This window comes from Corynebacterium fournieri, assembly GCF_030408775.1.
In the GTDB taxonomy this organism is placed as follows: domain Bacteria; phylum Actinomycetota; class Actinomycetes; order Mycobacteriales; family Mycobacteriaceae; genus Corynebacterium; species Corynebacterium fournieri.
Genome location: NZ_CP047210.1, coordinates 787,698 through 842,798, shown reverse-complemented (window position 1 = coordinate 842,798; position 55,101 = coordinate 787,698). Strand labels below are relative to the sequence as shown.

At 65.0% G+C, this 55,101-nt stretch carries 60 protein-coding genes (1 of these 60 cut by a window edge); 36 read left to right on the top strand and 24 right to left on the bottom strand.

What is annotated here, in order from left to right:
- Positions 1 to 970: the 3' portion of a DUF4185 domain-containing protein gene (locus CFOUR_RS04165; RefSeq protein WP_101706381.1), read on the top strand. 455 nt of this gene lie to the left of the window's left edge; only the last 970 of its 1,425 coding nucleotides appear in the window; its start codon lies beyond the left edge, outside the window; the stop codon is at positions 968 to 970.
- 33 nt (positions 971 to 1,003) lie between these two features.
- A complete protein-coding gene (locus CFOUR_RS04160) occupies positions 1,004 to 2,446 on the top strand; it encodes a DHA2 family efflux MFS transporter permease subunit (RefSeq protein WP_230471789.1) in 1,443 nt (480 codons plus the stop codon).
- On the opposite strand, the gene CFOUR_RS04155 is transcribed toward CFOUR_RS04160, so the two are convergent.
- Positions 2,447 to 2,962 carry a pyridoxamine 5'-phosphate oxidase family protein gene (locus CFOUR_RS04155; RefSeq protein WP_085957515.1) on the bottom strand — a complete coding sequence of 172 codons (516 nt, stop codon included), beginning with the start codon at positions 2,960 to 2,962 and terminating at the stop codon, positions 2,447 to 2,449. It lies immediately after the preceding gene.
- 81 nt (positions 2,963 to 3,043) lie between these two features.
- Between CFOUR_RS04155 and CFOUR_RS04150 the strand changes: the two genes are divergently transcribed.
- Positions 3,044 to 3,772 (top strand): spermidine synthase, encoded by a 729-nt coding sequence (locus CFOUR_RS04150; RefSeq protein ID WP_290180052.1) that lies wholly within the window; start codon positions 3,044 to 3,046, stop codon positions 3,770 to 3,772.
- Position 3,773: 1 nt separating this feature from the next.
- Here the strand turns inward: CFOUR_RS04150 and CFOUR_RS04145 are convergent, their stop codons facing one another.
- Positions 3,774 to 4,265 (bottom strand): 2'-5' RNA ligase, encoded by a 492-nt coding sequence (locus tag CFOUR_RS04145; RefSeq protein WP_085957513.1) that lies wholly within the window; start codon positions 4,263 to 4,265, stop codon positions 3,774 to 3,776.
- Between the two features lie 70 nt (positions 4,266 to 4,335).
- On the opposite strand from CFOUR_RS04145, the gene CFOUR_RS04140 reads away from it, so the two are divergent.
- The 5 genes from CFOUR_RS04140 (at position 4,336) to CFOUR_RS04120 (ending at position 10,809) form a co-directional block, all read left to right on the top strand.
- Entirely contained in the window at positions 4,336 to 6,522 is a 2,187-nt protein-coding gene (locus CFOUR_RS04140; RefSeq protein ID WP_230471788.1) for an AAA family ATPase, read from the top strand.
- Positions 6,523 to 6,553: 31 nt separating this feature from the next.
- Complete coding sequence (locus CFOUR_RS04135; protein ID WP_230471787.1) at positions 6,554 to 7,564, top strand: 5-methylcytosine restriction system specificity protein McrC; 1,011 nt, start codon at positions 6,554 to 6,556, stop codon at positions 7,562 to 7,564.
- Positions 7,565 to 7,722: 158 nt separating this feature from the next.
- Positions 7,723 to 8,967 carry an ABC transporter substrate-binding protein gene (locus CFOUR_RS04130; protein ID WP_085958415.1) on the top strand — a complete coding sequence of 415 codons (1,245 nt, stop codon included), beginning with the start codon at positions 7,723 to 7,725 and terminating at the stop codon, positions 8,965 to 8,967.
- Complete coding sequence (locus CFOUR_RS04125) at positions 8,968 to 10,053, top strand: FecCD family ABC transporter permease (protein WP_085957511.1); 1,086 nt, start codon at positions 8,968 to 8,970, stop codon at positions 10,051 to 10,053.
- A gap of 3 nt (positions 10,054 to 10,056) precedes the next feature.
- Complete coding sequence (locus CFOUR_RS04120; protein WP_085957510.1) at positions 10,057 to 10,809, top strand: ABC transporter ATP-binding protein; 753 nt, start codon at positions 10,057 to 10,059, stop codon at positions 10,807 to 10,809.
- Positions 10,810 to 10,812: 3 nt separating this feature from the next.
- On the opposite strand, the gene CFOUR_RS04115 is transcribed toward CFOUR_RS04120, so the two are convergent.
- On the bottom strand, positions 10,813 to 11,586 hold the full coding sequence (locus CFOUR_RS04115) for a MerR family transcriptional regulator (RefSeq protein ID WP_085957509.1): 774 nt from the start codon (positions 11,584 to 11,586) through the stop codon (positions 10,813 to 10,815).
- A gap of 51 nt (positions 11,587 to 11,637) precedes the next feature.
- On the opposite strand from CFOUR_RS04115, the gene CFOUR_RS04110 reads away from it, so the two are divergent.
- From CFOUR_RS04110 to CFOUR_RS04100, 3 genes are all read left to right on the top strand, one after another.
- Positions 11,638 to 12,132, top strand: coding sequence for a DUF1707 SHOCT-like domain-containing protein (locus CFOUR_RS04110; RefSeq protein ID WP_085957508.1), 495 nt, complete (start codon positions 11,638 to 11,640; stop codon positions 12,130 to 12,132).
- A gap of 470 nt (positions 12,133 to 12,602) precedes the next feature.
- Positions 12,603 to 14,135 (top strand): HNH endonuclease signature motif containing protein, encoded by a 1,533-nt coding sequence (locus CFOUR_RS04105; RefSeq protein WP_085957507.1) that lies wholly within the window; start codon positions 12,603 to 12,605, stop codon positions 14,133 to 14,135.
- A 242-nt stretch (positions 14,136 to 14,377) separates the two neighbouring features.
- Positions 14,378 to 16,378: a bifunctional metallophosphatase/5'-nucleotidase gene (locus CFOUR_RS04100; protein WP_290180046.1), complete on the top strand. Its 2,001-nt coding sequence runs from the start codon at positions 14,378 to 14,380 to the stop codon at positions 16,376 to 16,378.
- Here CFOUR_RS04100 and CFOUR_RS04095 read toward each other — a convergent pair.
- Both CFOUR_RS04095 and CFOUR_RS04090 read right to left on the bottom strand, forming a co-directional pair.
- Positions 16,368 to 17,237, bottom strand: coding sequence for a trypsin-like serine protease (locus CFOUR_RS04095; RefSeq protein WP_085957506.1), 870 nt, complete (start codon positions 17,235 to 17,237; stop codon positions 16,368 to 16,370). The genes CFOUR_RS04100 and CFOUR_RS04095 overlap by 11 nt on opposite strands.
- A complete protein-coding gene (locus CFOUR_RS04090; protein ID WP_085957503.1) occupies positions 17,218 to 18,057 on the bottom strand; it encodes a DUF418 domain-containing protein in 840 nt (279 codons plus the stop codon). The genes CFOUR_RS04095 and CFOUR_RS04090 overlap by 20 nt, the downstream gene beginning before the upstream one ends.
- An 89-nt stretch (positions 18,058 to 18,146) precedes the next feature.
- Between CFOUR_RS04090 and CFOUR_RS04085 the strand changes: the two genes are divergently transcribed.
- Together CFOUR_RS04085 and CFOUR_RS04080 are read left to right on the top strand one after the other, a co-directional pair.
- On the top strand, positions 18,147 to 18,821 hold the full coding sequence (locus CFOUR_RS04085) for a response regulator transcription factor (protein WP_085957505.1): 675 nt from the start codon (positions 18,147 to 18,149) through the stop codon (positions 18,819 to 18,821).
- Positions 18,821 to 19,879: a sensor histidine kinase gene (locus CFOUR_RS04080; protein ID WP_290180043.1), complete on the top strand. Its 1,059-nt coding sequence runs from the start codon at positions 18,821 to 18,823 to the stop codon at positions 19,877 to 19,879. Before CFOUR_RS04085 ends, CFOUR_RS04080 begins: the two co-directional genes overlap by 1 nt.
- Here CFOUR_RS04080 and CFOUR_RS04075 read toward each other — a convergent pair.
- The 3 genes from CFOUR_RS04075 to CFOUR_RS04065 all read right to left on the bottom strand — a co-directional run bounded on the left by CFOUR_RS04075 (position 19,862) and on the right by CFOUR_RS04065 (position 22,349).
- Positions 19,862 to 20,962 (bottom strand): Dyp-type peroxidase, encoded by a 1,101-nt coding sequence (locus tag CFOUR_RS04075; protein ID WP_290180041.1) that lies wholly within the window; start codon positions 20,960 to 20,962, stop codon positions 19,862 to 19,864. The genes CFOUR_RS04080 and CFOUR_RS04075 overlap by 18 nt on opposite strands.
- 19 nt (positions 20,963 to 20,981) lie before the next feature.
- A complete protein-coding gene (locus tag CFOUR_RS04070) occupies positions 20,982 to 21,419 on the bottom strand; it encodes a GNAT family N-acetyltransferase (RefSeq protein WP_085957501.1) in 438 nt (145 codons plus the stop codon).
- A 102-nt stretch (positions 21,420 to 21,521) separates the two neighbouring features.
- On the bottom strand, positions 21,522 to 22,349 hold the full coding sequence (locus tag CFOUR_RS04065; protein ID WP_179154814.1) for a CPBP family intramembrane glutamic endopeptidase: 828 nt from the start codon (positions 22,347 to 22,349) through the stop codon (positions 21,522 to 21,524).
- A gap of 154 nt (positions 22,350 to 22,503) precedes the next feature.
- On the opposite strand from CFOUR_RS04065, the gene CFOUR_RS04060 reads away from it, so the two are divergent.
- The 3 genes from CFOUR_RS04060 to CFOUR_RS04050 all read left to right on the top strand — a co-directional run bounded on the left by CFOUR_RS04060 (position 22,504) and on the right by CFOUR_RS04050 (position 24,526).
- Positions 22,504 to 23,562, top strand: coding sequence for an FUSC family protein (locus CFOUR_RS04060; protein WP_085957499.1), 1,059 nt, complete (start codon positions 22,504 to 22,506; stop codon positions 23,560 to 23,562).
- Between the two features lie 81 nt (positions 23,563 to 23,643).
- Entirely contained in the window at positions 23,644 to 24,087 is a 444-nt protein-coding gene (gene arfB / locus CFOUR_RS04055) for an alternative ribosome rescue aminoacyl-tRNA hydrolase ArfB (RefSeq protein WP_290180038.1), read from the top strand.
- Positions 24,088 to 24,175: 88 nt separating this feature from the next.
- Entirely contained in the window at positions 24,176 to 24,526 is a 351-nt protein-coding gene (locus tag CFOUR_RS04050; protein WP_085957497.1) for a VOC family protein, read from the top strand.
- A 265-nt stretch (positions 24,527 to 24,791) separates the two neighbouring features.
- Here the strand turns inward: CFOUR_RS04050 and CFOUR_RS04045 are convergent, their stop codons facing one another.
- Both CFOUR_RS04045 and ychF read right to left on the bottom strand, forming a co-directional pair.
- Positions 24,792 to 25,766, bottom strand: a complete 975-nt coding sequence (locus CFOUR_RS04045; RefSeq protein WP_085957496.1) for an NAD-dependent epimerase/dehydratase family protein — start codon at positions 25,764 to 25,766, stop codon at positions 24,792 to 24,794.
- 123 nt (positions 25,767 to 25,889) lie between these two features.
- Complete coding sequence (gene ychF / locus CFOUR_RS04040; protein ID WP_085957495.1) at positions 25,890 to 26,975, bottom strand: redox-regulated ATPase YchF; 1,086 nt, start codon at positions 26,973 to 26,975, stop codon at positions 25,890 to 25,892.
- A gap of 93 nt (positions 26,976 to 27,068) precedes the next feature.
- Between ychF and CFOUR_RS04035 the strand changes: the two genes are divergently transcribed.
- The 3 genes from CFOUR_RS04035 to CFOUR_RS04025 all read left to right on the top strand — a co-directional run bounded on the left by CFOUR_RS04035 (position 27,069) and on the right by CFOUR_RS04025 (position 30,212).
- Positions 27,069 to 28,466 (top strand): AI-2E family transporter, encoded by a 1,398-nt coding sequence (locus CFOUR_RS04035; RefSeq protein ID WP_413540778.1) that lies wholly within the window; start codon positions 27,069 to 27,071, stop codon positions 28,464 to 28,466.
- A gap of 31 nt (positions 28,467 to 28,497) precedes the next feature.
- Complete coding sequence (locus CFOUR_RS04030; protein WP_085957493.1) at positions 28,498 to 29,541, top strand: DNA recombination protein RmuC; 1,044 nt, start codon at positions 28,498 to 28,500, stop codon at positions 29,539 to 29,541.
- A 65-nt stretch (positions 29,542 to 29,606) separates the two neighbouring features.
- Complete coding sequence (locus CFOUR_RS04025) at positions 29,607 to 30,212, top strand: DUF6542 domain-containing protein (RefSeq protein WP_179154813.1); 606 nt, start codon at positions 29,607 to 29,609, stop codon at positions 30,210 to 30,212.
- 9 nt (positions 30,213 to 30,221) lie between these two features.
- Here CFOUR_RS04025 and CFOUR_RS04020 read toward each other — a convergent pair whose 3' ends face one another.
- On the bottom strand, positions 30,222 to 31,199 hold the full coding sequence (locus CFOUR_RS04020; protein WP_085957492.1) for a 4-hydroxy-3-methylbut-2-enyl diphosphate reductase: 978 nt from the start codon (positions 31,197 to 31,199) through the stop codon (positions 30,222 to 30,224).
- A 95-nt stretch (positions 31,200 to 31,294) separates the two neighbouring features.
- On the opposite strand from CFOUR_RS04020, the gene xseA reads away from it, so the two are divergent.
- A complete protein-coding gene (xseA, locus tag CFOUR_RS04015; protein WP_085957491.1) occupies positions 31,295 to 32,560 on the top strand; it encodes an exodeoxyribonuclease VII large subunit in 1,266 nt (421 codons plus the stop codon).
- An 11-nt stretch (positions 32,561 to 32,571) separates the two neighbouring features.
- Positions 32,572 to 32,856 (top strand): exodeoxyribonuclease VII small subunit, encoded by a 285-nt coding sequence (locus tag CFOUR_RS04010; protein ID WP_085957490.1) that lies wholly within the window; start codon positions 32,572 to 32,574, stop codon positions 32,854 to 32,856.
- Here the strand turns inward: CFOUR_RS04010 and CFOUR_RS04005 are convergent.
- On the bottom strand, positions 32,825 to 33,403 hold the full coding sequence (locus CFOUR_RS04005; RefSeq protein ID WP_085957489.1) for a DUF4245 domain-containing protein: 579 nt from the start codon (positions 33,401 to 33,403) through the stop codon (positions 32,825 to 32,827). The two genes, CFOUR_RS04010 and CFOUR_RS04005, sit on opposite strands and share 32 nt — an antisense overlap.
- 122 nt (positions 33,404 to 33,525) lie before the next feature.
- On the opposite strand from CFOUR_RS04005, the gene glpX reads away from it, so the two are divergent.
- Positions 33,526 to 34,536, top strand: coding sequence for a class II fructose-bisphosphatase (glpX, locus tag CFOUR_RS04000; protein WP_290180032.1), 1,011 nt, complete (start codon positions 33,526 to 33,528; stop codon positions 34,534 to 34,536).
- A gap of 3 nt (positions 34,537 to 34,539) precedes the next feature.
- Here the strand turns inward: glpX and CFOUR_RS03995 are convergent, their stop codons facing one another.
- Both CFOUR_RS03995 and CFOUR_RS03990 read right to left on the bottom strand, forming a co-directional pair.
- Complete coding sequence (locus tag CFOUR_RS03995; protein WP_179154812.1) at positions 34,540 to 34,797, bottom strand: CPBP family intramembrane glutamic endopeptidase; 258 nt, start codon at positions 34,795 to 34,797, stop codon at positions 34,540 to 34,542.
- A 48-nt stretch (positions 34,798 to 34,845) separates the two neighbouring features.
- The gene (locus CFOUR_RS03990) at positions 34,846 to 35,538 is read right to left on the bottom strand and encodes a CPBP family intramembrane glutamic endopeptidase (protein WP_085957486.1); all 693 of its coding nucleotides are present in this window, start codon (positions 35,536 to 35,538) and stop codon (positions 34,846 to 34,848) included.
- Between the two features lie 103 nt (positions 35,539 to 35,641).
- Between CFOUR_RS03990 and CFOUR_RS03985 the strand changes: the two genes are divergently transcribed.
- The 4 genes from CFOUR_RS03985 to CFOUR_RS03970 all read left to right on the top strand — a co-directional run bounded on the left by CFOUR_RS03985 (position 35,642) and on the right by CFOUR_RS03970 (position 39,817).
- Positions 35,642 to 37,042 (top strand): class II fumarate hydratase, encoded by a 1,401-nt coding sequence (locus CFOUR_RS03985; RefSeq protein ID WP_085957485.1) that lies wholly within the window; start codon positions 35,642 to 35,644, stop codon positions 37,040 to 37,042.
- A 64-nt stretch (positions 37,043 to 37,106) separates the two neighbouring features.
- Positions 37,107 to 37,610, top strand: coding sequence for a hypothetical protein (locus tag CFOUR_RS03980; protein WP_085957484.1), 504 nt, complete (start codon positions 37,107 to 37,109; stop codon positions 37,608 to 37,610).
- Between the two features lie 27 nt (positions 37,611 to 37,637).
- Entirely contained in the window at positions 37,638 to 38,246 is a 609-nt protein-coding gene (locus tag CFOUR_RS03975) for a TetR/AcrR family transcriptional regulator (protein WP_179154811.1), read from the top strand.
- A complete protein-coding gene (locus tag CFOUR_RS03970; protein ID WP_085957483.1) occupies positions 38,240 to 39,817 on the top strand; it encodes an MDR family MFS transporter in 1,578 nt (525 codons plus the stop codon). The genes CFOUR_RS03975 and CFOUR_RS03970 overlap by 7 nt, the downstream gene beginning before the upstream one ends.
- Here CFOUR_RS03970 and CFOUR_RS03965 read toward each other — a convergent pair.
- From CFOUR_RS03965 to CFOUR_RS03955, 3 genes are all read right to left on the bottom strand, one after another.
- The gene (locus CFOUR_RS03965) at positions 39,814 to 40,344 is read right to left on the bottom strand and encodes a GNAT family N-acetyltransferase (protein WP_085957482.1); all 531 of its coding nucleotides are present in this window, start codon (positions 40,342 to 40,344) and stop codon (positions 39,814 to 39,816) included. The genes CFOUR_RS03970 and CFOUR_RS03965 overlap by 4 nt on opposite strands.
- 91 nt (positions 40,345 to 40,435) lie before the next feature.
- Complete coding sequence (locus CFOUR_RS03960) at positions 40,436 to 41,020, bottom strand: LGFP repeat-containing protein (protein WP_085957481.1); 585 nt, start codon at positions 41,018 to 41,020, stop codon at positions 40,436 to 40,438.
- 53 nt (positions 41,021 to 41,073) lie between these two features.
- The gene (locus CFOUR_RS03955) at positions 41,074 to 41,652 is read right to left on the bottom strand and encodes a LysR family transcriptional regulator substrate-binding protein (RefSeq protein WP_085957480.1); all 579 of its coding nucleotides are present in this window, start codon (positions 41,650 to 41,652) and stop codon (positions 41,074 to 41,076) included.
- On the opposite strand from CFOUR_RS03955, the gene CFOUR_RS03950 reads away from it, so the two are divergent.
- Positions 41,651 to 42,076 carry a DUF5997 family protein gene (locus CFOUR_RS03950; RefSeq protein ID WP_435383886.1) on the top strand — a complete coding sequence of 142 codons (426 nt, stop codon included), beginning with the start codon at positions 41,651 to 41,653 and terminating at the stop codon, positions 42,074 to 42,076. The two genes, CFOUR_RS03955 and CFOUR_RS03950, sit on opposite strands and share 2 nt — an antisense overlap.
- Here CFOUR_RS03950 and glyA read toward each other — a convergent pair.
- Entirely contained in the window at positions 42,073 to 43,365 is a 1,293-nt protein-coding gene (gene glyA / locus CFOUR_RS03945; protein ID WP_085957479.1) for a serine hydroxymethyltransferase, read from the bottom strand. The genes CFOUR_RS03950 and glyA overlap by 4 nt on opposite strands.
- 115 nt (positions 43,366 to 43,480) lie before the next feature.
- Between glyA and coaA the strand changes: the two genes are divergently transcribed.
- The gene (coaA, locus tag CFOUR_RS03940; protein WP_085957478.1) at positions 43,481 to 44,404 is read left to right on the top strand and encodes a type I pantothenate kinase; all 924 of its coding nucleotides are present in this window, start codon (positions 43,481 to 43,483) and stop codon (positions 44,402 to 44,404) included.
- On the opposite strand, the gene CFOUR_RS03935 is transcribed toward coaA, so the two are convergent.
- From CFOUR_RS03935 to mca, 3 genes are read right to left on the bottom strand one after another with little or no spacing between them, the layout of a single operon-like run.
- The gene (locus tag CFOUR_RS03935) at positions 44,405 to 45,202 is read right to left on the bottom strand and encodes an isoprenyl transferase (protein WP_413540798.1); all 798 of its coding nucleotides are present in this window, start codon (positions 45,200 to 45,202) and stop codon (positions 44,405 to 44,407) included. It lies immediately after the preceding gene.
- Positions 45,203 to 45,502, bottom strand: coding sequence for a hypothetical protein (locus tag CFOUR_RS03930; RefSeq protein WP_085957476.1), 300 nt, complete (start codon positions 45,500 to 45,502; stop codon positions 45,203 to 45,205).
- A complete protein-coding gene (mca, locus tag CFOUR_RS03925) occupies positions 45,503 to 46,375 on the bottom strand; it encodes a mycothiol conjugate amidase Mca (RefSeq protein WP_085957475.1) in 873 nt (290 codons plus the stop codon).
- A gap of 97 nt (positions 46,376 to 46,472) precedes the next feature.
- On the opposite strand from mca, the gene CFOUR_RS03920 reads away from it, so the two are divergent.
- The 3 genes from CFOUR_RS03920 (at position 46,473) to CFOUR_RS03910 (ending at position 48,115) form a co-directional block, all read left to right on the top strand.
- Positions 46,473 to 46,928 carry a DUF4307 domain-containing protein gene (locus tag CFOUR_RS03920; protein WP_085957474.1) on the top strand — a complete coding sequence of 152 codons (456 nt, stop codon included), beginning with the start codon at positions 46,473 to 46,475 and terminating at the stop codon, positions 46,926 to 46,928.
- 106 nt (positions 46,929 to 47,034) lie between these two features.
- Positions 47,035 to 47,556: a transcription elongation factor GreA gene (greA, locus tag CFOUR_RS03915; protein WP_085957473.1), complete on the top strand. Its 522-nt coding sequence runs from the start codon at positions 47,035 to 47,037 to the stop codon at positions 47,554 to 47,556.
- 43 nt (positions 47,557 to 47,599) lie between these two features.
- Positions 47,600 to 48,115: a hypothetical protein gene (locus CFOUR_RS03910; protein ID WP_085957472.1), complete on the top strand. Its 516-nt coding sequence runs from the start codon at positions 47,600 to 47,602 to the stop codon at positions 48,113 to 48,115.
- 68 nt (positions 48,116 to 48,183) lie between these two features.
- Here the strand turns inward: CFOUR_RS03910 and CFOUR_RS03905 are convergent, their stop codons facing one another.
- Positions 48,184 to 48,993 carry a Bax inhibitor-1/YccA family protein gene (locus CFOUR_RS03905; protein WP_085957471.1) on the bottom strand — a complete coding sequence of 270 codons (810 nt, stop codon included), beginning with the start codon at positions 48,991 to 48,993 and terminating at the stop codon, positions 48,184 to 48,186.
- A 162-nt stretch (positions 48,994 to 49,155) separates the two neighbouring features.
- Between CFOUR_RS03905 and CFOUR_RS03900 the strand changes: the two genes are divergently transcribed.
- On the top strand, positions 49,156 to 50,082 hold the full coding sequence (locus CFOUR_RS03900) for a suppressor of fused domain protein (protein ID WP_085957470.1): 927 nt from the start codon (positions 49,156 to 49,158) through the stop codon (positions 50,080 to 50,082).
- Between the two features lie 6 nt (positions 50,083 to 50,088).
- Here the strand turns inward: CFOUR_RS03900 and CFOUR_RS03895 are convergent, their stop codons facing one another.
- Complete coding sequence (locus CFOUR_RS03895; RefSeq protein WP_085957469.1) at positions 50,089 to 50,553, bottom strand: S-ribosylhomocysteine lyase; 465 nt, start codon at positions 50,551 to 50,553, stop codon at positions 50,089 to 50,091.
- A 29-nt stretch (positions 50,554 to 50,582) separates the two neighbouring features.
- Between CFOUR_RS03895 and CFOUR_RS03890 the strand changes: the two genes are divergently transcribed.
- From CFOUR_RS03890 to CFOUR_RS03875, 4 genes are all read left to right on the top strand, one after another.
- Positions 50,583 to 51,953 carry a cryptochrome/photolyase family protein gene (locus CFOUR_RS03890; protein ID WP_085957468.1) on the top strand — a complete coding sequence of 457 codons (1,371 nt, stop codon included), beginning with the start codon at positions 50,583 to 50,585 and terminating at the stop codon, positions 51,951 to 51,953.
- Between the two features lie 10 nt (positions 51,954 to 51,963).
- Positions 51,964 to 52,818 (top strand): GDSL-type esterase/lipase family protein, encoded by an 855-nt coding sequence (locus CFOUR_RS03885; protein ID WP_179154810.1) that lies wholly within the window; start codon positions 51,964 to 51,966, stop codon positions 52,816 to 52,818.
- Positions 52,819 to 52,835: 17 nt separating this feature from the next.
- Positions 52,836 to 53,192, top strand: coding sequence for a DoxX family protein (locus CFOUR_RS03880; protein ID WP_230471786.1), 357 nt, complete (start codon positions 52,836 to 52,838; stop codon positions 53,190 to 53,192).
- Between the two features lie 84 nt (positions 53,193 to 53,276).
- Positions 53,277 to 54,035, top strand: a complete 759-nt coding sequence (locus tag CFOUR_RS03875; RefSeq protein ID WP_085957466.1) for an SDR family NAD(P)-dependent oxidoreductase — start codon at positions 53,277 to 53,279, stop codon at positions 54,033 to 54,035.
- A gap of 146 nt (positions 54,036 to 54,181) precedes the next feature.
- Here the strand turns inward: CFOUR_RS03875 and CFOUR_RS03870 are convergent, their stop codons facing one another.
- Positions 54,182 to 55,087: a tyrosine-type recombinase/integrase gene (locus CFOUR_RS03870; protein ID WP_179154809.1), complete on the bottom strand. Its 906-nt coding sequence runs from the start codon at positions 55,085 to 55,087 to the stop codon at positions 54,182 to 54,184.
- Positions 55,088 to 55,101 lie beyond the last annotated feature (14 nt).

The following is a 55,101-nucleotide window of genomic DNA, read 5'->3' as shown; positions in this document are numbered from 1 at the left end:
CATGATCGATTACCACCGCGTCGGTGAGAAAACGCTGATCCCCTCCGACGTGATCAACATCGGCGGCGTGTTGTACATGCAGGGCACGTGGCACGCCCCGCTCGGCACCGTGCTTTCCTCCCAGGTGTGGAAGTCCACCGACCAGGGCAAATCCTGGTCCTCCGTCGCCTCCACCCCCGGCGACTACTTGAGCGGTTTGTCGCAGCTGATCAGCTGGGAGAAGGGACCGGACGGCTACATCTACGCCACGGGCACGAAGTTCGGCCGCGAATCGCCCGTCTTCCTGTTCCGCTTCGAGCCGGAAGACATTGGCAAGCCGGCCAACTGGGAGGTGTACAGCAAATCTTCGGGCGAGTGGGGCAAGGAGGCCGAGCCGATCCTGGACCGCGACGTGCGCGCAGGCGAGATGAACCTGCGCTACATCGACGGGCACTGGGTCCTGGTGATGTTCAACGAGGAAACGGAGGATGTGGAGGTTCGCATTTCCGACACGCTCGAGCGCAACTGGAATGATGTGCGCGTGGCCACTGTGGCCCACAACGGACCGTGGGAGCGCGATCAGACCCCGCTGAACTGGTCCCAGCCCTACGGCGGCTACATCGTGCCGGGGTCGCACCTGGACGACATGGACATCGTCGTGTCCCAGTGGAACACCAAGACCGGCGACCGCTACACCGCCACCCAGTTCAACGTGAAGGGCCTGGACAAGCTGTACGGCATCGACGCCGACGCCGTGCGCGAGGAACCCGTGGTGGAGGTCCTGGAGCCCGGCGCCGAGGCAACGCCCGATGCGGAGGCTGAAGGCAACCAGGCTGAAGACCAGTCGGAAGCGTCCGGCTCCTCCTCCACCGTGCGCACCTTGGCAATCATCCTGGGTGTGCTCGCGGGTGTCGGCGCCATCGGCGCGGCCACGTTGCCGCTGTACAAGGACATGCTGCCGGAATCGGTGCAGGCGATGCTGCCCCAGTAGGTCCTGTCAGCCAAGCCCAGTATCATCGCCCCGGTGCAGCAAAACGTAACTCGTTCGCCGTGGCCGGCCTTGTGGTCGATGATGCTGGGCTTTTTCATGATTTTGGTGGATTCCACCATCGTTTCCGTGGCTATCCCCGCGATCTCGGAGGGCTTGGGGGCGTCGTACAACGAGGTCATCTGGGTCAACTCCGCCTACCTGCTCGCGTACGCGGTGCCGTTGCTGATCACTGGGCGTTTGGGCGATCGCTTCGGCCCCCGCACGATTTACCTTGCGGGCCTGGCGCTGTTTACTGCGTCTTCGTTGGCCTGCGGGCTGGCGGCGTCGCCAGCGGCGCTCATCGCCGCCCGCGCGTTCCAGGGCCTCGGCGGGGCGATGGTGACTCCGCAGACGATGTCGGTGATGATCCGCACGTTCTCTCCGAAGGAGCGCGGTGGGGCGATGGGTGTGTGGGGCGCGACTGCGGGCCTCGCCACCGTCGTCGGGCCGTTGTTGGGCGGTGTGCTTGTCGACGCCTCCGGTTGGCCCTGGATCTTCTTCGTCAACGTCCCGGTCGGCGTGCTCGGTTTGATTCTGGCCTGGATCCACGTCCCCCGGTTGGAGAAGACGAACCGCCACTTCGACTGGGTGGGCGTGGCGTTGAGCTCTGTCGGCATGTTCTGTTTGGTCTTCGGTATCCAGGAGGCGGAGACCTTCGACTGGGACTGGCGCGTGTGGGCGTTGCTTGCGGTCGGCGCCGCAGCCATGGCGGTGTTTTTGCGGTGGCAGTCCACGCAGGGCGAGCGCGCTCTGGTGCCGCTGGCACTGTTCCAGGACCGCAACTTCTCCCTCGCCGGGGTGACCATTTCCACTGTCGGTTTCGCCATTTCCACCTACATCATCCCGTGGATGATCTACGTGCAGACGGTGCAGGGCTTTACTCCCACCCAGGCCGCGCTGCTTGTGCTGCCCTCGGGTCTGGTCTCGGGTGTGCTCTCGCCGTTTATCGGCAAGTTGACCAACACCCACGATCCGAAGCCGTACGCGATCGCGGGCTTGTCCTTGGCTGCCGTGTCGATGGCGCTTTCCGCGCTGATTACCACCCCGGAGGTGGATCCGCGCTGGATGTACGCCATCGCGGTGGTCTACGGCGTGGCCAATTCGATGATGTGGGGCCCGCTTTCCATGATCGCCACCCGCAACCTGGATCCGCGCCTGGCCGGAGCTGGCTCCAGCGTGTACAACACCACCCGCCAGATCGGGGCGGTGATCGGCTCCGCCGCCATCGCCGCAATGATGTCCTCCCAGCTGGCAGCCAAGCTGGGCGGCGGCGCGGGCGAGACGGCCGCGGGCCAGCAAACCGGCCCTCTGCCGGAGGCACTGCACGTCCCGTTCGCCCAGGCAATGGGCAACTCGATGTGGCTGCCGTGCGCCGTCATCGCGGCAGGTGCGGTCGCGGCGTGCTGCTTCGCCCGGACGAAATCCTGGAACGACTGACTACACGCCGCCGGGCAGCGGGATGCGTTCCCAGTCCCCCAACTCGTCGCGGCGGTAGATCAGCTTGTCGGCGTTTTCTCGGCTGCCCCAGAGCTGGAAGAACTCGAAGTGCTCCGGCTGGATGCACCACACGTTGAGACGTTCGCCGTCGAATTTCCTATGCGCGGTGCCCTTCACGCGCACGGAGCGGCGCAGCGGCTGCCACCAGAAGTTCAGCGCCGCGGCTCCGGACATCTCCAACTGCTTGACGGTGGCGGTTCGCTTCCCGGTGCCGAAGTGGAACCCGTCGGAATCCAGGTGGAGAATGTCGACGATTTTAACCTCGGGAAGCCCGAGCTCGTCCACGGTCGCGAGGGAGACGGCGGAGACGTCGCGAAGCCCCTCGTCCACGGCGTGCTCGAACCACTCGGCGAATAACACGTTGGGGTCGCGAGGCAGCGAGGCGAAGTCGACCTCAATCCGCGAGGTCTGCGTCTTCTCCAGCCCCGCGACATAGTCCTGCGACAGGTAGATCATGGCGCGATCGTATCAACGAAACCCCCCGCAGGCGCCGAAACCACATGCGATAACAGTCACACAGCAGGTATGTATGGTCCCATGGCAGACCGCACCCGCAAGCCCCGCGCGGCGAAGAAGCGCATCGAGGGTTCCTACCCCATTGACACGGGCACTGCCTGCATCGTCGCCGATCCGCAGCGCGACGGCGCATACGTCCTAGAGGTCAACCGGGTGCCCTCCTCATACGTCGTGCCCGGCGCGCCCGAGGTGCTCGAGTACGACTACATGCAGTGGATCGCAGAGTTCATCGGCTCCTGCAAGCTTCCGGAGCCGTTTACGGCGGTGCACCTCGGCGCCGCCGGCTGCGCGCTGCCAAGTTACGTGCAGCACCGGTGGCCGAGCCGCAACATTGCCGTGGAGCTGGACCGCGGTTTGGCAACACTGGTGCGCGACACGTTCGACCCACCCGTGGAGATCGTGGTCGCCGAGGCCCGCGCGTTCACCCACGCGCTCGCGCCGGGGTCAGTGGACGTGATTGTGCGCGACGTCTTCTCCGGCCCAGACACGCCACGGCCGCTGACCACCGTCGAGTTCTTCCACGCTGCGCGTCGCGCCCTGTCCCCCGATGGACTGTTCGTAGCCAATGTCGGCGATAGCGATGGGCTGCCGCGCACCCGTGCGGAGCTCGCCGGGCTGCAGCAGGTCTTCGCGCACACCGCCGTCCGGCGCGTCGGCCGCGGTTACGGCAACGTGGTCGTCGCAGCTTCGAATGCTGCTCTGCCCGGCGAACAGCTGCCTATCGACGGCGCTTCGCCCCTCCACGACTGACTCAAAGCTCCAGCTCGGCGCCAAGGCTCGGCTGGTAAAACGCCGCGCGCTGCGCAGTAATCTCCTTGAGGTGCGGCGAGGTGACCTCCTGCAGCGCGGCAATGTAGTCCGGCACGACCCGCTTGGGCAGGCGCAGCCCCATGGTCAGGTGCGGGATCCAGCGCTCGCCGCGCCCCTCCGGGTTTGCTGCGCTGACTTCTCTGGCGGCGCGTTCGAGCCCCTCCGGCGCTTCCAGCAACCAAGCCACAGTTTGCTTTGACTTGGTGCCGAAGATGGCGAAGCCGGACCGTCGCAAAGCTGCCGGCAGATGCGGCGGCAGCAACGCCGTCGCTTCGCCGATCGCGCGGCGGTGCATCTTCGGCGCGAAGGTGACGGAGATGTGCGGGCGCTGGTGCTGCTCGGGCAGGCCCCGCTCGGCCAGTTGCGCGTAAATCGCCCTGATGGTCTGCTCTTCCTCCTCTGGCAGGCGCAGCAAGATGTTTTCGGGCGACATTGGGGCGAGCCTACCAACACGCTTTCCGCCGGGGCCCACACACTGGGACCGCCGTGGCACACTGGCCAGCATGAACGATTTTGTCGCCCTCTCCCGCCCAGCCGATGACATGGAAATGGCTCGGCAGGTTCGGCCCATCATCGAGCAGATGCTTGGCGGCGGCCAATCGGTCCTCGACCCCGCCGCAACAATCTGGACCGCCGAAGCCGCGCACGAACTAAGGCACCGGATCGCCGACAACCCCATCCAGGGCAATGAAACGCAGTGGTCCAAGTTGGAGCAACAACTTCAGGGCGCACCCCGCCAGGTTGTCTTGCTTGCCGCGGAGATGGTCTTGCTGCGCGAGCATCCCATCCACATGGCAAGACCTCAAACCCGGCGTGGCCACGTGGAACAGGTGCTGGCAATATCTCCGGACCCGCCAGCGATCCCGGAGGCCGTAGCTAATTGGATGAGCACGCAAAGCCCTGCCGGTTTCAAGCCCAACCAAGGCTACAACGGTGCACTGTGGCGCCACCTTATCTGGTTCGCGCAGTTCATCGAGCACTGGCACCAGGTCGCCCCGGACGTTCGCACTGAAGCGCTGCAGGACCCGTGGACGATGCAACGCGTGATGCTGGAATCCGGAGAGGACCGTTCTGACATCCGCAACGCCGTACAGTTCCTGATCCGCCCGGATGTGTTCGAACCGATTTCCTCCCAAAAGATGAAAGTGGCGATTTGCAGCGGGCTTGCAGACCAGCTGGAAGGAGCGGTTGGGCAGGAACCGGAGGACGTCGACAAGCAACTGCTCGCTATCCGCACCTCACTTGCACGTGAAGGCCGCGCGCCCTTCCACTTCTGGTCGCCCGGGGTGAATGAGATGTGGGACTCGCCGCCGACGCGCCCCGATGAGGAGCTCGAACCTCGCGGAGTGCACTACTGGCTATTCGCGCCGGGCCCCGACGCGATCTACTGGCAGGACCACCAAGAAAGCGGCCTGATGGCGTTGGGGTGGGATGAGATCGGCGACTTCGCGCAGTACACGAGCAAGGAGGCGATCCGCGACGCACTCGACACTGACGCGGCCGGTTTGTCCTACATGCACGACAAACTGGCGATCTGGCAGTTCCAGCATGACATGCAGCCGGGTGACATCGTGTTTGCCAAACGCGGAGGCAAACACATTGTGGGCAGAGGACGCGTCATCTCGCAGCCGCGCTACGAGCCGGAGCGCGAAATCTACCGCAATGTCCGCTCGGTCGAATGGACGCACACGGGACGCTGGCCGAATCCGGGCGGCGCTATTGTGAAGACGCTGACCGACATCACCGGCAAGACCGGGTATGTGGAACGACTCGAGGCGCTGTTCGACGAGACCCCGAAGCTCACGCCCGCCCCGAAAGAGGTCGACGGGTACGCAAAGGAAGACTTTCTGCACGACGTGTACATGTCCGCCGAGCGCTACGACAGGCTGCGTTCACTGCTCTTGCGCAAGAAAAATGTGATTTTGGCTGGCCCTCCAGGTGTGGGCAAGACCTACGCGGCGAGACGGCTGGCGTTTTCCGTCATGGGGGAAAAGGACACCTCGCGTATCCAGTCGGTGCAGTTCCACCAGAGCTACTCTTACGAGGACTTTGTCATGGGCTACCGCCCGAACGCCGAGGGAGGGTTCGACCTCGTCGAGGGCCCGTTCTACTCGTTCTGCGAACGTGCGAGAGAAGACTCCGAACGCGACTACTTCTTCATCATCGACGAGATCAACCGAGGCAACATTTCGAAGATCTTCGGCGAGCTGCTCATGCTCATCGAGGCAGACAAGCGCGACGGCCAGGGTCTGCGGATGGTGTACAACAACGAGGTCTTCTCGGTGCCGGCGAACGTGCACATCATCGGGATGATGAACACTGCAGACCGCAGCCTCGCGGTGCTCGACTACGCACTGCGGCGTCGCTTCGGGTTCTTCGAGATGGCCCCCGGGTTCGACACCGCACAATTTCGCCGTTTCATTGAAGCAGAGGACAGCTCCGCTTTCACCGCGCTGGTGGAGGCCCTGCAAGCGCTCAACCACGAAATCTCTCAGGATCCGGGGCTCGGCCACGGCTTCGCGATCGGCCACAGCTACCTCTCCGCCAATGAAGCGAGCCGAAGCGATGACCTCTGGTTGCTTTCCGTGGTTGAAGATGAGCTGGTTCCTCTGTTGGAGGAGTATTGGTTCGACCAGCCTGAGCGTGCCCAGCAGTGGAGCCTGACCCTTCGCGGTGCGCTCGATGTCTAAGTCTTCAGTGCTTGTGGGCAATGTGTACGTCATGATGGCGTACGCGTTTAGAGCGCTTTCGCTTGTCGACGGCGTCCCGCAAGCCACCACCGAGTTCGAACATGTCCACGACCTCCTCGCCGAGATCATTGCCCAAGAGACAGCGAAGCAGGTGAAGCGCGGGCTCGATCACTGTTACGTGCAGCAGTCGGAGGAATTGGCCACGGTTCGCGGACGAATCGACATGCAATCTTCTCTGCGCTCCCAGTCGTTCGTGCGCGGCAAACTTGTCTGCCGATACGACGAGTACGTGGCCGACACCCCCGTCAACCAGGCGGTCAGGGCGACGATACTGATGCTTGCACGATGCGACTCAGTGACGGAACCGAGACAGCAAGCGCTTTCCCGTTTGCTGCCCTTCTTCGACGGCGTTGCTGCAGTTTCACCTCGAATGATCCGTTGGGCCGATATTGGGCTGCACCGTCAGAACTCCTCGTATCGGTTTCTCTTGAACGCGTGCGAACTCGCGGTGAAAGGTCTGCTGCCGAAAGACGGCGCAGGCGAGTCACTGTTGCCCTGGCTCGACGAGGACGCGATGAGCTCACTGTTCGAGCGGTTCGTCAGGGAGTATTTCCGCTTTCACCACCCGGAACTTGGGGTAAGCGCCGCGCACATTCCCTGGAATGTGGCGGATCCGGGTGGGCTCTCTCCCGTCGGCACCAGCTACTTGCCCAGGATGCGAACCGACATCACGCTTCAGCGCGGGACAGACACACTCATTGTGGACACGAAGTTCTACAGCGATTCGATGCAGGACGGCCGGTTCGGCAAAGCAACGTTCCACTCTGGGAACCTCTACCAGCTGAGCACGTACGTCCAGCATGCCGCCGCGACGCGCCCCCACGTGGCGGGTTTGTTGCTCTACGCCAAAACTGACGGTCACGTGCAGCCGGAGCTGGACGCCATGATTGCCGGACATCGGCTCGGCGCGACGACGCTCAACCTCGCCCAGCCGTGGCCGAAGCTGCAGCAAGAACTGGAGAACCTGCTCACTCGGTTCTAGTCCCGCCCCCGCGTCGCGTTTCGTGCGGCGGCCGCTCGCCTGGCCGCCATCCCCCCACGCTGGGGCCGCGTATTTGACAGCATGTAAGGCTTACCTTACATTCACTCACGTTCCTATTAATTAGCCTAGGCTTACTTAAAAACACAAAGGGGAAAGTGGTGAAGCTGTCACACCGAATCGGCGCCGTTTCTGTCGCCCTGGCAACCGCACTCGGACTTGCTGCCTGCGCGGGCAGCGAAAACGGCCAGGACGCAGAGTCACCGGTAAACACTGCGCCTGAGGTGGCCTCGACCGCGTCGACCGACAACGCCTCCCAGCCGGGAGCTACCGCCGGCAGCATCACGGTCACCGACGCGGCCGGACGGAAAATCGACTTCGAAGAGCTGCCGGAACGCATCGTGCTGGCAGAAGGCCGCGCCGCCTACGCCACTGCCCTTTTGCAGGACAAGCCCCTCGACAACGTCGTCGCGTACGGGCAGGACCTGGAAAAGGCCGCAGGGGCGTTCCGCGACAAACTGTTCGAGCTGCAGCCCGAGGCGAAGGACATGCCTGCAATCGGCGCGATTCAAAAGGGCGACGTGACCGTGGAGAACCTGCTCGCACAGAATCCGGACGTGGTGATCATGACGCTGGATCAGAAGAAGTCCGTGGAGGAAAGCGGTTTGCTCGCCGACATGGACGCGGCGGGCATGACTTACGCCTTCATCGACTTCCGCCAGAAGCCGCTGGAAAACACCCCGGTCTCCATGCAGCTCCTCGGCGATTTGCTGGGGCAGAGCGAACGCGCCGCGAAGTACAACGAGTTCTACACCGAGAAGGTCAAGAACATCACTGAGCGCGCGGCGAAGACGACGGAGAAACCGGATGTGCTGATTTGGACTGCAGCCGGGTTCAGCGACTGCTGCCCGGTCGCGGGCGATGTCCACCTCGGCACGCTCGTCACCGCGGCGGGCGGGCACAACCTCGGCCCAGAGGTGCTGGGGACGGACACGACGACTCTCACACCGGAGAAGCTCGTTGAGCTCAACCCAGAAAAGCTCATTGTCACCGGCGGCGAGTGGGCGCGCGATCCGGATAAGGCGGAAGCTTTCCGCCACGTGGAGCTTGGCTACCAGTCCAACCCGGAGCTCGCGCTGGAGACGTGCGACGGCCCGTTGAGCCAGGCAGGCATGGAGCTTCTCGACGCCCCGAAGACCGGCAACTACTACGCGGTCTACCACCAGTTCTACGACAACCCGTTCAACGTCTTCGCTCTCGAGGCGTTTGCGAAGTGGATCCACCCGGAGGAGTTCGGCGACCTCGATCCTGAGCGAGACTTCGAGCAGTTCCACAAGGAGTGGATGCCGTTCGAGTACACCGGCGCATTTTTCATGGATCCAGCCAACCCGGGGGACAATCAGTAGATGACCACGCACGTATCTGCAGGATCGGAATTGGCCGCGGATGCTCGTCGAGCCGCGATTGACAGCTACCGCAAGCGCGGGCGCACTAAGGCGCTCGCGATTGCGGGGCTGACGGTCGCCGTTGCTGCGAGCTTTCTTTTCGCCGTCATCGTCGGGCCGCTCGATCTTTCGGTCTCCGACGTGTTCAACGCAGTGTTCCGGCCGGATCAGGTGGACCAGCAAACTCGTGTGGTGATCCAGACGTTGCGCCTGCCTGCAGCCGTGATGGCGGTGCTGTGCGGCGCAGCCCTCGGCTTGGCGGGCGGGCAGATGCAGACCATCTTGGACAATCCACTCGCGGAGCCGTTCACGTTGGGCATTTCCGCTGCGGCGGCGTTCGGTGCCGCGCTGTCCATTGTCATGGGCTGGACGCTCATTGCGAATCCGCAGTTCAACTTGGCGCTCATCGCCGCGTTGGCGGCGCTTGTCGCGGTGGCGGTCGTCGCTGTGGCGTCGGTGTGGCGCGGCGCCACTGCCGAGTCCATGATTTTGTTGGGCATTGCGCTGTCCTTTTTCTTCCAAGCCCTGCTTTCCCTGCTGCAGTACGGTGCGAACGTCGAGGCGCTGCAGCAGATTGTGTTCTGGACGATGGGTTCGATGCAGCGCGCAAACTGGACCGCAAACATCATCTTGGCGGTCATTTTGGCGGGGGCAATCCCCTTCTGCTTGGCCAACGCCTGGCGGCTGACCGCGCTGCGGCTTGGCGACGACCGCGCCGCCGCCCTCGGCATCGACGTCAAGCGGTTGCGCATCACCACCCTGCTTGTCGCTTCGGTGCTCGCCGCCGCGTCGGTGGCGTTTACCGGCATCATCGGGTTCATCGGCCTGGTCGGCCCCCACGTGGCACGCATGCTTGTCGGCGAGGACCAGAAGTTCTTCCTCCCCGGCGCGGCTGCCGCCGGCGCGATGCTTTTGAGCTTGGCCTACGCGGTGTCTATTTCCATCATCCCGGGCGTGGCCATCCCGATAGGCATCATCACCTCGCTGGTCGGCGTTCCGTTTTTCGTGTTCCTCATTTTCACCCGTGCCCGCCGGAAGGGGGCGTAAGTCATGTCGATTCGCGCGGAAAATCTCACGGTCGCCTACGGCCGCACCACCATTCTCCATTCGCTGTCGTTCGGCCCCCTGACACCTGGCAGCGTGGTCGGGTTGATTGGCCCGAACGCGGCGGGCAAGTCGACTCTGGTCAAGACCATCGCGGGGATCAAGCAGCCAACTGAAGGCTCGGTTTCCGTCAGCGTGGGTGATGCGGAGCTCGTCGGCAAGCAGCGTGTGCGAGCCGTCGGCTATGTGCCGCAGGATTTGCTGAGCAGCGCCTCACTCACCGCGTTCGAGTCGGTGATGGTCTCCGCCCGCCGCCGCGGCGACGCGTCGTGGGATCCGCTCGAGCGCAGCGCAGACGTGATGCAGCGGCTGGGTATCACCCACCTGGCCGACCGCTTGGTGTCGGACATGTCCGGCGGTCAGCGGCAGCTCGTCGCCATGGCCCAGATGCTTGTGCGTGAGCCGAGCGTCATGCTTCTCGACGAGCCCACGTCCGCCCTCGATCTCCGTCACCAAGTCGAGCTGCTGCAAATCGTCCGCGACGAGGTCCACGAGTCGGACAAGATCGCGCTGGTCGCTCTCCACGACCTCAACCTGGCTGCCCGGTACTGCGACGAGCTGCTGGTGGTCAAAGCGGGGCACGTCATTGCCCACGACACTCCCCACCAGGTGCTGCAACCGGACTTGCTGGAAGAGGTCTACGGCATCCGCGCACGTGTGCTCGACGATGGCGGCGTACCCGTCGTCTGCCCCGTCTAGCGTCTAGTCCCACTGTGGGTCGTCCACGTCCACGCCCTCGGCTTTCGCGTGGGCGGTGACCAGCTCGAGCAGGTAATCCTGCGCGCCGTCGTACGCCTCGTGGAACCGCGGGTCGCCGACGTACATGCGCGCCAGGATGAGCTGGCGGGCCGGGGTCACGTCGTACCACTGCGCGATGCTTTCGCGGTGGCGCTCCACCAGCGCTGCGGCCTCATCTGACCCCGGCTCGACACCGGCGTCGCGAGCAGCGACCAGGTCCGCGGCGAGCGCGTCCTGCTCCTGCTGCAGGCGGGCGAAGTCGGACTCGCCCATCTGCGCGAGTTTCTCCTGAGATGCTGCCCACTCCGGGGTATCGCCCCAGCGCTGCTCGGCTTCAGCCTGGTAAGCGGGCATGTCTTCGCCGAGGTACTTCTTCATTGCGTCCATGTCGATGGATCCTTTCGTTGCTTGTTGGATGAGGGTCTGGACAGATGCGAGTTGCGCGTCCAGCGCGCGCTTCTGCGTGGCCAGGGCTTCCTGGTGGTGCTTGAGTGCGCGGGTGAGGGTGGCACCGGAGGCGTCGATAAGCGTGGCGATCTGCGCAAGCGGCACGCCAACGCCGCGGTAGAGCGCAATCGTCGCGCCCCGCTCAAGGTCCGCTTCCGTGTAGATGCGGTGATCCGCCCAGGTGCGGGCTGGCTCAAGAAGCCCCAGCGTCTCCCAGTGGCGCAAGGCCTTCGTGGACACGCCGAGTGCCTCGGCCGCCTCGCCGATCGTGTACTCGTTACCATCTGCCATGAGTGCGATTGAACAGGTTGCCGCAGGGGCAAGCACAAGTTGGGAGAGAAAATGAGCGAGATTCGCGTCGGCGACAACGAACGTTCGGCAGCGTTGGACCGGCTGGGCACCCTGTTCACGGACGGTTACCTGGATGTCAGCGAGTTCGAGGAACGCACAGGTCAGGCCGCGGTGGCGCGCACGCGCGGGGAGCTCTCAGCGCTTTTCGACGACCTCCCGGCCGAACCGGTCGCATTGGAGAAGCGGACGCCGTCCGAGGTCGAGCTAGATGAGAAACTCGCGGCGAAGCGGAAGCTGGACACCGCGATCTACGCCACGCTCATTGGCGGCTTGGCGATCTTTTTCGTACTGCAGATCGGGCTTGACTTGGACTACGCCTGGGTGGTGTGGCCGGTGGTGGGCATTCTCGCGGTCGCTTGGTACACCGTCTTCGACATCTCCGACGAGGAGGACGAGATCCTCGAGGAACTGTTAGAGAAGGAACGTTCTGATCGCGCCGAGCGGTTGAAACTCGCCGCCGAGCGCCGCAGAGAGCTTGGAAAATAGTCCCGAGTTTCCTGTGTGCGTATTCCTCGCGCGCTCGCGCTTGCTGTAATCGGTTCTGTCGGCGTGGTTTCGGGTTGCGCCGGGGGTGGCGAGCGCGAAACCGTGGTGGTCACGTCCACGCAGTGGGTGGATCCGGATTCGGGCGAGCTGGTGGAGTCCGAGGAGGTTGCGGAGCCTGATGGGGTTGAAACCGAGGCAACAAGTACGGGACTTTCGACAACACCCACGGCTGGGACGAATACGCAGGAAAGCGGGTGCGGCTGCGGGTTCTCATTGAGTAGTTCTCGTACTCGTCCGAGGTAGCCTGCCCTTCGGCAGCCAGCTCATACTCAACGACAACGCGGGCATTGAAGTGCTGCGTTAACCCCCTTTCGAACGTCTGTTCTATTTTTCGATGGCCGTGTCGGACGCGTTGTTAGATTGAGTTCATTACTTTCAACAAACTGCGTTTTTGACGGGAAGGAGGGGCCATGACCAGCGAGATCACCCGGTGCGTCAACGAGATTGCTTCAGCGCTGTGCACACTTAGCACACTGTTCGAGGACCCCTCCGCCCTCGCATTTGAGGACGTCCGGCACGACTTGGAGCGCCTAGAGGAGCAGTTTAAAAAGAAGGCGACTATCGACGCAGCATTCGCCTTTATCGCCGACCGGGACGATGCCGGACGCATCGTTGGAGCCAACTACCCAAACGCGTACCTGCAGCAGTGCCTGGACCTATCCAAGAGTGAGGCATATAACCGCCTCGAGCGCGGCCGGTTGCTGTACGGCGCCCCGCCGGAGCCCACCCCTCCCCTGCCCGATGACGCAGAGGACCTGTTCGACATGTCCGAGGAGGACGCCGAGGCCGAAGCCCACGCCGCCGCGGAGGCTGCAGCCGAGGAAGAACGCGCCCGCCAGAAGAAAGCGCGCGAAAACTCGTCGAAGGTCAGCGCGGAAAAGCAAGACATCATCCGGCGCGAGCTGGACAAGCTACTCAAGGCTGCATCCTGCGAGCGCACCCGCATCCACGCCGAAGCGATGGAGGAAGCGCTGCACCGCAGCCCCGAGGACCTGCGTCTTTTCGTGCGCAAGGCGGTAGACGCGGCAAACCGGAAGCACGCGCCGCACTCCAACCCGAACGCTGGGTTTGAAAAGAGGAGTGTCTCCTTTGGCCGTCGCAAGGCAGACGGCACCGTGGACATCCACATCAACGCCACCGCTGGCCACGCGGCGCTGATGAAAGCGCACATGGACAAGGGGCTGGCGCCGAACTCGAACCTGCCGGAGGAACAGCAGGGCGAGGCGGATTCGCGCACACCGCAGCAACGCCGGTTCGACCAGTTCTTCGCCATCTTCGGGCAGTATGAGGAGCAGTGTCAGAAATCCAATGACGGGGCCGCGTCCGTGGTGCTTGCGCTGACCCTCGACGACCTCGCGGACGGCGACGCCGCCATGCTCTTCGACACCAACACCGGCATCGAGGTGGACTGCTTCGACCTCGTGCGCCTCGGCATGGACGGCACAACCGACTTCCTGCTGCAGGTCGACGGGGTCAGCTCCGTGCCGCTGTGGATGGGGCGCACCAGCCGTCTCGCGTCGGTGGCGCAGCGCATCGCCATGTTCGCGGTGCAAGGGGTCTGCTCCTGGCTCGGCTGCACCGCCGCGATGACCGAGTGCGAGGCGCACCACATCCTCGCGTGGATCAAGGGCGGAAACACCGACATCGAAAACCTCACCGGGCTGTGTCGCGAGCACCACAGGTGTAACAACGACCACAGAGACGGCTCCTTTAACAAGGGGTACATGGATTTCGACCCGAATACGGGCAGGTCAGGGTTCCGACGGCGCCCCGGTGACCCGTTGAAATTCAACCAGTCGGTCCCCGCGAAACATTCGGCGGTGAGCAGGATCTATGCCGCGAAAGGCCGGTGCAACTGCGCGCACGGCCCGGGACACGACCCAGCGTTTTACCCTCCAGACCACCCGCCAACAAAGGACACGTTCACGCCCCTGCAGGTGTGACCTCCCTGCAGGCTAGGTGTGTAAGCATGCGCATTTTCGCCGTGGGGCATTCCTGCCTCGAGTTCGAATAGTTTGTGGCACTAGTCAACGCTGCCTGGGCGCCCTCCTGCTCGCACCCGGCGGCGACCTCCTCGTGCGCTGCCCCGCGACGTAAAACACCAAAAATTCACCTGCGCGAAACCTCACCGCAAAACGGCCTTTCTAAGGTTGCTCTCACATACCCCACAACAGAAAGGCCCGCCGTGTCCGCCCGCATCCGCCTGATCTCCGCCACCACCACCGCCGCGCTGGCGGCCGTCCTCGCCCCCGCGTCGATGGCGGCGGAGACCTCCGAGTTCACCATCTCCAACATCACCGACTTCCACGGCTACTGGGAGGAAACGAAGCGCGTCCCGGGCGCGGCCCACCTCAAGTGCGCCGTGGACGAAGCCGCCGCGGGCAAGACCCACATCTTCACCTCCGCCGGCGACAACATCGGCGCCTCCCCCTTCGCCTCCAAGCTGCTCAACGACGCACCCACCCTAGAAATCCTAAACCTGATGAACCTGCAGGTCTCCGCGCTGGGCAACCACGAACTGGATGAAGGCGCCGAGGAGTTTTCCACCAACGTGACCAAGGCAGCGAATTTCGACTACCTCGCCGCCAACGCCGAGACCGTCAAAAACACGAAGGACTACGTGGTCAAGGACTTGGACGGCGCGAAGGTCGCCTTCGTCGGCACCGTCACCGACGACATGCCGAACCTGGTCAACCCGAAGTCCATCGAAGGCATCACCTGGAACAACCCGGTAGAAACCACGAACACGCTCGCGGAGAAGCTGAAAAAGGACGGCGAGGCGGACGTGGTGGTTGCCCTCGTACACGAAGGCGGCATCAAGGCCAACGAGTTCTCCGACGCGGTCGACGTGGCATTTCTGGGCCACTCCCACCAGGTCATCGCCCCCGCCGGCGAAAAGCCGCTGCTCATCCAGGCCGGTTTCTACGGCAACAACCTGGCCAACGTGGACTTCAGCTTCGACCGCACCTCCAAAAAGCTGACGGTGAAAAACGCCGAGTTCTTAGACGCCGACGCCATCCGCGCCTGCGACACCCCGCAGCCGGAGATCGACGCGGTGGTCAAGGACGCGTTGGAGAAGGCTGGCGCCGAGGGCAAGAAGGTCATCGGCCGCGCGGACGCGGACATGTACAAGGCCGGCGACAAGGAGTCCCAGCTGAACAACTACATCGCCGAAGCCACCCGCCAGGGCGTGTCCAAAAACTCGTCGGTCACCGCAGACATCGGTGTGATGAACGCCGGTGGTGTGCGCGCCGAGATCGAAGCCGGCGACGTCACCTACGAACAGGCCTTTTCCGTGCAGCCCTTCGGCGGCGAAAACACCTACGTGGAGCTGAAGGGCTCCGACGTCGTGGCCGCGTTGGAAGAGCAGTGGCGCGACGACCCCGAGCGCCCCATGTTCCCCCTGGGCATCTCCGATAACGTCTCCTACACCTACGATCCGGAGGCGCCGGTCGGCTCGAAGATCACGTCAGTGACCGTCGACGGCGCCCCGATCGACCCGGAGAGGACCTACGTGGTGGCCGGCTCCACGTTCCTTTTGGGCGGCGGCGACAACTTCAAGGCCTTCACCCGCGGCACCGCCCCGGCGAACCTGGGGTACGTGGACCTCAACGCGTTCGTGGAGGCGCTCGGCGGCGGCCAGGCGCAGCGCCGTAGCCAGTCCAACGTCGGCGTCCACCTGCCCGCCCCGCTCAAGGCCGGCGAGGAGGCGACCATCGAGCTGAGCTCGCTGCTGTTCGACCAGGGCGAGACCGCCACCACCGCCACCGCGATGCTTGGCGACGCTAAAGCCAGCGCCCCCATCTCCCCCGACAACGAGGGCCTGACGGCCAACGAGTACGGCACCGCCACCGTGAAGCTGACCGTCCCCGCAGGCCTGTCGGGCGCCCAGGAGCTGCGCATCACCACCGACGCCGGCACCGAGGTGGCCGTGCCCGTCGAGGTCGCGCCCGCTACGGATCAGGCTCAGCCGGACAAACGCGAACCGAGCAAGCCGGAACCGAACAAACCGGAACCGAACAAGCCCGCCCCGGCTGCACCCGCTGCCGAAAACGGCTCGAGCTCGCAGGACCTCGGCTGGATCATCCCGGTTGCCATCGCGGGCGCCTTCGGGCTCGCGAACCTGGTGGCCCTGCTGTTCCCGTTTGCGGTGGACAGGGTGCTTGGGCCGATCGCTAAGCGCTAGCCCCCTTGCGGCGGGTGGCCATGAACAGGCCGGCCGCCACCAGCGCCAGCGCGCCGAGGCCGAGGACCACGTAGCGCAGGGAGGCGGAGGGCTGCGCAGATTCGCTCGACGCCGAATCCGAAGCAGCACCAGCACCAGCAGTACCAGCTTCACCAGCGACCACGCCGCGGATCCACTCGGCCTGCTCCGCCACCGGCGCCACCGCCACCGCGGCGTTGGAGGTCATCTCCTCCTCGGTGGGGTTGTTGGGGTCCTCGAACAGTCCGGCCGACATGACACCTGCGACCTTGCCGTCGGCGAAGATGGCGCCGCCGGAGTCGCCCGGCTGGATGCGCGCGCCGTGGTTCAGGGCGACGTCGAGGGCGGTGGGGGCGTCGAAAAGCGCCATCGGCGATTCCCCGCGCACCGTGGCCTCGGCGGAAGGCAGGCGGGTGGAGCCGCCGGAGCCGTCGGAGGACCAGCCGTAGATGTTCACGTCCCCGTCCGGCACCGAATCCGCCACCGAAGCGTACTTGTTCAGGCCCATGTCTTCTTCGGTGTGCAGCAGCGCGATGTCGCCGCGCGGAGCCACCTCGTGGCGGTCTACTTTGTACACCTTCTGGTTGTCGCCTTGCCCGGTGCGCACCGAGCCGCCCGCCTTGGCTGCCGCCTCCACGCAGTGGCGCGCGGTGATCACCCAGTGCGGGTCGATAGCGGTGCCGGTGCACACGCCGTCGTCGGGGTCGGAGTCGTCCACGCGCACCGAGACCACCGGTTCCGCTTCCGCGACATCTCCGGCGAACTGCTCGGATTCCATCGCCCACGCGGGCTGCGCCGCCAAAGTGAGACCAACTGCAACGCTAAACGCCAACTTTTTCATTTTTCACCTTTCCAACCACCGCCACCAGGCGGCGAACAATACTTTCCAAAGGACCGCGCTCGAACACCGCCAGCCAGCCGTACGCGAGCAGCGCGGCACCCAGCAGACTCGGCCACACCCCCACCCACTGCGCGCTCAGCACGTGCAGGCAGTACAGCGTCAGCGTCATCCGCCCCAGCGGCGCGAGCCACCCCAGCCAGCGCCCGGCTAAACAGCACAGGGAGCAGATGCTTAGCGACGCCCCAACGGTGCCCACCACATCGGCAAGCCCGCCGGTGTGACCGGAGGCGTCGAGAAGCGGGGGCAGCGCCACCCACCACCGCAACGCCACATCGGCCGCGAACAGCACCCCGCCGACCACAAGCCCCGGCACGCACGGCATGTGCCGGGCAAACAGCATCCCGGAGACCATGAGCGCCGCCCACATCAGCGGCGGGTACGGGGAAGCGGACGGGGCAAGCGCCGCCGAACCGAGCGTGAGCGCCGCGGCGAGCCAGGCCAGCCAGGCCGAATCCAGCCGGGGCGCCCAGGCGAGCGCGATCATGCAGACCCCGATCGTGCCCAGCACCACCTCAATGGTGCCGGCGAACGGCACGAGCGCGACGTGCAGCGCGATCAGGCACGCACCCCGCACAGCGAACTGCACCGGGCGGGCGCGCATGAGCTCCATGGACACCCCGGCCAGCAACGCGAACAGTCCCGCCGGGAAGCCGAAAAGCAGCTGCGCCGCGACCCCTGTGGGCGCGGTGAGGTGGGCGACGATCATGGCGGCCAGCGCCACGGCTCGCGCCGCGTCAATGCCTACGATTCTGGTCTGCATGTCAGCTCAAGCTAGAAACCCCGGTGTTGCACCAGCATTAACGCGCGTGTTTATGCCGCCGCAACATCGCGGCGTTTACCATCTCCACCATGACAATCAGGGTGTTGATCGTGGACGACGAGGCCTTTTTAGCCGACGCCATCGCCACCGGGCTGGCACGCGCCGGCATGCAAACTCGCGTCGCCTACGACGGCTTCGAGGCGCTCGAGCTTATCGACGCGCTCCCGCCCGACGTCGTCGTCCTAGACCGCGACCTGCCCGGGGTGCACGGCGACGCGGTGTGCCGCCGGATCGTGGACACGCAGCCGATGACGCGCGTGATCATGCTGACCGCCTCCGGCACGCTGGACGACAGGTTGGAGGGCTTCGACCTCGGCGCCGACGACTACCTGGCCAAACCCTTCGAACTGCCGGAACTGGTGGCGCGCGTTCGGGCCCTGACCAAGCGCAACGCCCCGGCGCGCGGCGAGGTGTACCGCTGCGGGGACGTGCGCCTGGACACCTTCCGGCGCGAGGTCACCCGCGGCGACGAACCGGTAAGCCTCAGCCCGAAGGAGTTCGCGGTGCTGCAAGTGCTCATGGAGGCCGACGGCGGGGTGATCTCCGCCGAGGACCTGCTGGCCGAGGCGTGGGACGAAAACGCCGACCCCTTCACTAACTCCCCGCGCGTGACGGTGTCTCACCTGCGCAAAAAGCTCGGCGAGCCGCGCATCGTGCACACCGTCACCGGCGCTGGCTACTACGTCGCCGAAAAGGAGCGCTGATGCGCAAACTCAGCCTGCGCGCCCGCATCACCGTGATGTTCGTGGCCACCGTGCTCGGCGTCGGCTGCGCGCTGATCGGGCTGGTGTACGCGTATTTGAAGCTCACCCCTGTGCCGGTGATGGCGGAGTTTCCGGCCGGGCCGGACGGGGTGGTCATCGACGGCGCGGTGCCCGTGACCGACGAGATCTTGCACAGGATCCTCACCGCCTCCCTGGGCGCGTTGGCGCTGCTGACCGCGCTCGCCGGGGTGGTGGGCTGGTTCGTGGCCGGGCTGGTGATCACCCCGCTGCGCGCCATCGCCGACGACGCCCGCGAGGTCACCCGCGGCAACCTCGCCGCCCGCATCGATTACGACGGGCCCCGCGACGAGGTCGGCGAGCTTTCGGAGGCGCTCAACGCCATGCTCGACGAGCTCGCGGACGCGGTGGAGCGCCAGCGCCGTTTCGCCGCCAACGCCTCCCACGAGCTCAAGACCCCGATCGCGACCATCCAGACCGTCGCCGACGTGGCCCTCAGCGGCGAGGATGCCGACCTGCGCCCCGCCCTGTCACGCATCCGGGAGGTCAACGCCAGAAGCGCCACGACCGTCTCGTCGCTGTTGCAGCTGGCCAACGTGCAGGTTCGCGACCGCACCACCGTCGACCTCGCCGCCGTGTGCCGCGAGGTCGGCGCCGAGCGCGGCGTGCTGGTGGACGCCGCGGAGGTTTCGGTTCAGGCCTCCCCCGCCCTGGTGCGCCAGGCGGTGGACAACCTCGTGCGCAACGCCGTCGTCCACGGCGCGCCCGGCACCGCCAGGCTCTCGTTGCGGCGCATCCCCGGCGACCCCGGCACCCCTGGCGCCGCCGAAATCACCGTCGTCTCCGGCGGCGATGTGCTCGCCCCAGAAGAGGTGGCCACCTGGACCGAGCCGTTTGCCCGCGCGCGGCGCACCTCCGGCGAAGGCCACGGGCTGGGCCTGGCCCTGGTCAAGGCAATAGCAAAGGCCCACGGCGGTTCCGTGGAACTCTCGCCGCGGGCCGAAGGCGGGCTTGTGGTCAGGCTACTGCTGCCCGCGTAGCGCCTCGTCGTAGCGGGCCTTCGCCGCGGCGACGTCCTCGGCGTTGTGGGAGGTGGGCACATCGGCGCGGTCCGGGAAGACGGCCTTGCCCTGCGGCAAGTTGATCGCCGGTTGGTTCGGCTCCTCGCCTGCCTCGGGGCGCAGGTGCTCGTGGGCGTAGTCGGCGCAGTGATCCAAGAACACCCGCGGCGGAGCGAAGAAGTTGCAGCCGGTCAGCGCCTCGGAGAAGTCCAGGATGCGGTCGTAGTTGCCCTCCGGCTCGCCGATGAACATCCGTCGCAGCATCACCTCGGTCACGCGCGGGTCGCGGGCGTAGCTCATGAAGAAGGTGCCCTGCTTGCCCAGCGCGTCGCCGAAGGAGAGGTTGTTGCGCACGATCTCTAGGCCGTTGCCGTCCTCGTCTTCTACCTGGTTGACGGCGACGTGGCTGTTGGCAGCCTTGTTGTCCAGCTCCTCGTCGGTGTGCTTGGTGCGGCCGATGACCTCCTGCTGTTCCTCCACGGTCATCTCGTTCCAGGACTTGAGGTTGTGCACGTACTTCTGCTCGACGATGTAGCTGCCGCCCTTCCAGATGCCGTCGCGGATGATCGCCACCTCGACGCCCTCCTGGCCGCGCGGGCTTTCCGTGCCGTCGACGAAGCCGAGCGGGTCACGGAAGTCCTGGTACTGGAAGGCGTGGACCTCGTCGTAGTAGTCGATGTCGTCCTCCACGATCGCGTTGATGCGCCGCGCCAGCTCGAAGGCCACGTCGTACTCGTCGGCGCGGATGTGGAAGAACAGGTCGCCCGAGGTGGACGGCGCGTGGTGCTTTGCGCCCTGCAGCTCCACGAACTCGTGCAGGTGCTCCGGCTTGTCCAGCGCGAAGAGGCGGTCCCACATCTTCGCGCCGACGCCGGCCACCGCGGTCAGGTGCGCCTCCGGGTAGCGGAAGCCCACGCCGCCGGTCAGGCTGGACAGGCTGGAGAGCACCTCCAGCGCCGCCTGCTCCCCGCCTTCTTTGAAGCCGAGGGTGATAAACAGCGCGTCCTTCGACTGCGGGAGGATCACGGTTTGCGTCACTTCTGCCTGGTTTCTACTCGTCATAGGGCAATAGTATTCCCTGTCACTCAAGCTGCTGCAGTTCGCGGATGTAGAGCAGCATGCGCGAGCCCTGTTCGATGTTGGTGAACCCGTGGCGTTCGTAGAACCGCCGGGCATCGGCGTCGACCTCGTCGACGTTGATCTGCATCTCCCCGGCGCCTGCGATTTCCTCCAGCACGCGGCGCATGAGGGCGGTGCCAATCCCCTGATTGCGCTGCGCGGGTGCGACGTAAAGCTCTTCCAGCATGGCCACCGGGCCGTCGTAGTACGGGCTCGGCCGCAGCGTCAGGTACGCGAACCCAACCTTGCCCGCCAGCACGACCACCACGTCTTCGCGCGCGAGCAGCGAGGAAAATCTGCGCTCCAGGTTGTCGGGGACCGGGGTGTCGAATTCGGTGTTGAAGTCGTGCAATAGCTTTGCGACGAGCTCCGCGTCTCCCACCGTTGCCTTCCGAATCACAGGACCGCCCCATTCAGCCCCGCCGCGCCGGGCGCCCTCGGCGGTGCGGAATTGTTTCGGGTGTGGGCCGAAGGGGCGTCGCAAAGCAACAGTACAACGAGGTCAGGCCGAGGCTGGCGAGGGCGACTGCGGCGTAGCCACGCGGCGCAACACCGCGATGACCACTGCCGTGGCCAGCGCCGACGCCGCAAATGTCGCCACCAGGACTGCGGCCGAGTTAGGCATCCCGAGCGCCTCGATCGAACCAAAGGTGTTCCACGCCGCGTGCACCGCCACCGCGACCCAAATGCTGTTAAACGCCCACACCAGCAGCGCGTACAACAACGCGTCGAGGAAGTAGTGCGCGAATGCGACCGGGGAGTTGTACGCCTGCGGGTGCATCGCAACGAACGGCAGCGCCGCGAGCAGCGCACCGGCAACCGGGTGCTTTGTCCACGCCGTGAACGCCTGAAGAAAGAGGCCGCGAAACGCCATCTCTTCTGCGAGCGCGGCCAGCACAATCGCAACCAGCTCCACCGGGAAATCACTGCCGATCCCGCCGAAGACCTGGCCCCATGACGCGCCGTAGCCGAACACGCCGACCACACTTAAGACTGCCGCGATGACCACGAACGCCAGCGCGTAGGCGGCAAATGGCACCCATGCTTTGGTGCCCGGGCGACCCGCGCACACCGACGCCACCGGCCTGCGTCCGACGAACCGCACCGCAAGGATCACCGCCAGAATCTCCACCACGACGGACCCGTAGCCGAAGTACTTATCGGCGGCGCCGCCGGTGGGATCCACCCCCGCCGCCTGCAGCGACAAGCCGATGACCGCTACGAACGCGACGGTGAGCACGGCGGCGACGACGATTTCCGCAAGCGGCCTCCACCACGCGTAGTTGGGCTGGTTCCTGGACGCGAAAAAATACTGTCCTGGGTGAGACACTGCGACGAAAACTCCTTCTTCTAACTGCGATGACCGCGCCATCATAGAGCCAAAGCTCGAGTGCCGCTTCCCCCGCCTCGCCTCCGCCGCCCCCGCGATAGACTTGCACGGCCCAGCAGCGCCGAGCGAACAGAGCGAACAAAGGAGGACTAGGTTGCACCACTTCAGCCCGCTGTTTCAGATGGGTCCTGCCCGGCGCGACCACATCCCCGCCTTCCGCACCGCGCTCGGCGTGGCCCTCCCCATGTTCGCTCTCCTTGCGATCGGGCGGCTCGATTTGGCCATCTACGCTAACTTCGGCGCGTTCACCGGCGTCTATGGCAGGCACACCACGCGCGTGACCCGCCTGAAGCACCAGATCCTGGCGGGTATCGCGCTCACATTGTCGGTGACGTTGGGCGCGACCATGGCGTGGCTGGATGTCAGCCCGTGGGTGCTCATTGTGGTGACCTCCCTAGTTTCTTCCACATGGGCCACCACCGCGTTGGCCGCTGACATGAAGCCGACAGGGTCGGTTTTCGTCATCTTTTCGGTGGCGGCGGTCGGTTCGCTGAATAATCCGGTCCATCCGCTGCTCGCCTTCGCCATCGCCGGCAGCGCGGCGTTGCTCTGCCTGGGGCTGGGCCAGCTTTCGCACCCCATCGGCGAAGGTCCCGGCGGCGACGCGAAGGACACCGAGCACCCCACGCGCGACCCGGGTGCGGGGCGTGTGCCGTGGCGGCGCCTGCGGGTGGAGGCCCGCCGGTTCTTCTTCGCCCCGCTGCTCGCCGGTGTTTTAGGGCTGATTTCTGTGACGGTGTTCGACCCGTTGTCGCATTCCTATTGGGCAATGGTCGCCTCCGTCGCCCCGCTGGTGAACTCGCGGTTTAAGGTGCAGTACTACCGGGCGATCGAGCGCGTACTCGGCACCCTCACCGGCATCGCAGTGGCCGGCTTCCTGCTGTCCCACCCGATGCAGGGCTGGCAGATCGTCGTCTGGATTGTCATCTTGCAGTACCTCACCGAGATGTACGTGACACGCAACTACACCATCGCCGCCAGCTTCATCACACCCACGGCCCTGTTGATGATCCAGGTAGTCGACACCGCCCCCGTCTGGCCGATGCTGCTCGCCCGCACCGCGGAGACCGTCATCGGCGCCGCGGCGGCGCTCGTGATCATCGCGGTGGGATACGTGCGCAAGTATCCGGAGGTTGTGCTGCCGCAGCGCTAGAGCGGTTTGCTTGACGACGAGCTCCGTTTCCTCGCCCCCGCAGGTTCAGCGCCCACCACCTGCAAACGTAAGGTGGGCGGCATGCACGACTTAACCATTGCGCCCGGACCGGGGATCCCCGACGGCGTTGTCGTCGCCGCTGGGGATCTTACCGAGCGTTTCGCAAAGTCTTCGGGCCCAGGCGGCCAGGGCGTCAACACGACGGACAGCAAGGTCCAGCTCTCCATCGACATCGCGGCGTGCGCATCACTTTCCGACGCCCAACGCCGCCGCGCCCTGCGCAACCTCGAGCACCGCCTGGACGGCACGGTGCTCACCGTCAGCGCGTCGACGCAGCGCTCACAGGTCCGCAACCGCGCCGAGGCCCGGGAACGCATAGCCGCCCTGTTGCGCGAGGCACTCGCCCCGCCACCTCCCCCGCGGCGCACGACGAAACCGACTCGCGGCTCGGTGCGGCGCCGGCTCGAGGCAAAGAAGCGACGCTCGGAGCTGAAGTCGACGAGGCGCCGGCCCCGGCTGCCGTAAAACCGCTTCGGCGACTCGGGGCGTCCTGCGAATCCTTGAAGAAGGCGAAGCGAGACGTGGAGTGCGAAGCACGGGTACGGTGCGGACTATGCGTGACTCAACTTTCGCTATCCGCCAGATAACCCTCGACTGCAACGATCCCTCTCGGCTCGCCGAATTCTGGTCCTCCGCGACAGGATGCGAGATCGTCGCCGACTACGGAGACTTTGTCATGGTCGGTTCCACCCCGGCACTAGGTTTTCAGCGTGTCGCCGACCCCACCCCCGGCAAGAACCGCGTTCATATCGACGGCGTCGGCACTGAACGCGAACCCCTAGTAGAGCGCCTCAAGACGTTGGGCGCCACTGAACTCGGCAGCCATGAGGCTCCGGGACTCGTTTGGACCGTTATGCAAGATCCGGAAGGCAACGAGTTTTGCGTGGGCAGCCCCGAAGCGTAACTACACGTTGAACTTGAACTCGACGGAGTGGCGAAAGAAGGCTACCTCACTCAGTTGCAAGCGATTCGAGAAGCTGAAAAGTGTGCCGCAAGGCGTTTCCTGCTCGGAAAGGCAACCTCCGCAGGCTAGATCGTTCCACGTCATGAAGAGCTAGCACCGCCGAAGTTCCCCTCAAGTCAGATTCGGACTCATTCTCACAGTCAGTCGCGGAACGAAAACCAACTTAGTACGGTCCCGACTGCAACTAAAACTGTTCCTGCCGAAACTAAATACCATCTTCTAACCGCTGGCGAAACACGACTTCCTCCTCATCGCTGAGCCCAGCGAGTCTTTCCCCCTGCTGTTCTTCTTCGAATCGCAGCGCATCCGCCAATGTTTCTTTCAACGGGCGAATCTGCAGGCCAGCTTCGTAGGCTGTGGCGCAATCGAGTAGCGCGATGTTGCGAAACTGTTCACCTGGCACCCACAACGGCAACGATTTTGGGCCCATCCACGGGGTTACATCATTAGCGAGAAGCAGTTCATCAGAGCAAGGTCGCTCCGTAGCCTCCGATGCGGTTAACTCACGCGAAATCTTGAACACATCGGACAAGGAAGTAGCAAACCCCGTGGCGTTAAAGGTTCCGAAAGTTCCAACTTCTGCAGACTCAACTATCCAGTCTGCAAGGTCTTTCACATCAATCATAGCGACGGGAAACGCCGGGTCTGGGACGATCACGTTCTCACCCGTGGGATGCGCGAAGCGCCACGGATAGTAACCACTGCGCCCTGTTTCGTCGCCGTAGCCGGCGATCAGACCGGGTCGAACTACCATTACCGACCTATTTATGTTGCGATAAATCGTTTCGCAAGCAGACTTTGCAGCTGGGTACTGCCCCATGTTCTCCATGTAGTCAATTTCAAGCGGAGTGACTATGGAATCAGACTCGGAAGAAATACTTCCTTGGTCCTCATATACGCTGCTCGAAGACACAAATATACGATGCTTGGCCTGGAGTTTCGCCGCCGCATCCCGCGCATGCTTCGGCTGACTCGTCAGATCCACAATGGTGTCCCAAGTTTTCCCCGCAACCTCATCGTACGCACCGTCACGGTCACGGTCTGAACTCACAAATTCGGCTCCGTTGGGAACCTTCCCGTTACCCCGCGCGAGGCAGGTAACTTGATGTCCTCGGTCGATTGCTGCAGCCGCAATGTGTCCTCCAAGGAAACCGGTACCACCGAGCAATAAAAAGTTCATGTCACTAGTTGTACACGAAACTTTCTCACACGTGACCAGTCCTAATCCCAGCGCATCCAAGCTGGAATAAGATGTCAGAGCAGGATTACCCCACCATCTGCCAGAGCTTCTTATTCGGCTAACCTACACATTGAACTTAAATTCAACGACGTCGCCGTCGGCCATGACGTAGTCCTTGCCCTCCTGGCGCACCTTGCCGTTGGCGCGGGCCTCGGCCATGGAGCCGGCCTCGTTCAAGTCGTCGAAGCCGACGATCTCGGCCTTAATAAAGCCCTTCTCAAAGTCGGAGTGGATCACGCCGGCGGCCTTCGGGGCGGTGTCGCCCTTGCGGATCGTCCAGGCGCGCGCCTCCTTCGGGCCCGCGGTGAGGTAAGTCTGCAGGCCGAGGGTGTCGAAGCCGGCCTTGGCCAGGGTCTGCAGCCCCGGCTCATCCTGTCCGACGGCGGCGAGCAGTTCGGCGGCGTCTTCGTCGTCAAGCTCGAGCAGCTCGGTTTCGGTCTGCGCGTCCAGGAACACAGCCCCGGCGGGCGCGACCAGCTCGCGCAGCTCCTGCTTTCTCGCGTCGTCGGTGAGCACGTCCTCGTCTGAGTTGAACACGTAGAGGAACGGCTTCGCGGTCATCAGGTGCAGGTGGTGCAGCAGCGCCAGGTCCACCTCCCCGCTCTTCGAGGCGGCAAACAGGGTGCGGCCGTCTTCGAGGACCGCCTGGGCCTTCTTCGCCTCCTCCGCCTGCGCTGCGACGTCTTTGTCCTTGCGGCCGTCCTTTTCCAGGCGCGGCAGGGCCTTCTCAATGGTCTGCAGGTCGGCGAGGATCAGCTCGGTGTTGATGACCTCGATGTCCGCAGACGGGTCGACCTTGCCGTCGACGTGGATGACGTTGTCGTCGCTGAATGCGCGCACGACCTGGCAGATCGCGTCCGCTTCGCGGATGTTGGCCAAAAAGGCGTTGCCCATGCCTTCACCCTCGGAGGCGCCCTTGACAATGCCGGCGATGTCCACGAAGGACACGGTCGCGGGCAGCACGCGCTCGGAGTCGAAGATTTCCGCCAGGCGGTACAGGCGCGGATCCGGCAGCTCCACCAGGCCCACGTTGGGCTCGATGGTGGCGAACGGGTAGTTCGCGGCAAGCACCTCGTTGCGCGTCAGCGCGTTGAACAGGGTGGACTTGCCTACGTTGGGCAGACCGACAATTCCAAGTGTAAGGCTCACGGCGACATATCCTAGCGGACGCTTTACCTGTGCCCGGCGGGGGCCGTCAGGTGGCCGTCGCAAGGCAATGTGCGATGGTGCACAATGGTGCGCGTGAGCAAACCGATCCAGTTACCCCAGCAGCGCGAAGACCGCGTCGACCGCAACGTCGTGTTCAACCACTGGATCTCCTCCGGCGCGAAGTTCACGCTGCGCATCCTCGTCATCGCGGTGTTTTTGTACGCGGTCGGCGAGCTCATCGGCGCTTTTTGGGCCGGCATTTTGCCCGTCGTGCTCGCCCTGATCGTGTGCACTGTGCTCGCGCCTGTGGCAGCTGCTTTACGACGCCAAAGGGTCCCCGCCGGCCTGGCCGCCCTGCTGACCATGCTGCTGTTCTTCGGGGTACTGGCGGCGCTGGGCATGATCATCGCCCCGGACCTTGTGGGCCAATCCCGCCTGCTGTACATCCAGGCGTTCGAGGGCGTGCAGCGCCTGCAGCTGTGGGCGCAGGGCCCGCCGCTGAACATGGACCCGGAAAACCTCAACGAGGGCGTCGACGAGATCCAGCAGTGGGTGCAAAACCAGGCGGGCGCGATCGCCGGCGGCGTGTTCTCCGGCATCAACACCGCAGCCGGGCTGTCGGTGACCCTGATGGTGCTGTTCGTGCTCACCTTCTTCTTCCTCAAGGACGGCCACCGCTTCCTGCCGTGGCTGCGCGGCGCGACCGGGGGCCGCACCGGCCTTTACCTCACCGAGCTGCTCACCCGCGCCTGGAACACCCTGTCCGGTTTCATCCGGGCGCAGGCGGTGTGCTCGCTGGTGGACGCGATCGTGATCGGCACCGGCATCGCCATTGTGGGCGTGCCCATGGCGTTCACCCTGGCGCTGATCACGTTCGTCGCCGGTTTCATCCCCATCGTCGGCGCGGTTGCTGCAGGCGCTTTTGCCGTGCTCATCGCGCTGGTGACCCTCGGGTTCACCAAGGCCCTGATCGTGCTGGGCATCGTGCTGGCCACCCAGCAGCTCGAGGGCAACATCTTGTCGCCCATGCTGCAGTCGCGCGCGATGGATCTGCACCCGGTGATTGTGCTGGTCTCCGTGACCGTCGGCGGCGCCCTGTTCGGGCTCATGGGCGGCTTCCTCGCGGTGCCGGCGGCGGCCATGATCGCGGTGGTGTACCGCTACGCCCTGGAGGTGCTGCGCATCAACGCCGGCGAGATCGGCGCGGCCGAGATCGATTTCGCCACCGACGAAGGCCGCGTTATCGCGGAGATCGTGGAGGAAGAGTCGGTGCACAAGCGCCAGGAGTGGCGCGGCGAGCGCGAGTGGGTCAACGCCCCTGTCGCCGAGGACACCCCGGAGCAGGATCCCCGTGAGCGCTTCGGCACCACCAGCCTGAAAAAGCTGCGGGTCAGCGGCCTCAACCGTTTGCGCGGCCGGCGTTCCGACGACGGCTCAGACAATGGGCCCGCCGGGACCCCAGGCGAACACACGAGCGAACCCGAGCGGTAGCGTGTCGCGGCGGTGTGGTTTACTGCCAGGCATGTCCACCGCCACCGTGCTTTTAATTCTCGCCACCGGCGTGCTCGCCGGGTTCGTCGTCGGCATCTTCGTCGGCGCCGCGTGGATGCGCCGCGCCACCCCGCAACCGGCGCAGGACCTGCGTCCCGTCGCCCGGGCGTTGAAGGACATGCGCGACCAGCTCGACGCTATGGACAAGCAGCAGGCTGTCTCCGCGTCCTCGCTCGCGGGCCAGGTGCAGGCGATCGGGCGCACCTCGGCGCGCCTGGGCGACCGCACCGACCAACTCATCACCGCGCTGCGCTCCCCGCAGACCCGCGGCCGCTGGGGCGAAATGCAGCTCGAGCGTGTGGTGGAACTCGGCGGCATGCTCGAACACGTCGACTTCGACACCCAAGAACACATGCTTATCGACGGCTCACGCGTGCGCCCCGACATGATCGTCCGCCTCACCCAGGGCCGCAACATTGTCGTGGACGCGAAGGTTCCCTTCCAGGCGTACTTGGACGCGCTGGGCACCGAAGACCCGGAAGAGCGACAGGCGTTCATGCGACGCCACGCGCACCTGGTGCGCGCGCACGTGGACACGCTGTCCGCGAAGGCCTACATCGACGCATTCCAACCCACCCCGGAGTTTGTAGTCCTGTTCGTCCCGGCGGACCCATTCTTGGATGCGGCGCTGACCATCGACCCTGAGCTGTTGGATTACGCGTTCGCCCGCGATGTTGTCATCGCCACCCCCACCACCTTGTTCGCGCTGTTGCGCACCGTGGCCTTGGGGTGGCGCCAGGAGTCGCTCAACGACGCCGCGAAGGAGATCCAGCGCCTCGGCGCGCAGCTGCACCAGCGTCTGTCCACCATGGCGGAGCACTACAACCGCGTCGGTGCTTCCCTGGACAAGGCGGTGGAGGCCTACAACGCCACGTTGGCGTCCATGGACTCGCGCGTGATGGTCACAGCCCGCAAGCTGGAAGAGGTGAAAGTGCCGTCGCGGCGCGGGGCGGCTCCGGCACTCAAGCCGGTGTCCTCGCGAGCCCGCCACGCTGCAGAAGATTCCACCGAGTAAGCTAGCTTCCCGTGTCGCATGTCTCGAGCCGGAAATCCGCGTCCCCGTCCGCAACGTTTCTAGGGTTGCCTACGGGCTCCGGCATCGGCATCATCTTCGCCGCATTGTTTACCGGCGTGTTGCTGTCGCTTTCTGCCGGGGCCATCGGCTGGCCGTTTCTAGCCCTGTACGCCATCGCGGTGTTAGCGGTGGCCACCCTGGTCAACCCGCGGGGCTTGTTCATCAACGTGGCCAGCGCGCCGATCATGTTCGTCGCGGCTGTGCTGGTTGCGGGCTGGGTGATGTCGCGCGCCGAAATCTCCGCCGGTGGCACCTCCGGCAAGGCCGCCCTCCTGCTGGTGTTCTACCCGGTCACCGAACTGTTTCCGGCGCTGTTTACCGTCACGCTCGGCTCCATCATCATCGCGGTGGTGCGCATCCAGCTGATTAAGCGCCATAACCAGCAGCTGCGACGCCGCGAGACCGCGGAGCGCACCCGGCTCAACCAGAGCAACCGCCGCACCAACTCCGCGGGCAGGAGAGCCCGCGAGCGCGCGCAGGCCGTGCCGGTGCAGGAACTGCTGCGTCGCGCGGACACGGAGCGCAGCGCGAAGCGGGCAACGAAAAAGTCCCCGCGAACCGGTTCCTCCAAAATTACGGACCGGCTCGGCGAGGACCTGTACAAGGGCTAACCCGCAGGCCTAGCCCTGTGCCACCGCCGGATCCTCGCGGCGCGGCAAGCGCAGATCGCGCGGCAGCGCGAAGGTGATGGTCTCCACGGTGGTGGTCACTTCCTCCGCGTCCTCGTAGCCGCGGCGGGCGAGCTCCTCCACCAGTTCCTTGACCAAGATCTCCGGTACCGACGCACCCGAGGTCACGCCGACGGTATCCACGCCCTCGAACCACTCGTCCTGGATCTGGGAGGCGTAGTCCACCAGGTAGGAGGCCTGCGCTCCGGCCTCCAGCGCCACCTCGACCAGGCGGCGGGAGTTGGAGGAGTTCTGCGATCCGACCACGATGACCAGGTCGCAGCGCGATGCGATCTCCTTGACGGCGGCCTGGCGGTTCTGGGTGGCGTAGCAGATGTCGTCGCTCGGCGGGTTTTCCAGGTTGGGGTAGCGCTCGTGCAGCTTGTCCACGATCACCATGGTTTCGTCCACGGACAGCGTGGTCTGCGACAGCCACACCAGCTTCTGGTCTTCCGGGAAGTCCGGCAGGCGGTCGACGCCGTCCACGCCGTCGACAAGGTGCGTGATCTCGGGAGCTTCGCCTGCGGTGCCTTCAACCTCTTCGTGGCCCTCGTGGCCGACCAGGAGGATGTGGTAGCCGTCGCGGGCGAAGCGCTTCGCCTCGTTGTGCACCTTGGTCACCAGCGGACAGGAAGCGTCGAGGGTGAGCAGGTTGCGGTCCTTGGCGGAGTCGCGCACCGCCGGGGACACGCCGTGGGCGGAGAACACCAGGTGGGCACCTTCGGGCACCTCGTCGGTCTCGTCGACGAAGATCACGCCGCGCTCCTGCAGCGTTTCCACGACGTACTTGTTGTGGACGATTTCCTTGCGCACGTAGACGGGCGCACCGTATTTCTCCAGGGCCTTCTCCACGGTCTCCACGGCGCGGTCGACGCCGGCGCAGTAGCCGCGGGGGGATGCGAGGAGGACTTTCTTACCCTGATTTGTCATGGAACCAACCCTAACTAATCAACGTCAAAAACAATAGGCGGGCAACGTCAGTCCGCCGGGTAACGTTGCCTGTGTCAAACGGAAAGGAGCAAGCGGTGGCAGACACATCGGACGGCCAGCGTGCGCCGTCGAAAAGCTCGCCTGAGTCGCCGTGGTCGGTGTCGAAGCTGAACACGTCGGTCAAGGGATGGATCGAGCGCCTCGGGTGGTTGTGGATCGAAGGTCAGCTCACCCAGGTCAACACCAAGCCGTCGTGGCGGTTTTCCTACCTCACGCTGCGCGACACCCAAGAGCAGGCCAGCGTACAGCTCACCGCGGAGACGTCGCTGTTGACCGGGATGCAGGTGCCGCTGAAGGACGGCGACCGCGTCGTCGTCTTCGGCAAACCGTCCTTCTACCCGGGCCGCGGCACCTTCTCCATGCGGGTGAGCGAAATCAGGCACGTGGGCGCCGGCGAACTGCTGGCGCGCATCGAGGCGCTGCGCAAACAGCTCGCCGCAGAAGGCCTGTTCGATCCGGCCCGAAAGAAGCCGCTTCCCTACCTGCCCACGAAGGTCGGTCTCATCACCGGCCGCGGGTCCGCCGCGGAGCGCGACGTGGTCTCGGTCGCGCAGGATCGCTGGCCGCAGGTGCGCTTCGAGATCATCAACACCCCCGTGCAGGGCCCGACGACGGTGCCGGCGGTGATCGAGGCGCTCGGGGTGCTCGATGCCGACCCGGACGTGGACGTGATCATCATCGCCCGCGGCGGCGGGTCGGTCGAAGACCTCCTGCCGTTTTCGGAGGAAGCCCTGCAGCGCGCGGTGGCCAACGCGCACACGCCTGTCATTTCCGCGATCGGCCACGAACCGGATAACCCGGTCTTGGACAACGTCGCCGACGTGCGCGCCGCTACCCCGACCGACGCGGCGAAGCGCGCCGTGCCCGACGTGGCGCAGGAGCGCGCGCTGATTGAAGAGGCGCAGGCCCGCATGGCCGCTGCCCTGCGCGGCTGGGTGCGCCGGGAGCGCGACGGGTTGGCGTCGGTACGCACGCGCCCCGCGCTCGCAGACCCGATGATGGCCATCACCCGCCGCCGCGACGAGGTAGAGCGCGCCTCCGCGCTGATCCGGCGCGACATCTCCCACCTTGTGCAACGCGAATCGCAGCACGTGCGCGCACTGCGCGCCCAAGTCTCGGCGCTGGGCCCGTCGGCCACGCTCGCCCGCGGCTACGCCGTGGTGCAGGTACTGCCGCGCGACGGCTCAGAGCCGGAGGTTGTCACCTCCATCGACCAATCCCCGCCCGGATCGCAACTGCGCATCCGCGTCGGCGACGGTTCCATCACCGCCGCCGCCATGTCCACCACGCAAGCAGATTAAGGAACGCACCAATGACCGAGAACACCTTCGGCTCCGGCCAGGCAAACGACAACGCACTGCCAGACCCGTCCACTTTGAGCTACGAGCAAGCCCGCGACGAGCTGGTAGAAACCGTCAAGATCCTCGAGCTGGGCCAGATGAGCCTCGACGAGTCGCTGAAGTACTGGGAGCGCGGCGAGGCGCTGGCGAAGCGGTGCGAGGTGCTTCTCGACGGAGCTTCGCAGCGCGTCGAAGAAGCCATCAACTCACGCCAAGGCGGGGAGGCTAGCCCGCAGTCTGCGCAATCGGAGCAGTAGCCAGCGCGGTTGAGATCAGCTGCTCGTACTCGCCGTCCTCGCCCGCGCCGGTGAGGACGAAGCGGGCGTCGCCGGCGTCGACGACCCACAGGTCTCGCACGTCTTCTTCTTCGGAGGTGTAGACCTCGGCGCTGCGGCCGTCGATGTCGACGGTGCGGTTCAACGTGCGCGGCTTCCCGTCCGCCTGCTCGGCGGCGGCGTTTGCGTCGACGCCGGTTTGCGTGAGCTGGATAAATCCGCGGTCGGGCGTGACCCAGCCGACAACGGGTGCGGGCTGGCCGCCGAGCATGGTGCGGCGCGCGGAGTTGGTGATCCAACCTTCCGGCATCTCAGGGTAGCGCACCGGAAAATCCACGGCGCGGGCCTCCAGATCGAGGAAGGTCTTCGCATCCACCTCCTGCACCGGCCCCTGTTCGGGCGCTCCCGGGTTGAAGGTGCACAGCCCGGTTGCGCCGACTGCCACAACCATCAGCACCACGATGAGCACAGCGTTGATCGCGATGTCGCGTCCGTCCTGGAAAATCCGCGGTTTTTTGTTGTTTGCCACGCGCTTCAGTATGTCATGCGCCCCACTTTCCCCCTTAAAGGTGGGAAGATCGGACACATTTGCAGTCGGTAGTGCCACAATAGAGGGGTCTTTTTTGCATCGCTTTTAGGAAGGCCTCCCCAATGACCGAACAGTCCGATCTTTTCCCCGACCGTAATCTCGCAATGGAGCTGGTGCGCGTCACCGAGGCCGCCGCACTGGCATCCGGCCGCTGGGTGGGCCGCGGGCAGAAAAACGAGGGCGACGGTGCCGCGGTCAACGCCATGCGCAAGATGATCAACTCCGTGGAGATGGACGGCGTGATCGTCATCGGCGAGGGAGAAAAGGACGAGGCCCCGATGCTGTTCAACGGCGAGCAGGTCGGCACCGGCCGCGGCGCCGCCGTGGACCTGGCCGTGGACCCGGTTGACGGCACCCGCCTGATGGCAGAGGGCCGCCCGAATGCGATCTCCGTGATCGCCGCCGCTGACCGCGGGTCCATGTTCAACCCGCAGGATGCGTTCTACATGAACAAGATCGCCGTTGGCCCGGAGGCCACCGGCGTTATCGACATCACTGCACCGGTCAAGGCAAACATCGAGGCTGTGGCGAAGGCGAAGGGCCTGCGCACCTCCGATGTCACGGTCGTCGTGCTGGACCGTCCGCGCCACGCACAGCTTGTCGACGACATCCGTGCCGCCGGCGCCAAGGTCCGCTTCATCATGGACGGCGACGTCGCCGGCGCTATCGCAGCGGCGCAGGACGCCAGCTCCATCGACATCGCCATGGGTGTCGGCGGCACCCCGGAAGGCGTCGTCACGGCGTGCGCCCTGAAGTGCCTCGGCGGCGAGATCCAGGGCATGCTCGCCCCGCAGGACGACGTCGAGCGCGAAAGGGTGCTCGCGGCCGGCCACGACCTGGACCGCGTGCTGGGCATCAACGACCTGGTCACCTCCGACAACTGCTACTTCGCCGCCACCGGCGTGACCAACGGCGACATGCTGCGCGGGGTGACGTACCGCAAGTCCGGCGCAACCACGCGTTCGCTGGTCATGCGTTCGAAGTCCGGCACCGTGCGCTACGTGGAGTCCCAGCACCAGCTGTCCAAGCTGCAGGACTACTCCGTGGTGGACTACTCCGACCCGAAGAACTAGCCGCTACGCCAACAGCCCCGCGATCACGATGATCCCCACCAGCAGGTTGTTGGCTAGGTGGGCGACGATCGAAGCCCACAGCGACTTATGCCGCCGCGCCACCAGCGCGAACGCGATCCCGCCGAAGAATGCGTGCACGACTTGGGCGGGCTCGATGTGAGGCGCGGCGAACAGCGCCTCGGCCGGCTCTCGAGCCCGGCGGCGCGAGGAGATACCGAGAAGCTGGGCGGTGCCCCTCTGGACGGCAGAAAATCCCGACACCACAGCGAGCGCGACGGCGAAATCGACGAACCGGAACTTCTCCTGCAGCTAAAACAGCGCGCCAATGACGGCCGCGCTGGCCAGCAGATTATTCACCACGTGCACAATGAAACTGGACGTGATGTTGCCGTGGAAGCGCGCCACAAGCGCCAGGCCAATGCCGGAGAAGAAGGTGAACACGATCGCTGGTGGCGCAATATGGGCCGCCCCGAAAATCGCTGAGGTGGCCACCACGCTCGCAGCCGGCGGCATGAGCGTGTCGAAGTACCTCATGAGCACGCGGCGAAACACGATCTCCTCAATACACGGCCCGATGAGCAGGTAGCCAGCCAACAGCATCAGCACCGGTGTGGCGCTATCTAAATCTCTGGCCAAGACTTCCCCCGTGGAACCGCCGCCAGACTCGATGCCGAACAGCGGCGCAACCAGAGCGGTCGCTGACGCAGAGCCGAGCACCACCACTGGAGCCTGCCACAGCAGGTGCCAGCCCCGGCGCCCGAGCCGCGAGAATCCGAGCTCCAGCCCCCGGCGGCGCATGTGGCGCACGAGCATCACCGTGGGCACCGCAAGCGCCACAACCACAGCAACCGGCAGCACCGTCAGCGCCACCGAGCGGGGCAGGTCAGCGCGCAGCAGAAGCAGACCCTGACCGAGAAGCAGGACGTCCACGGACACCATCGCGGCCGCCGCCACTAGCGCGTCCCTCAAAGTGGGGGCTTTCGTGGTGTCAAGTTCGGGCATATCCGCTCCTCCAAATGTCCGGTTGATGCATAATCGTCCAGTGGACAGGCACGCGTGCACCTTACCGTGCGCGACGTGCACGCGACAGTAGTAAAGGACAATCATGGCTGATCAGGAATACCGCATCGAACATGACACGATGGGCGAGGTCAAAGTGCCCGTCGACGCTCTCTGGCGCGCCCAGACGCAGCGTGCCGTGGAGAACTTCCCCATTTCCGGCCGCGGCCTGGAAGCCCAGCAGATCCGCGCCCTCGGCCTGCTCAAGGCAGCCTGCGCACAGGTAAACAAGGACCTGGGCAACCTGGACGCTGAGAAGGCCGACGCAATCATTGCCGCCGCGAAGGAGATCGCCGACGGCCAGCACGACGACCAGTTCCCCATCGATGTGTTCCAGACCGGCTCCGGCACCTCCTCGAACATGAACACCAACGAGGTCATCGCCTCCATCGCGAAGCAAAACGGCGTTGAGGTCCACCCGAACGACCACGTGAACATGGGCCAGTCCTCCAACGACACCTTCCCCACCGCCACCCACGTCGCAGCGACGGAGGCCGCCGCCAACGACCTCATTCCGGCGCTGAAGGTGCTGCAGGAGTCGCTGGAGACGAAGGCGCAGGAGTGGCACGAGGTGGTCAAGTCCGGCCGCACCCACCTCATGGACGCCACCCCGGTCACCCTGGGCCAGGAGTTTTCCGGCTACGCCCGCCAGATCGAGCTCGGCGTCGAGCGCGTCGAGGCGACCCTGAACCGCCTGGGAGAGCTGGCCATCGGCGGCACCGCCGTGGGCACCGGCATCAACACCCCGGCAGAGTTCGGCGGCAAGGTCACCGAGGAGCTGAAGAAGCTCACCGGTGTCGAGCAGCTGTCCGAGGCGAAGAACCACTTCGAGGCTCAGGCCAACCGCGACAGCCTGGTCGAGTTCTCCGGCGCGATGCGCAACGTCGCAGTTTCGCTGTACAAGATCGCCAACGACATCCGCCTGATGGGCTCCGGCCCGCTCGCCGGCTTCGGCGAGATCCATCTGCCGGACCTGCAGCCGGGTTCTTCCATCATGCCGGGCAAGGTCAACCCGGTGCTGTGCGAAACCGCCACCCAGGTCTCCGCTCAGGTCATCGGCAACGACGCCGCTGTCGCATTCGGCGGCACCCAGGGCCAGTTCGAGCTCAACGTGTTCATCCCGATGATGGCGCGCAACGTGCTCGAGTCTTCCCGCCTGCTGGCCAACACGGCTCGTCAGTTCGCAACCAAGCTCGTCGACGGCATCGAGCCGAACGAGGAGCGCATGCGCACCCTGGCCGAGTCTTCCCCGTCGATCGTGACCCCGCTGAACTCCGCAATCGGCTACGAAAACGCCGCGAAGATTGCCAAGCACGCGGTCAAGGAGGGCATCACCATCCGCCAGGCCACCATCGACCTGGGCTTTGTCGACGGCGAGAAGCTCACCGAGGAGGAGCTGGACAAGCGCCTCAACGTGCTGTCCATGGCCAACACCGACCGAAACTAGGCCGTAGCTGGCGCCTCGCTAGAATCTGCCCCCAGCACTTGCACATCGAGCTGGGGGCTTTTTCATGCCTGATTCTTTCTCCGAACTGCGCACCGCTGGCGGGCCGAACAAGCCGTGGGTGGTCGGCGGGGTGCTCGCGCTCATCGTCGCCATCATCGGCGTCGCGCTCGCTGCGGCCTACTGGTACGCCAATCCGCGCCCGGAGCCCGTCAACGAGGTCCCGGAAACTGTCACGGTCACTGCGCAGCCGCAGCTGCCTGACGACGATCCTTCGGCCCCCACCGGCACCTACACCGGCACCCTCAACAGCCTCGCCGACGACGCGAAGGTCAAGGCGTGGCCTGCGGTGGCCACGTTCGGCGGCGGCACCGCATCCGTGACCTATCCCCTCACCGGCTGCACCGCCGTGATTGGCCAGGGCGGCGAATCCATTCCGCTGACGAAGGCGTGCGATGGCGGGCAGGGCCGTTGGGACGTCGCAAAGCAAGCGCCCGGCGTGCTGAAACTGACGTACCTCGAAGACGACATTGCGCTGGTAGAGGGCGAATTATCGGCCGGTTTGCCTTAACTTGCACCGGGTGTAATATTGCACCCCGTGCAAAATGAAGGTATCCGGGAGCAGAAACGCCGCGAGACGCTGCAACGCATCCGCGACGAAGCGGCACTCCTCGTCCAGGAACACGGCTACGACAACGTCACCGTCGACGACATCTGCCGCGCCGCAAGCATCTCGCGGCGCACATTTTTCAACTACGTCGACTCCAAAGACGAAGCTATCCTGGGCTCTTTCCCGTTCGCATTCAGCGACGCAGCACTCGCCGCGATCCAGCAAACCCCGAGTGACAACGTCCTGGAGCTGGTCATTCGCTCCGTCGAGGTCGCACCCGGCCGCTTCGACGGGCCGGCGGCACAATGCCGTCGCGGACTGCTGGAAAACAACCCCGGCCTCATGCACGCGGAAGCCGCACGCAAACGCGGCTTTCTCACCGAAGTCGGACGCGCAGTCTACGCCCACTTCGAGCGCTTCCCGCAGGACCGCAAGCACCCAGGATCGATCGAAGACGAGACACACTTCACCATGGTCCTGTTCCACGGCGCGGTAAGCCGCTACTTATGGCATCCTCCGGACGACGGCGACCCCGTCGCCCACCTTCTTGCAAACGCGCACGAACTCTCCAACTACGCAAAGGACATGACATGGTAGAAATCCGCGAGGCGCACGACGCGGGGGAAGACTCCCAGAAGCTCGTCGCAACCGCGCCCAACGTCGGCATCGTGTTCTCAGCGCTGCTGCTGACCATGCTGATGAGCTCCCTGGGCCAAATGATCTTCGCCACCGCCCTGCCCACCATCGTGGGCGAGCTCGGCGGCGTCAACCACATGAGCTGGGTCATCTCGGCCTTCCTGGTCACCATGACCATCGCCATGCCGATCAACGGCAAACTCGGCGACATCCTCGGCCGCAAGTGGCTCTACATCACCGGCATCGCCCTGTTCGTGGTCGGCTCGACCATCGGCGGCTTCGCCCACACCATGGAGCTGCTCATTGTCGGCCGCGCCATCCAGGGTCTCGGCGCCGGCGGCATGATGGTTAACTCCCAGTCCATCATCGCCGAGGTCGTGCCCGCCCGCGAGCGCGGCAAGTACATGGGCGTCATGGGCGCCGTCTTCGGTGTTTCCTCCGTGCTGGGCCCGGTGCTCGGCGGCTGGTTCACGGACGGGCCCGGCTGGCGCTGGGCGCTGTGGATGAACATCCCGCTGGGCCTGCTCGCGATGTCGGTGTGCGCCTCCGTGCTGAAGCTGCGCCGCGGCTCCGCGAAGGGCATGAACTTCGACTACCTGGGCACCACGCTGATGGTGGTGGCCACCACCTCACTGATCCTGACCACCACCTGGGGCGGCACGCAGTACGACTGGTTCTCCCCCACCATCTTGACCACCAGCGCGATCGCGCTCGTGGCCGCGGTGGTCTTCGTCATCGTCGAGTTGCGCGTCACCAACCCGCTGATCCCGATGGACCTGTTCCGCAACCGCAACATGGTACTGACCACCCTCGCCGGCACTGTGCTGGGCTTGGCTATGACCAGTGGCCTGGCGTACCTGCCCACCTACCTGCAGATGGTCCACCAGCTCACCCCGACCGAGGCAGGCCTGATGATGCTGCCGATGGTGCTGGGCATGCTCGCCACCGGCATGACCGTTGGCTTCATCATCTCCAAAACCGGCCGCTACAAGATTTACCCGCTGGTGGGCATGCTGGTGACCACCCTGGGCCTGTTCTTGTTCTCCCGCCTCGACGTCACCACGTCCCTGACCACGCTGGGCATCTACATGTTCATCTTCGGCTTCGGCCTCGGCCTGGTCATGCAGGTGCTGGTGCTCATCGTGCAGAACTCGTTCCCGCTCAAGCACGTGGGCACCGCTACCTCGACGAACAACTTCTTCCGCCAGATCGGCTCGGCCATCGGCGCATCCCTGTCCGGCTCCCTGTTCATCCACAACATGCGCGACAACCTGGAGCAGCGACTGCCGGAGGCCCTGGCCAAGCTCGGACCGGAGGGCCAGGAGTACGCGCAGAAATTCCAGGAAGGCGCGGCAAACCGGCTCACCCCCGAGCTGGTGGCCCAGCTGCCGGATTCCCTCCGCGAGGCGGTGCTGACCAGCTACAACGACGGTTTGACGCCGGTGTTCTTGCTGATGGTCCCCCTGGCTATCCTCGCCTTCCTGCTGCTTCTGCCCGTGCGCGAGGAGAAGCTGAAGGAAGACTTGAGCTAGGAGCTACGCGACATAGGCAAGATCAACTCGTAGATGTCGCAGTCGCGCCACTCACCCTGGCGCTCGCCGTACGCCATCTTCGCCATGTTGTGGAAGGTGCCCACCTTTTCAAATCCGCGGGAGCGATGCAGCCCCGCGGATCCCTCATTTTCGGGGAAGATCCAGGAGTGGATGGACCACTTGTGCAACGAAATGCAGGTCTGGATCAGATGGTCGAGCAGCGCGCCGGCGATTCCGCGGCCGCGCGCGTCGGGGTGGGTGTAGATCGAGTCTTCGACGACACCGTGGAACACGATACGGCTCGAGGCCTTCGCGGCGCCCACCCAGCCGAGGACCTTGTCATCGTCCTGAGCATCCACGGCGACGAAGACCGTTTCCATGATCTTTTTGCGGGAGAACTGCTCCCAGGTTTGCCCCTTGGTTTCCCAAGTGGCGTTACCGGTCTGCAGTCCCATCTCATAAATGGCTCTTACCTGCGGATAGTCTTCCGGTCGGATGGGCCGGATGGCAAAGTCCGATTTTTGCATGCGCCCCATTGTCCAGAACGTTGGCCGGGCGCGCAAGCAACGCAAAAGCGCCACCCACTTCCGCGAGGTGGCGCTAGAGCTTAGGCCCGATTTACTTCTCGGTCACGATTGCGGTGAAGGCATCCTCGGTGCCGCCGCGGGTCCACTCGATGGTGCCGTTCTCGAACTCCTGAGTCCAGCCGGACTTGTCAGCGTTCTCGGTCTCCGGAGCCAGCGGGAAGCCCATCTTCTTGTCCAGGTGGACGTCGGTGATCCACTCGTTAGCGATCTGGCCCCAGGTCGGAGCGCCGCCGGTGTTCTCGTTCCAGGTGATGTAGTGCTCGTCGTCGTAGGTGACGATCCAGCCGCCGTCGACCTCCTCAACGGCCATCGGCTCGCCCCACTCCGGCTGAGCGAACTTGTCCATGGCGGCAACAACGCCAGCCGGAACCATCGCGGTAGCACCGTCAGCGGTCGTGATCTCCTCGGTCGCCTCTGCGCCGGAACCAGCAGCGTCGGCGCCAGCGGTTTTGGAACCAGCGCCAGCGCCCTCGGTAACAACCTCGGTGGAGGTAGCGGTCTCGGAGACAACCTCGGTGGAGGTCGGCTCGCCGTCGCCGTCGTTGGAGCAAGCAACGAGGCCGGTAGCACCAAGGGTCAGAGCAGCTGCGGAAGCGATAATTTTACGGGAAAACATAGTCAATACCTTTCATTGTTGGAGTAAGTCCATCGTCCATTATGAACTTGGCGTTAACGTCGAGCCTTCTTCCCACCCGATCGGGGGTGGGATCTTCCGCGTGATGAACGCACCGTGCGCCCCTTGGTTACGCCGACAAAGTCCTGCACAGCGTCAGAATCGTCAACCTTGCGCCATACCAAAGCAATCTCAGACGTCGATTCCTCCCCCACGAGCGGCAGCGCCTTCACCTGTTTCCTTGCCAGGTTCTTCAAAAGTGGCAATGGCGCGTACGCGATGCCGACGTTCGCGGCGACGACTTGGAGGGCGGACCGGAGGTCGTCGATAGGCAGCTGCCCGGAGAAGTTCACGATCTCCTCCGCGAGATCCTCGCGGGTGACCTCCCCGACCTCTGCGTAGACGGAATCTTTCGGCACCGCGACCCCCGCGGCCTCCTCGTAGAGGCGCACCACGTGGAAATCCTCGGTCACACGCGGATCGGGCAGGCGCACGAGCGCGGCGGTCGCCTGCGTGCCGACGAGCGCAAACGGGTCATCCGCTGGCACGGTCTCCAGGCGTGTTCCGGTGAGTTCCTCGTACCGGCGAAACCACTTCCCCGGCTCCGTGCCGGTGGCGAAAGCAATGGTGAGCATGGCTCGTAATGCTACCGTCTTGGCCATGACTGAACAGACCCCTTCCGGCACCGCAATGAAGCCGGTGACCGCTGCAAAGAAGCTGGGCATCTACCTTCCCGCCACCCCGCAGGAGTTCCAAGACGGCGCTGTCACCCACGCCGAGCTGCGCGAACTGCAAGACAACCCGCCGCAGTGGCTGCAGGAGTTGCGCCTCAACGGCCCGCACCCGCGCCCCGAGGTCGCGCGCAAGCTGGGCATTTCCGTGACCGCGCTGAAAGACGCCGGCGTGGACCAGGCGATGACCACCGACGAGATCCGCGCCCTGTTGGACGACCAGCCCGAATGGCTGCAAAAAGCCCGCGCCACTCTCGCGGAGCAGCGCGGGCACACTGTCGACGGCGCAACCGCCGCCGACGGGGATGCGGAAGCTGAAAACGCTTAAAGCATCTTCCAATCCTCGAGGTCCGGGTACAGCGGGAACTTCCGCGCCAGGGCCTCAACGCGGCCGCGCAGCGCCTCGATGTCCGCGCCTTCGCCCTTGATCAGGGTCTCGGCGATGATCTCGGCGACCTCGCGGAAATCCTCCTCGCCGAAGCCGCGGGTGGCCAGCGCGGAGGTGCCGATGCGCAGGCCGGAGGTCACCTTCGGCGGGCGCGGGTCGAACGGCACGGCGTTGCGGTTGACGGTGATGCCCACGGAGTGCAGCAGGTCCTCCGCCTGCTGGCCGTCCATCGGCGAGTTACGCAGGTCCACCAGCACCAGGTGGACATCCGTGCCGCCGGAGACGACCGAGATGCCGGCGTCGCGTGCGTCGTCGCTAAGCAAACGCTCCGCCAGCACCTTCGCGCCGCCGAGGGTGCGCTGCTGACGGTCCTTGAACTCCGGCGTACCCGCGATCTTGAACGCGGTGGCCTTCGCAGCGACGACGTGCATCAGCGGGCCGCCCTGCTGGCCCGGGAAGACCGCAGAGTTGAGCTTCTTGTGCAGCTCCAGATCGTTGGTGAGGATGAAACCGGAGCGCGGCCCGCCGAGCGTCTTGTGCACCGTGGAGGACACCACGTGCGCGTGCGGCACCGGGTTCGGGTGCAGGCCAGCTGCAACCAGGCCGGCGAAGTGAGCCATGTCCACCCACAGGTAGGCCCCGACCTCGTCGGCGATGGAGCGGAACTCCGCAAAGTCCTCCTGGCGCGGGTACGCGGACCAGCCAGCGATGATCACCTTCGGCTTGACCTCGCGTGCCTGCTCGCGCAGCTTCTCCATGTCAATCAGGTGGGTGTCTTCTTCCACCTGGTAGGCCGCCACGTTGTACAGACGGCCGGAGAAGTTGATCTTCATGCCATGGGTGAGGTGGCCGCCGTGCGCCAGATCCAGGCCCAAGATGGTGTCGCCCGGCTCGGCCAGCGCCATGAGCACTGCGGCATTCGCCTGCGCACCGGAGTGCGGCTGCACGTTGGCGTACTGCGCACCGAACACGGCCTTGGCGCGGTCGCGGGCGAGGTCCTCGATGACGTCGACATGCTCGCAACCGCCGTAGTAGCGCCGACCCGGGTAGCCCTCGGCGTACTTGTTGGTCAGCACCGAGCCCTGCGCCTGCAGCACGGAGCGCGGCACGAAGTTCTCGGAGGCGATCATCTCCAGGGTGTCTCGTTGGCGCGCCAGCTCGTCCACGATGGCGGCGTGCACCTCTGGGTCGTAGGTGGCCAGATCCTGGTAACGGAGGTCTTCAGACACGTCGACCGGGTCCTTTCTGTTTTACGTTGGTTACGGCTCCTCGAAGTATAGGAAAGTCCGCGCGCGCAGAAGGCGGATTCATTCTCTTGTTTGCTCGAGTGCCACAATGGTGGCTATGTCACGAGCCGATTCCTCGCCCTACCTCGACTTCCATCGCGAGGACTGGCGCAAACGCCGCGCCAAGATGCCCCAGGTGCTCACCGAGGCGGAGCTGGAAAAGCTCTCCGGCATCGGCGAGAACCTGGACCTGCAGGAGGTCGAGGACATTTACCTGCCCTTGTCGCGCCTGATCCATCTGCAGGTGCGCGCGCGGCAGAAACTGACCAACGCCACCGAGACCTTCATCGGCGGCGACCCGGGCCACGTGCCCTTCATCATCGGCCTGGCCGGCTCGGTGGCTGTGGGAAAGTCCACCACCGCCCGCGTGCTGCAGGTGCTTTTGCAGCGGTGGGATTCGCACCCGCGGGTGGATTTGGTCACCACGGACGGGTTCCTCCACCCCAAGGCTGTTTTGGAAGAGCGCGGGATCATGCAGCGCAAGGGCTTCCCGGAGTCCTACAACCGCCGCAACCTCATGCGCTTCGTCACCGAGGTAAAGTCCGGCCAACCACTGGTCAAGGCGCCGATTTACTCGCACCAGGCGTACGACATCCTGCCGGACGAGTGGGTTGAGGTCCGCCAGCCCGACATCCTCATCCTGGAGGGGTTGAACGTGCTGCAGACCGGCCCGACGCTGATGGTGTCCGACCTGTTCGACTTTTCCATCTACGTGGACGCGAAAACCGAGGACATTGAGCGCTGGTACATCGAGCGCTTTCTCAAGCTGCGCGACACGGCGTTCCAGGAGCCAGGCAACCACTTCGAGCACTTCGCCGGCATCGACGACAGGCAAGCCGCCTACGAGGCCCGCGAGATTTGGCAGACCATCAACCTGCCCAACCTGGTGGAAAACATCCTGCCCACCCGTGTGCGCGCGTCGCTGGTGCTGCGCAAGGACTACGACCACACCGTCCAGCGCGTGCGCATGCGCAAGATTTAGCTACTTGCCAAAGCGGCGGGAGCGCTGCGAGTAGTCGCGCAGCGCCCGCAAAAAGTCGATCTTCCGAAACGCCGGCCAGTAGGTGTCTGTAAACCAGATCTCCGAGTACGCCGCCTGCCAGAGCAGAAAGCCGGACAGCCGCTGCTCGCCGGAGGTGCGGATGACCAAGTCCGGGTCTGGCTGGCCCGAGGTGTAGAGGTGCTCCGAGATGGAGTCGACGGTAATTTCGCCGGCCATGTCCGTGGCGGTGACTCCTGCGTGAGCTTTGTCGTCGATAAGCGATCGCACCGCGTCCACGATCTCCTGCCGACCGCCGTAGCCCACGGCGATGTTCACGGTTAGGCCGGGTTTTTCGTCGGTGGCGGCCGCCCCCTCGCGCATTCGCTTAGCGACGTCCTCCGGCAGCAAATCCAAATGCCCCACCAACCGCACACGGCAGGTGTAGTGCTCCGTGGCGAGGTCTTCGATCACCTCGGAGATGATGTCGAACAGCAGCTCCACCTCTTCGGAGGTGCGCCGCAGATTCTCCGTGGACAGCAAGTAAATGGTGAGCACGTCCACGTCCATCTCCGCGGACCAGCGCACAAGCTCGCCGATCTTCGCGCCGCCGACGCGGTGGCCGTGCGAGATGTCCTCGAAGCCGGATTCGCGCGCCCAGCGGCGATTGCCGTCGGCCATCACGGCGATGTGCTTCGGGCGCTTTTTGCCGCGCAGCTCGCGCTTCAGGCGCGCCTCGTAGAGCGGGTAGAGCGGGTAACGCAGCTTGGAAAGGACAGACACGGTGAAAATTCTATACAGCTAGAACGCGGTTTTCTTGCGCTGGTCCTTCAACCCAGCTTTCTCCATGGCCTCATCCACGGCCTTCTCATCGAACGGGTCGATGCCGTGCGCCTCCGCGAAGGCCTGGCGGCGCTTGAAGCGGGAGAAGCGGCGGTGGAAGGACCAGCCGATGAACGCCACCACCAACACCAAAACCACGAGCAGCAGCAGGCCGATCGGCGACGCTTTGCCGAAGTCCGGTCCGACCGGGGTGTCGCCCGGCGCCTGGGCGAGGACAAAGCTGGTCGCGTTGGCGGCGGCGATTGTAAACGTTGACATTTAGTGCTCCTCCTCGATGCCGGCAAACAGGTCTGTCTCCGGCAGCGTCGTGTCCACTCGGGATGCGGCCAGCTCGAATTCCTCCGTGGGCCACACGTCCTGCTGGTCTTCGACGGGGCTGGCCAAAAACGCGCCGGCGGGGTCGATCTGGGTGGCGTGCGCGGTGAGCGCGTCTGCGCGGTGCTGGAAGTAGTCAGCGCACTCCACCTGGGTGGTCACGCGGCCGAAGACGTCGCCTTCGTTTTCTTCCCAGCGCTTGATCATCAGCTCGTAGGGGCTCTGCTCGCCGCGCTGAATGAGTCGCTCCTGCAGCAGCTTCATGCGCTGCAGGATAAACCCGTGGCTGTAGTACAGCTTCAACGGAGTCCACGGCTCACCCGTCTCAGGGGCGAATTCAGCGTCCCCTGCGCGTTCCCAAGCGATCATGGACACCGCGTGCACCATCAGGTGGTCCGGGTGGGGGTAGCCACCATTTTCGTCGTAGGTGATGATCACGTGGGGGCGGAGCTCGCGGATCTGCTCCACGATCTTCACCGCGACGTCCTCCGGATCCTTCACCGCGAACGACCCTTCCGGCAGCGGCGGCAGCGGGTCACCTTCCGGCAAGCCGGAGTCTTCGTAGCCGAGCCAGACGTGCTCGACGCCCAGCGCCGCCGCGGCTCGCGCCATCTCTTCACGGCGCACCTCCAGGATGTTGTCCAACACTCCGGGGCGGTCCATGGCCGGGTTGAGCACGTCGCCGCGCCTGCCGTCGGTGCACGTGACAACGCGGACGCGATTGCCTTCTGCGGCGTACTTGGCCATGGTGGCCGCGCCCTTGGACGATTCGTCGTCAGGGTGGGCGTGAATTGCCATGAGGCGCAACCCGGTCACTCGATCACTCCAACTTTCGTAGGGCCAGTTCTCTACCTCCGCGCCATCTTAGTACCATCAGCACAGAAGTCCTTACCACCTGCAAGGAGCTGTTTCCGTGAGCACTACCACCACCCGCCCCGCCGACCGTTACGGCCGCGCCAACGGCTCCGGCGGCACTGTCGGCGGCAAGGTCGTGGCCGTCATCGCGGTACTGCTCATTGGCGCGCTGCTGTTTTTCGGTGCGCGCACGATCATGAACCGCTTCAATGAGCCGGTGCGCGCCGAGTTCATTTCGCAGGAGCACATCGACGACTCCACGGGCCGACTCTGGATCGACGTGACCCGCAAGCACCCGGACACGCCTGCGTACTGCATCGTCACCGCCGTGGACTACTCGCACGCCGAGGTCGGCCGCCGCGAGGTGATCCTGCCCGCCGGCGGCGAGGAGCATTCCCGCATTGCCGTCGATGTGCCGGTGCGCGAGCCGCTCGTGTCCGGCCGCATCTACGGCTGCTCGGAGAATCTGCCCTTCTACATGGACCCGCAGAGCAGCTTCTACGCAGCACGGTAGGCAAAAGCGGCACCGCCGCGTGTGGTAATCTTTCGCCCGTATATCTGCACACATTGGCCCGCGAGCGGCGGGCCGATTTCACGTATCAGGGAAGGTTTAGACCCCTATGGCTGAATCCCAGCAGCAGTACATCACCCCGGAAATGAAGGCCAAGCTCGAGGCCGAGCTGCAGCAGCTCATCGACAACCGCCCGGTCATCGCGGCGGAGATCAACGAGCGACGCGAAGAGGGCGACCTCAAGGAGAACGCCGGCTACGACGCCGCCCGTGAGCAGCAGGACCAGGAGGAGGCGCGCATCAAGCAGATCTCCGAGATCCTGTCCAACTCCACCACCGAGCGCAACAACATCGTCGAGGGCGTCGCCCACATCGGCTCCGTCGTCCACGTCTACTACAACGACGACAAGGACGACCGCGAGACCTTCCTCATCGGCACCCGCGCCGCCTCCACCGACAACGCAGACCTGGAGACCTACTCGGAGCACTCCCCGCTCGGTGCCGCGGTAGTCGGCGCCGCAGAGGGCGAGACCCGCAAGTACACCGCCCCGAACGGCCGGGAGATTTCCGTCACGATCGTCTCCGCTGAGCCGTATGATTCAGTCAAGGCCTCCACGCCCCGCGCGAAGTAGCCAATACCCCCCTTTTCTTTTCTCAAACAGAAGGACCATTCCTGTGATTGCCACCTCTTCCCGCAAAGCTGTAGCCGGCGTCGCCGCCCTGGCGGCCCTTGCACTGGCAGGCTGCACCCCGCCGCACCAGAACGACTCCGCTGAGAAGATCGACACCGCCACCAGCCAGGATCCGACCTCCCTGAAGGGCGCCGGCGCGACCACCTCCGCGAAGGCAACCAACGTCACCGAGGCGCGCCAGGCTCAGGAGCAGGCAACCTCGTCTCCGGCGGCAGCCGGCGCCCCGGTCTTCAACAACTGCGGTGCCACCGGCCTGGTGCGCCCGGACCGTCTGACGGTGGACTGCCAGAACCAGGACGATTACCTCGAGAACATCGTCTGGGATCAGTGGAACGAGGATATTGCAGAGGGCACCGCCACCCGCGTCGTGGTTTCCCCGGACAACCGCGAGGAGGACGTCAAGGTTGTGCTCGGCAACCCGGAGAACATCGACGGCCAGCTCGTCTTCACCACGGTGAGCGTCAACGGCCAGCCGGTCGTGCCGGACAACAACTACTAAACGGCACACGCCAAAAGCGCCGCCCCTGACGGTTCGGGGGCGGCGCTTTTGTCGTCGTTGTAGCTTCTCTAGCGGTCGTCGGAGAAGTACGACAGCAGGCGCAGAATCTCGGTGTAGAGCCACACCAGGGTCACAGCCAGGCCGAGGGCGACGCCCCAGGCCGCATTCTCCGGTGCGCCGGTGCGCACGAGCTTGTCAGCCAAGTCGAAGTCCTGCAGGAAGGACAGAGCTGCCAGCACGATGCAGACCACGCCGAAGATGATGGACATCGTGCCACCGTCGCGCAGCGGGGAAACGCCGGTGAACACGGCCAGCAGCAGGTTTCCGAGCGCCATGATGGCCACGCCGAAAATGAGGCCGGTCAGGATGCGGTTAAACCGCGGTGTCACGCGGATTGCGCCGCGGCGGTATATCACGAGCATGCCAATGAACACGCCGATGGTGCCCAGGATCGCCTGGAAAATCATCAGCCCCGCGTCCGCACCGCCTGCCGTGAACCAGCCGGAGACCACGAGGGAAAAGCCGCCGAGGAACAAGCCCTCGAACGCGGCGTAGATCAGCGTCACCGTCTTGGAGCCGAACTCGCGGCGGAAGGCGTGCACCAAGGTGGTGATGAATCCGCCGATGGCGCCGACAAAGGTGAGGATGCTGCCCAGGCCCACGTTGCCGGACAGGAAGATAACGAAGTTCACCGCCGCAAACGCAACGATGACGCCCAGGGTGATGCTGGTCTTGGTCACCACATCGTCCACCGTCATCGGGCGGTTTCGATCGATCTCGGGCGCGCGCCCCGGCAGCGTGGCGGTCTGGCCGCCCTCGTAACCGTTGTTGGCCACCTTCTCAGGAAGGTTGCGCAGAACGGGGTTAGTGCTTCTCACGTCGCACGACTCCTTTCCACAAAGTTTCGTAGTTTCATTTCGGACCTGATCTCGGACCAAGGTCCACAGTGTTCATGGTGTTCATTGTGTACAACGCCACACATACCAAAAAGGTTCCCGCGCCAGAGTTGCTGCCCGGCACCGGGCGATAGTGTGGTCTGCATGGGAGTGTTCAACAACGCCCGGCGCGGCCCCCGCACCGGCGGGGACGTGGTGCGCAGCCGCATCGCCAGCACGGCCGGCGGCACGGACCCGTACGTGTTTTCCTACCGGCATGTAGAGGTCCACGCCTACGTGCTCTCGCAGCCTGTGCACCACGTGTTGTACTGCACGTACGGCAAATCCAGGGTGGACTCCTCGCAGCCTTCCGCCGGCACGCAGACCGAGCTCACGCTGCGCCTGCCGGGCTCTCCTGCGCTGCCGGAGCAGTGGCCCGCCGACCTGCTGGCCAGGGCCGCGCGCGAGGAGATCGAGCCCGGCCACTACTTGTGCCTGGACACTCCCCGCGGAACACTGACCGGCTTTGTCTTTGTCACCGACCCGGTGCTCGGCGTGGTCGATGGGCCGACCGGCCTGATTCGCTTCACTTACGCGGTTGGTCTCGCGGGCGACGACCTGGAGCGGATGCTGTCCTGGGACCCCGCAAAGTTTGCGGAGCTGGCCTGCAACCGGGTGCCGCTGGGCATCACCTCAACCCGGCGCGAACCCTTGAGCGCCGACCCGCGGGATCGGGCGTATTTGGACCGGGTGGTGGGGGCCGAAGGTGCGTCGATAGGCGCGATGCACGCCCGCTACCTCGACGTTGATGCTTCGGGGAGAGTAGACCTCGACCCCGCTGCGGCGCGCGCAGTCATCCGCGCGGCGCGCCACCGTCTCTTGCACGGGCGGACGTTCGCCCTGCTCAACGGTGACACGTGGCTGCTGTTCGATCCCGAGTCCCCCACAACAGATCTGGCGGACGACCACATCGTCGTCGCCTCCCCCGAGGCGCTCGCGCACGAACTGCTCGCAGTGTTCGACGCGGCGCCGGGCGCCTACCGCCTGCAGAGCGCGCCGCTCAAGCTGCGGGTGTTGGACCCGTCCACGTAACACTGCCTACTTGTAGACGACGCCCCACTCGTCGCGCTTGTCCAAAAACGCCTGGGCCTCGCGCTTGGCGGCCTCCAGGTCGTGGCTTGCGCCCCACCCGCACTGCTTCTCGTTGGCAGCAGGCACTTCATCCGCAGTGGTGATGTCGGTGAGCGTCTTTTCCACCAGCTCCGCCACCTCGGCCTCAGCAGGGTCGCCGGAGAGCATGAGGTAGAAGCCGGTCTGGCAGCCCATCGGGCCGAAGTCGATCACGTTGTCGGCGTGGTTGCGGGCGTGCTCGGCAAACATGTGCTCCAAGGAGTGCACCGCGGGCATTTCCAGGTGCTCGACGTTGGGCTGCTTGAAGCGGATGTCGTACTTGACCAGCGTGTCCCCGGCCGGCAGCTCCTTGCGGTCTGCGAGGCGGATGAAGGGGGCGGCTACCTTGGTGTGGTCGAGGTTGAAAGATTCCACATTCATGCGATCAGTCATGGTCTCGACTGTACTGAAGGGAGGCTGAAGTGCCCACCACCCTTGTTTGGTTCCGTGACGATCTTCGCGTCGCTGACAACCCCGCGCTTTCATGGGCCGCATCGCGCGGCGAAGTCACAGGGCTGCTTATCGACGACACCTCCGGCCCCCGCCCCCTCGGACGCGCTGCCGCCTGGTGGCGCGACCGCAGCGCAGCCGAGCTGAGCACGAAGGTGCCGTTGATCCGCAAAACCGGCGATCCGCGCGAGATTGTCCCCCGCCTGGCCCGCGAACTCGGCGCGGAGGTGGCGTGGAACCGCCGCTACGACGCGCCCGAGCTCGACGCGGAGGTCAAGTCTGCGACAGGGGCGCGGACATTTCCCGGTTTCTTACTCGCGGAGCCGTGGGAAATCAACTCCGGCGCTGGCACGCCCTACCGGGTGTTCACCCCCTTTTACAAGGCGCTGCAGCAGCACCTGATCGCGCACCCGCCACAACCGACGGCAGCACCCACCCTGCCCGGCGGCACGCCGCTTGCGGTCCCGGACTCCCCCGTCTGGGCGAACGGTCTGGCACAGCACAACATACCGGGAGAAGACGCCGCGCTCGCCCGTTTCCACGCGTTTTTGGAGGGGCTGGCCGACGGCCACGGCTACGACAACAACGACTTGCGTCCCGGCGCGACCTCCCGGCTTAGCGCCCACCTGCGGTTCGGCGAGCTCTCCCCCGGCTACGTGTGGGCGGAAACGGCCGCCTTTGCCGACGAGCACCCGGCGGCCGCGCCTCATGCGTGGGCGTTTCTGCGCCAGGTGGCGTGGCGGGAGTTCGCCTGGCACCGCTTCTACCACCTGCCAGACCTGGCGGTGCACAACGTGCGCAGCCAATTCGACCGGTTCGAGTGGGCGTGGAGCGGCAACGCAGCACCGTGGAAGCACGCGCAGGCGTTTGCGGATCCCGCTATGGAACCGGACCCCGAAGCCGCGCAACACCTGAGCCAGCTGGCGCAATGGCAACGCGGCGAGACCGGCGTGCCGCTGGTGGACGCCGGCATGCGCGAGCTTTGGGAAACCGGCACCATGCATAACCGGGTGCGCATGGTCGCCGGATCCTGGCTGACAAAGAACCTGGGCATCCACTGGCGCCACGGCGAGGAGTGGTTCTGGGACACCCTGGTGGACGCGGACGCCGCCTCCAACCCGTTCAACTGGCAGTGGGTGGCAGGCTCGGGTGACGATGCCGCACCGTACTTCCGCGTCTTCAACCCGCTAACCCAGCAGGAGAAGTTCGACCCCTCCGGCGCGTATGTTTCGCGGTGGGCGCCGCAGGCGCTGCTTCCCGGCTACCCGGAGCCGATGGTGGATATCAAAGCGTCACGCAAAACTGCGCTTCTCGCCTACGACGACATCAAAAACGACAAGTAGGCTCGGCGCTGTGAAAGCGCAGATCCGTAACGTCATTCTGGCCGCCGCGGTTGCCCTTGGCGCAGTCGCGTCTCCCGCCGCCGCGAACCCCGCGGGCAACGTCGTGGTCTTCGGAGATTCCTTCGCCGCCAACCCGGACCAATACCTCAACACCGTGCTGCGACTGACTCACGGCTCAAGCACGTCGTCGGCGCGGGTCCTCGACGCCTACCCCAGCCAATCCGGCTGCCTGCAAGGCCCGGACAACTGGCCCAGCCAACTACGCGCCCGCACCGGCGCGGCGGTTGAAGACTGGTCCTGCGCAGGCATCACCTCCGCAGAGCAGCTGGGCCGCATCGACGAGGCGATCCGCACCGGCGCGCTCAACCGCGGCACGCGCGCAGTCACGCTCGACGCGGGGTTCAACGACCACTGGCGGCCGCTACTGGATGCGCCCGGCACACGCTACGACGCCGCCCGCGTGCGCGAGCAGTACCTCTCCAACATGCGCGCCGCCGCCGCGAAGGTGCGCGCTGTCGCGCCGGGCGCGACAATCGTCGTCCCCGGCATGCTCTCGATCACCGGCGGCGACGCGAGACTCTGCGCGATCAACGTGGTGCCCAACCTCCCCCTCGGCATGCCTGCGCCCACGATCAACGGATGGGAGCGGCATCACCGCGACAACCAACGGGAGGCGGCCGGGCAGATCGGTGCGTCATTTTTAGACGTCAACGCAAAGTCCACCGGCCACAGCACCTGCGCCAAGGACGGCGAGCGCTGGGTGGCGGGGCTGATCGACACCACAACCGCCAACTACAACATGGTCTTCCACCCCTCGCGCGGCGGCTCCGACTTCGTCGCCGACCAGGTGTCGCTGGCAGTGTGAGGCGTACCCTCGGCGGGGTGACCAAGTTTCAGAAATTTCTCATCCCCCTGTTCGCTGGCGCGGGCGTGCTCCACTTTGCAAAGCCCGAGCCTTTCGACGGCATCGTGCCCGACGCCCTGCCCGGCGACGCTCGCACCTACACGTACGTCTCCGGCGTGGCGGAGCTCGCCGCCGCGGGCCTGCTGGCCAACCCGAAAACGCGGGCTGCTGGCGGCAAGTTCGCCGCGGCCCTTTTGACGGCAGTGTGGCCGGCCAACTTCAACATGGCGTGGCAATGGCGCGACGAACCGTGGCAGAAGCAGATCATCTCTATCGGGCGCCTGCCGCTGCAGATCCCGCTGATCAAAGCGGCGCTCGGCGCGGCGAAGAAGTAGTTGCCCAATTCCGGCCCTGCGCCGGTTGATGGCTGCTTACACTTTGGCTGCACCTATTCCCCGACGGAAGGACATGAAGCAGTCATGGGCAAGTTCGACAACAAGGTTGCGCTGGTCACCGGCGGCGCCTCCGGCATCGGCAAGGCTATCGCGGAGCGTCTCGCCGGCGAAGGCGCGAAAGTCGTCGTCGCCGACCTCAACGAGGACGCCGCCAAAGAGGTCGCGGCCGCGATCGAGGCGAATGGTGGTGTGGCGGCCGCGTTCCGCCAGGACGTGGCGAGCAAAGAGGACAACGAGGCGGCCGTGAAGTTCGCCGTGGACACCTACGGTGCCCTCCACCTCGCCGTCAACAACGCGGGCGTAGGCGATCACACCCCGCTGGCAGATAAGGATCTTGCCGATTGGGACAAGGTCATCTCTATCAACCTCTCCGGCGTGGCCTACGGCTGCCACTACCAGCTCAAGCAATTCCTCGCGCAGGGCGACGCGGAGCAGTGCGCGATTGTGAACATGTCTTCCATCCACGGCTCCGTGGGACGCGCCGGCGGCATCGAGGCCTATACCGCCGCGAAGCACGGCGTGGTGGGGCTGACTAAGTCGCTGGCCGCGGACTACGCCGCCACCGGCATCCGGGTCAACTCCGTGGGTCCGGCATACATCGACACGCCGCTGATTCAAAGGGCGCAGGGTGAGGTCCGTCAGGCGCTCGTCGATAAGCATCCTGCTGGCCGCCTGGGCGAGCCGGAAGAGGTCGCGGCGATGGTGAGCTTCTTGCTTTCAAGCGACGCGTCGTTTGTCAACGGCTCCTACCACCTCGTCGACGGCGGTTACACCGCCGTGTAGTGGTGCCCCCAGTCGGGCTCGAACCGACACTGGGCGGTTGTTGATTGAAACAAGTGTTCCATAGCAGGGAGTCCGATTAGTTCCGTTTACGCTGGTCGCCAGCTCCACCGACTGCGACCAGTGCCACTCATTCCGGGCTATGACGCTTATTTTTCGGACATTTTTTGGACACCGTCGAGCATGTTGTCGACCAGGTCGCCGATCGCTACGCCCGCGCTATTGCGCTGAACGTAGACCGTTTCAGTGAGGGTCGAATTCGAGTGTCCGAGCACTTCGGCTGCCCGGTGTGGCCCGAGCTCTTCGTAGACCAGCGACCCGAGCGTTTTACGTAAAGAGTGAATCGTTACCCACTTGAATTCTTCGCCGCGCCACTCTCTTAACCAGCGGTTGAAGTTGTTCTCCCATACGTAACTTCCAGCGCCACTCGGGAACACCATCGGTAGCGTCCCGTATTTTTCGCGACGTCGCCGGAGGGTTGTTGCGCACGATTCGGAGAGTTGCACCGGCCGGCGCGCTTGTGATGTTTTGCCTTCTTCTTGCCGCCGGTGCCCGAGCTCTTTCGAGTAAACGAGCGTGCCGGATACTTCCAATCGTGGACTCGCTTCGTCGAGGTGAAGGTCTTCCCAACGGAGTGCAAGCAGCTCCCCCGCCCGTAGGCCGGTCGCCAGCGCTACATCGACAACGTCGATAAGCGTCTCGTTTTCCGACTTCGCGATCGCCGCCCGGAAACGTGGAATCTCGTCCCGCGTTAGAGCTCGAACTTCTTTTCGCGGCCTATTCACCGGCTCGACTGCAAGCATCGGGTTACTCACGACCAGGCCGAAGCGGGCGGCCATACTGAAAGCACCGGAAAGAACTGTCCGTGAGGTAGCTGCGACACCGCTCGTTTGACCCCTTAGCCAAGCATCGAGAAGCGCGGGTGAGACTTCTCGGATGCGCAGTTTCCCGAAGGCCGGCTCAAGGTGGAGGTCGATTATCCGGCGGTAGCGGTCGCGTGACTGCGGCCGGATATCGGTTTTGCCGTCGAGCCAGAATTCGAGCAATTGCCCCACAGTGCTCGTAGTGG

Coding starts and splice junctions, on each gene's coding strand:
- CFOUR_RS04050 (WP_085957497.1), top strand. CDS start 24,176: ATGCGTGACTCAACTTTCGCTATCCGCCAGATAACCCTCGACTGCAAC.
- CFOUR_RS03900 (WP_085957470.1), top strand. CDS start 49,156: ATGGGAGTGTTCAACAACGCCCGGCGCGGCCCCCGCACCGGCGGGGAC.
- CFOUR_RS04045 (WP_085957496.1), bottom strand. CDS start 25,766: ATGAACTTTTTATTGCTCGGTGGTACCGGTTTCCTTGGAGGACACATT.
- CFOUR_RS04115 (WP_085957509.1), bottom strand. CDS start 11,586: ATGGCAGATGGTAACGAGTACACGATCGGCGAGGCGGCCGAGGCACTC.
- CFOUR_RS04140 (WP_230471788.1), top strand. CDS start 4,336: ATGAACGATTTTGTCGCCCTCTCCCGCCCAGCCGATGACATGGAAATG.
- arfB (WP_290180038.1), top strand. CDS start 23,644: ATGCACGACTTAACCATTGCGCCCGGACCGGGGATCCCCGACGGCGTT.
- CFOUR_RS04090 (WP_085957503.1), bottom strand. CDS start 18,057: ATGCAGACCAGAATCGTAGGCATTGACGCGGCGCGAGCCGTGGCGCTG.
- CFOUR_RS04075 (WP_290180041.1), bottom strand. CDS start 20,962: ATGACGAGTAGAAACCAGGCAGAAGTGACGCAAACCGTGATCCTCCCG.
- CFOUR_RS03980 (WP_085957484.1), top strand. CDS start 37,107: ATGCCTGATTCTTTCTCCGAACTGCGCACCGCTGGCGGGCCGAACAAG.
- CFOUR_RS04155 (WP_085957515.1), bottom strand. CDS start 2,962: ATGATCTACCTGTCGCAGGACTATGTCGCGGGGCTGGAGAAGACGCAG.
- coaA (WP_085957478.1), top strand. CDS start 43,481: ATGTCACGAGCCGATTCCTCGCCCTACCTCGACTTCCATCGCGAGGAC.
- CFOUR_RS03875 (WP_085957466.1), top strand. CDS start 53,277: ATGGGCAAGTTCGACAACAAGGTTGCGCTGGTCACCGGCGGCGCCTCC.
- CFOUR_RS03950 (WP_435383886.1), top strand. CDS start 41,651: ATGGCTCGTAATGCTACCGTCTTGGCCATGACTGAACAGACCCCTTCC.
- CFOUR_RS04020 (WP_085957492.1), bottom strand. CDS start 31,199: ATGACAAATCAGGGTAAGAAAGTCCTCCTCGCATCCCCCCGCGGCTAC.
- CFOUR_RS04030 (WP_085957493.1), top strand. CDS start 28,498: ATGTCCACCGCCACCGTGCTTTTAATTCTCGCCACCGGCGTGCTCGCC.
- CFOUR_RS04125 (WP_085957511.1), top strand. CDS start 8,968: ATGACCACGCACGTATCTGCAGGATCGGAATTGGCCGCGGATGCTCGT.
- CFOUR_RS04120 (WP_085957510.1), top strand. CDS start 10,057: ATGTCGATTCGCGCGGAAAATCTCACGGTCGCCTACGGCCGCACCACC.
- CFOUR_RS04135 (WP_230471787.1), top strand. CDS start 6,554: ATGATGGCGTACGCGTTTAGAGCGCTTTCGCTTGTCGACGGCGTCCCG.
- CFOUR_RS03965 (WP_085957482.1), bottom strand. CDS start 40,344: ATGCAAAAATCGGACTTTGCCATCCGGCCCATCCGACCGGAAGACTAT.
- CFOUR_RS04085 (WP_085957505.1), top strand. CDS start 18,147: ATGACAATCAGGGTGTTGATCGTGGACGACGAGGCCTTTTTAGCCGAC.
- CFOUR_RS04080 (WP_290180043.1), top strand. CDS start 18,821: ATGCGCAAACTCAGCCTGCGCGCCCGCATCACCGTGATGTTCGTGGCC.
- CFOUR_RS03990 (WP_085957486.1), bottom strand. CDS start 35,538: ATGCCCGAACTTGACACCACGAAAGCCCCCACTTTGAGGGACGCGCTA.
- CFOUR_RS03960 (WP_085957481.1), bottom strand. CDS start 41,020: ATGTTTTCCCGTAAAATTATCGCTTCCGCAGCTGCTCTGACCCTTGGT.
- CFOUR_RS04105 (WP_085957507.1), top strand. CDS start 12,603: ATGACCAGCGAGATCACCCGGTGCGTCAACGAGATTGCTTCAGCGCTG.
- greA (WP_085957473.1), top strand. CDS start 47,035: ATGGCTGAATCCCAGCAGCAGTACATCACCCCGGAAATGAAGGCCAAG.
- CFOUR_RS04010 (WP_085957490.1), top strand. CDS start 32,572: ATGACCGAGAACACCTTCGGCTCCGGCCAGGCAAACGACAACGCACTG.
- CFOUR_RS03985 (WP_085957485.1), top strand. CDS start 35,642: ATGGCTGATCAGGAATACCGCATCGAACATGACACGATGGGCGAGGTC.
- CFOUR_RS03895 (WP_085957469.1), bottom strand. CDS start 50,553: ATGACTGATCGCATGAATGTGGAATCTTTCAACCTCGACCACACCAAG.
- CFOUR_RS03930 (WP_085957476.1), bottom strand. CDS start 45,502: ATGTCAACGTTTACAATCGCCGCCGCCAACGCGACCAGCTTTGTCCTC.
- CFOUR_RS04110 (WP_085957508.1), top strand. CDS start 11,638: ATGAGCGAGATTCGCGTCGGCGACAACGAACGTTCGGCAGCGTTGGAC.
- glpX (WP_290180032.1), top strand. CDS start 33,526: ATGACCGAACAGTCCGATCTTTTCCCCGACCGTAATCTCGCAATGGAG.
- CFOUR_RS03955 (WP_085957480.1), bottom strand. CDS start 41,652: ATGCTCACCATTGCTTTCGCCACCGGCACGGAGCCGGGGAAGTGGTTT.
- CFOUR_RS04145 (WP_085957513.1), bottom strand. CDS start 4,265: ATGTCGCCCGAAAACATCTTGCTGCGCCTGCCAGAGGAGGAAGAGCAG.
- CFOUR_RS03970 (WP_085957483.1), top strand. CDS start 38,240: ATGGTAGAAATCCGCGAGGCGCACGACGCGGGGGAAGACTCCCAGAAG.
- CFOUR_RS04095 (WP_085957506.1), bottom strand. CDS start 17,237: ATGAAAAAGTTGGCGTTTAGCGTTGCAGTTGGTCTCACTTTGGCGGCG.
- CFOUR_RS04150 (WP_290180052.1), top strand. CDS start 3,044: ATGGCAGACCGCACCCGCAAGCCCCGCGCGGCGAAGAAGCGCATCGAG.